Genomic DNA, 41,215 nt, shown 5'->3' on the forward strand with positions numbered 1-41,215 from the left:
CATGGGGCGGAAGCAGTACAATGAATTGAACGGTGGTGATAAAGAAGGTTCATGTTCTAACCAGGGGGATTTTACACAAAAATTTGGACTTGACCCCTCCCCAAAAGGTTTTATTATTATATTATAATACCATTATCACATAAAGTAACTAGATATAACAGATAGTGTCAAGATACTGTAGGATTTTTTTAAGACAACCCCTGTAACTTACTTAATTCAGGGCTTCGTCTTATCATGTTCTTTATATGACTTGCGTGCATTTTATTGCTCTTAAAATCCTGTATATTGGCGTTACTTTCCCTATATTCAAAATCGTAATATTATTTATCTTTTCATTTGTAAGACGTTTTAACTTTCCTTACCGCTTCTTTTATTTGCTTCTTCGTTAATTTGTAACTTCCTGCATTGATATTCTTTTTCTTACTCCATTCTGCTTCTCTTAAGTCTCCTCCATTCTTGCTGAATACCCTTAATTTCGCCATTAGTTTTAATCCTTCTCTGCTCTACCCTAATGGATTCCTGCCTAGTCTTGCTGAAAATACATGGCTTATATGTCTTTCCGCACTGCACCCTGTCAATTCTCAAATTAAATCTCCAAAAATTTTCAAATTGTAATGGCATTTTTTAAGTGCATAAAAGTATTTTTTCTCAAATTATTACAACCTGATTAAAAATTTTTTTCACTTTCCAAGAGCATTGCCACCAAAATATGTTAATATCTGTTATTGGCAATTTGGGTTAATTGAGGTATAATAAAAAATGAGAGTAGCAAAAGCTACTACTCTCATTAAGCAACCTCTCCAATTAAAAAATTAATGCTAAAAGAATGTGATAAATTTTTTTCACATTCTTTTTAGCATTAATTTTATCACAAGATTATTTAAATCTGAGAAATTTTTCGATTTTAGGCTAAATTAATTTGAGAAATGACATGTGTGGGCATGGGGCAAAAATGAGTTTGGTCACCTTTGGACAGGAAAGAATAGTGCTGTACCCATCCAGGTAGAAGGAATAAGGGATGTAATAGTGATAGCAGCAGGTGGAAACCATACAGTAGCATTGAAGAATGAAGAATAGTGTGGGCTTGGGGAGCTAATTATTACGGTCAATTAGGGAATGGAACAACAAGGTATATAAACCATTCTGTAGAGGTAAAGTGGCAGAGCAATTAAATTAGAATATGCTGAGATTTAGAAAGTATTCTAAAGTTTGTTTTATGAAATAATATTCTAAAAAAATATTGATTTTTAAAGAGAAATACCTCGGACTGTCAAGGAAATATCGGAAACCCGTTATAATGGAAAAGATTCCTTTTTTAGTAGTATAAAACAGAAGAAGGGGAAAGGAGATGTTATCACGGTAATATTTGTAATTACTAGTTACAATAAGAAATATAGCTAGAAGTAGCTGAGGGACAGACTTTGAGAAATTGTCTGTCTCTTTCTTTTTAGGTATGGTATAATTGTAATAAGGGAATTACAGGAGGGAGAAGTTCTGGGGAAATACGATATAGCCCTAAAAAATATGTTTTCCGATTTAACAGATGATATATTAAGCTATTTTTTAGGAATACAATACACTAAAATAGAGGAACTTAATATAGAATTTCCCAGAGTTGAGACTAAAAAAAGCGATATGGTTTTTAAGTGCAGTACAAATGAAAGAAATACCATTATTGTACATATAGAATTTCAGTCGGATAATGACAATAAAATGCTTTACAGGATGTTAAGGTATGCGGTTGAAATAATGGAGAAATATAATTTAGCACCTTATCAGGCAGTGATTTATATAGGAGAACATGATTTGAACATGGCTAACAAGATTGATTTTAACTTTGGAAAAGAAAATTTTTTGAGCTACAGATACAGAATAATTGATATAGGGCAAATAAAATTTGATGAAATAACACAAACTGATTATTATGAGTTGTTTTCTCTGCTCCCATTGATGGATAAGGAAAAACGGCAGAAAGAAAAAGAAGATATTTAAAGAAATGTGTAGAGCAATTAAAAATGCTCCTGTGGACACAAACAAGAAAAGAGAGATAGCAGCCCGAGCTAAAATACTAGCAGAATTAATTTATCAAGAAGATGTCATAAACATGATATTTGCGGAGGTGATAAAAATGTTAGATCTTGAAAAGTCTGCAACTTACAGAAGACTAAAGGAAGAAGGAAAGATAGAAGGAATAAAGGAAGGAATAAAAGAGGGATAAAAACAGGGTAAGCTGGCAGTAGCAAAAAAACTGTTAAAAAAAGGGATAAGTATTGATGAAATTGCAGAAATTACAGAATTACCAAAAGAAGGAATAGAAAAGTTGTTGAATTAGGCAGGAGTGTCAAAGGGATAGGCAAAATACATTTATCCTTTTTTATTGCAGATATAAACAGTGCAATGAACATATTAAAGAAAGTAGCCTAAGGGCGGCATGAGGCTGCCAAACCTTTCATGAAGCCTCTATTTTCTCAAGCAGAATGGTAGTTCACTTACTTCATACGATATTTTCCAAGTACTTTTTGTGAATCGTATTTTTCTTTTTGTCCACAATGGCCTCGGAGAAGTCCAGAGCCTGGTGAACGACGTGGGTGACCTGAAGAAAGTGCTTTCAAATATAAAGACCAGGGGAATTCTTGGCGAAGTCCAGCTTGAGGCAATAATAAATAATAGAAGACATACTGGTACCGGGCCAGTATGAGAAGAACGTAATAGTAAAGCCTGGGAGTAGGGAAGTTGTTGAGTTTGCCGTAAAAATTCCCGTAGTAAGGAAACTCATAAAAGCAGCCTTTTTGGCATATACGGCCGTTTTGCTAATCCATGTTTTTGGATATTAAACTTGAAAGCGGCAAAGAAGAAAAAGTCCGGTTCATAGGTGTAAACACACCTGAAAGCACGACAAAGGTTGAGCCATATGGTCAAGAAGCTGCGGCCTACACGAAGTCGAAACTCCTCGGGAAAGACGTGGGGCTGCAACTGAACGTGCAGGAACGGGACAAATACGGCAGGCTTTTGGCATATGTATGGTTGTCCCCACCTACTAAGGAAAGCAACGAAGAAATAAGGACAAAGATGTTCAATGCCGTGCTCCTGCTGGAAGGCTATGCTCAGGTCATGATAGTACCGCCGAATGTGAAGTATGCGGAGTATTTAAGGAAATACCAGCAGGAAGCAAGAGAGAAAAATGCAGGTCTCTGGGGACTGGACGTAAAGGAAGAAAAGTCCGCATCTTCTAATGCAACGTTGTTTTCTTACATTGGCAATAAAAACAGCAAAAAGTTTCATCTCCCTGACTGTCAGTGGGCCAAAAAGATAGCACCGGGGAACAGAGTGTACTTTAAGTTGCGCGACGAAGCGATAAAGGCAGGGTATGAGCCGTGCAAGGTGGGCAAACCGTAATAACCCGCAAAATAATAAAAAGAGTACAGAAGGTAGATGTAACTGAGTAATTTTGTTTCATGGGGCAGTTTGTTGGTTTCCTTATGACTGCTAGTGTCGATAAAATTCTTTCCTATCTGCGAACAATTGCTAAAACCTCTCGTGAACAAGGCGAACTTTTTGAACAAGCGGAGAAGAGTTTGCCCCTGGTGCACTGCAGAACCTGCAGGGACAGTAGATGCAGGGAAGGAGGGCGAAAATGAAGCGAGACATCATTCTCATCCTTATTCTAGCTTTTTTTGTTTTCGCTACTCCTGTCGCTTGGGCTAGCAAAGGAAGTGTCGCAGTCTTCACTGTAGGCAAGAGTTCATATTTGCTGAACGGCAGAACCGTCACCATGGACGTAGCACCGTACGTTAAGGAAGGGAGAACATTCCTGCCCCTGCGGTTCGCGGCAAATGCAGTAGGTGTAGCTGATGAAAACATCACCTGGAATCCTGCATTGCGAGAAATCACCATCATCAAAGGTGACCGCGTTGTTCAGTTTGTCATCGGCAGCAAGGTACTTACCCTCAATAGGACACCTGTCACGATGGATGTTGCCCCGGAAATAGTCTCGGGCCGGGTCATGCTGCCGATTCGCTGGCTGGCGGTTGCCCTTGATGTGCCCGTGGAGTGGGACCCTGCATCCCGCACCGTCACAATCAGAGTTCCCGGTGAAAACAGAACAACTGAAGCAGGACCGTCTACAGAAACAAGCCCACCTGTAACTGATGACAGACAGGAAGAGGCACCTGAGAAGCTTGCTGCCGGCTACATTGTAAAGGAGTACAGGTGGCACGACAGGCAGGGGGCTGAGTGGACGTGGCGGGTACCTGTTCCCGAAGAGATGTACCGGTACTACAAGAGTCAACCCAGGATTCATGAACGCATTCTGAAGGAATATCAGGAGCGGCTCGATGCTCTGAGACGACAGGTGGAAGAACTCCGGCGGTATATGGACTACTGGTACCAGCAGTACAGGATTCTGCCGGGAGACTCTTACTACGAAGCCCTGTGGAAGTATCAGATGTACATGCAGAAGTACAACGAGGCCCTGCGCGAGCTCGAACAGATTTTGCAGGAATACCAGAAACTGCAATGGCTGTACCGGGAAGCGAAATATCAGCAGATACTCGACGGTTACGTGTCTTACGTGACAGAAGAGAGAAACTACGAACTGGTAAAAACTTTAGCTCGTGTGTTTGCCCAACAAGCACCCCGGGATCACAAGGGCAGGATAGAATTTGCAGCGGCTTTTGTTCAGGAAGCGATACCCTACATAGAGGAGGAGGAGGAATATCCCAGGTATCCGGTCGAAACGCTGGTGGATGGGGGCGACTGTGAAGACAAGTCTATCCTGCTTGCCGCAATTCTCAGGGCGATGGGCTACAGGGTTGCACTCCTACTTTTTGAAGGTAACCCCGGCCACATGGCGGTAGGGGTGGAGTGTCCGAACTGCTGGGGAGCTTACTACCTGAAGGACGGGGTCAGATACTTTTATCTCGAAACTACATCTCCTGGCTGGTCAATTGGTGAGGTTCCACTGGAGTACCAGGAGATAGGCGCGCTGGTCTACGTTGTTCACTGAATTGCTTCAACCTCCTGGGCGGGTGAGTGAAGCAGTAATCACTGTAAACCTTGATTAACCAGTCTAAGACCAAAAGCAGACAGTAAAGTTGTGAGGCTTGAGATAACCGAACCGGCCGAAAGAGACGTGGTTGAGCACTCTCGCTTACTGTTAAAGTCCGAAGGGCAGGGCAGTGCAGTAAGTGTAAAAAGCAGGAACAACATTGGCGAGGAGAGCCTGTTGCAGTGCAGCAACGGCGTTACAAGCCCCTTACTGGGATACACAAAAGGAGAGATGTATATGGTATTTGTATTAGATGAAAAGGTGTCGTTTTTTTTATAGATAACTTTAAAAGCTATATACAAATCGTTAATTATTACTGTAATAGTCACTGCCGTAAATTGTTATTTCTTTCCCTGAGTTGATATTGTTATCTCTTTCTTATGCGGTAATATTTCGCTCAAGCTATCTACAAGGTAACTTATATCATCGCTAAGAATTTTACCGGTCTGTAGCTTAAGCTTATTTATACGGGCATAAAATGTAGCATACGAAATACCTACAGTTATAAGATTTCCTAAAAAATCCTCAAATAAAAATCTACTTCTGAACTGCCCTTTAATGACAAAATATATGTAACAGTCATTACTATTACTATTATTACTAAAGTCTCTGCGTCTTCTTCTTCTGCTGCTTTACACATTGATAATACTTTTGTGGGACGCATGCTGAAATACGCTTTCTATTGTTACTGTTATATTTTCCTTACTTTTATGAGGTAATATTTTCTTTAAACTATTTACAAAGCAATCCATATTATCACTAAGAACTTTATTGCACTGTACCCAAAGATTATCTATAACGAGAAAAAATCCAGCAGATACAATAAATCCAGTTATAAGATTTTCTACAAAAATCGCCCCCAAAAAATCTGCTTTTGAACCGTATCCTAATAAGAAAAATAAAAAGAATAAAAATTGATAAAAACATTGCTACTAGTAATACAGACTTCATGTTTTCCTCTATTTTTGATTTACACAGTAATAATGTTTTGTCAAACTTGCTAGAGGCTCTGTGGTATGACGAAGACACATATGGCAAGGTGAGAGAAGCAATTTATAAAAGGGACTTAGAAAAAACGCAAAGGACAAAGAAGCAGTAAAGAAGACGAAAGGAGAACGTCGGAAGAGACTTATTAGGAGGGGATAAAAGGTTCTGAAGGAGCGGAAAGATTAGGAGCTATTGAAAGCCAAGTTCAGCATAACATAGCAAGACGTATGAAACGAGTTGGAGCTAGATGGACAGAAAAAAGTGGAGACAGGATAAATAGGATATTATCGGAAAAAGAGAATGGCAGATTAGAAAACTATACAACAAAGTGGCATTTAAAACAAGAAGAAATAAAAAAGATGATGCAACCGACAAAGCAGGAGGAGAGAAGAAAGTACACGGAAGAAGACGTAGAAGAATGGTTAAGAGTTTCATTACCGATACTGGAAGGTCCATTTGCGAGCAAGCCATGGATAAAATACGTTTTAAAGGAATTAACACGAGCAAATGGATTAGCAGTAGGTATTTGAGGAGTACACAATTCTAGTATATATTTTACGTTAAAAAAGCAAAAAGAGGAAGCAGATATTTATGATTTGTTGAAGTAATAATTTAACATAATTAGCAATATATATAAACTACTAATTTTAAACTCCTAGATTTTTAACGGTGAGGAAAGTTTTGAAAAATTTTTACCTACAAAATCTTGACACAGACCTCATCTATTTTTTTGTTGCTATTTTGTATAATTAATACTAAAATTTTTATAGGGAGAGAAATTGCTAGCTAGGTGATAAGAGATGATAGATAAAAAGCAAAAGCCGGTGAAAGAAGAAATTGTGGGAATAATTTTTCTAGCCTTTACTCTTATTTCTTTTTTAAGCCTCTATACTGACTCAACAGGAATAATTGGCAAACACATAGGAATTTTTTTAAAAGGCTTTTTCGGGACAGGTTCCTATGTAATCTCTGCCCTGCTTTTGGTATTTGCCTTGATGTTTTTATTTACAAACAAAAACTTTATAAAGCTTCATCGTTCGATGGCTCTTTTAGGGTTATTCCTCATGTTTATAAGTTTAAATCAACTGTACTATTTTCCTGTGCTGACTGATTTTAAGGACTATCTTTCTGTAGCATATATAAGTGGAATTAACAACACAGGCGGAGGAATAATCGGCAGCCTGATAGTGTATTTTCTTGTTAAAATGGTAGGCATAATTGGAAGCTATATATTATTAATATCCCTCACTGCCATTTTTATAGTCCTCATAACAGATATTTCTCTTGTCAGTTTGATAAAGAGCTCTTATGACAAGTTAAAAGACCGCAAGAAGGTTTCAGCAAAAAACAAACTTCAAGACAAAAGGGCAGAAAAAAAGGCAGAAGAGGTAGAATCTAGTGAAGAATTAGTTGAAGTCGAGAAGAAGGAAAGAATTGATGTTCCAATTGAGATAGTAGAACAAGTTGAAGAAGAAAGAAAAGTTTACGAAAAAGCTTTTTTAGAAAAGGAAGAAGGGGAATACACGCCTCCCCCCATTACTCTTTTAAAGGAGGCAATTCCTTCTCCTAAAATAAAGAACGAGGTACTTTTAGAAAAAGCAAAAAAGATAGAGGAGACCTTAAGAAACTTCGGCATAGAAGCTAAAGTAGTTCAGGTAACCAAAGGACCTGCTATCACCCGCTTTGAACTTCAGCCCAGCGCAGGAGTTAAAGTAAGCCGAATTGTGAGTTTGACAGATGACTTAGCCTTAAGCCTAGCTGCTCCTTCTGTAAGGATAGAAGCTCCTATACCTGGCAAGTCTGCAATTGGAATAGAAGTTCCAAATGAAAAGATAACTCCTGTATATCTAAGAGAAGTAATTGACAGCAAAAAGTTCAGAAGCTTTAAATCAGAACTTGCCATCGGCTTAGGAAAGGATATTGCCGGCAATATCGTGATAGCCGACCTTGCCAAGATGCCCCATCTTTTAATTGCAGGAGCAACTGGCTCAGGTAAAAGTGTTTGCATAAATTCTCTGATAGTGAGTCTTCTTTACAAATCTTCTCCTAAACAAGTTAAAATGATACTAATTGACCCAAAGGTAGTAGAACTTAATGTCTATAACGGCATACCTCATCTTTTAACTCCTGTAGTTACAGATCCTAAAAAAGCAGCAGGGGTTTTGAACTGGGCAGTGCAGGAGATGATAAGGAGGTACAGTCTTTTTGCAGATCACGGAGTGAGAGATATAGAGAGCTACAATGAAAAGTACAAAGAAGAAAGGCTATATAAAATAGTCATAATCATAGATGAGCTCTCAGACTTAATGATGGTATCTCCTGCCGAGGTTGAAGAGTATATATTTAGACTCGCTCAAATGGCAAGAGCTGCTGGAATACACTTGGTTATTGCTACTCAGAGGCCTTCTGTTGATGTCATAACAGGAGTAATAAAGGCAAACATTCCTTCTAGAATTTCCTTTGCTGTTTCATCACAGATTGACTCGAGGACTATTCTAGATATGGCAGGGGCCGAAAAACTGCTGGGAAAAGGAGATATGCTTTTTGACCCTATCGGAGCTTCTAAACCTATAAGGGTACAGGGGGCTTTCATCTCGGAAGAGGAAGTAGAAGCAGTTGTGAACTTTTTGAAAGAAAACTACAGCCCTCATTATGAAGAAATAAAAGTTGAAGAAAAAACAAATGGGAAAAATCTCGATGAAGAAGAGGACGAACTCTTGGAAGATGCAGTCTCTGTAATTTTGGAGACAGGTCAAGCTTCTATTTCCCTCCTCCAGAGAAAGTTGAGAATAGGGTACGCTAGAGCTGCAAGAATTATAGACCAGCTTGAGCAAAAAGGAATAATAAGCGGATACGACGGAGCAAAACCGAGGCAAATTATACTGCCCAGAGAAGAAATACAAAAGATTCTAGAAAGGAAGTCGATATGAAAAACATTGGAATTATCTCATTAGGGTGCCCGAAAAACAGCGTTGACTCAGAAAAAATGCTAGCTTTACTGAAAGAAAAAGGGTACAATATAGTAAATGATGAGAAAAAGGCTGATGTCATAATAATAAATACTTGTGCCTTTATTGAAGATGCCAAAAAAGAATCTATCGAATATATAATCCAAATGGGGGAGCTTAAGAAGAAGAGATTAAAATATCTAATTGCTACTGGATGCCTTTCTGAAAGGTACAATAAAGAACTTATAAAAGAATTACCTGAATTAGACGCAGTTATAGGAACAGGAGATTTTACGCAAATTGTAGATGTGATTGAAGAAGTAAAAAAAGGAAAAAAAGTTTTAAAATATGGACATCCAGACCTTTTAAACGACGAAGGAATCCCACGAATTCTTACCACTCCCCCTTATTACGCTTATTTGAAGATTGCAGAAGGCTGCAGCAACGCCTGCTCTTTCTGCATAATTCCCAAACTAAGGGGAAAATACAAGAGCCGAAAAATGGAAAATATTATTGAAGAAGCTCAAGAACTTGCTAGAAAAGGTGTTAAAGAGCTTATCATCATTGCACAGGATACAACAAAATATGGCATTGACCTTTACAAAAAATTAATGCTTCCTCAACTTTTAAGAGAATTATCTAAAATAGAAGAACTAAAATGGATTAGATTGCTTTATGCCTATCCTGATAGCGTAACTGATGAATTGATAGAAGAGATAAAAAACAATGAAAAGATAGTAAAATATATAGACATCCCTTTGCAGCACTCTAGTGAATCTGTATTAAAAAGAATGAACAGAGGTACAACAAGGCGTAAAATAGAAGAAGTCATATCAAAACTACGAAGTATACCAGGAATGGTTATGAGGACTACTTTTATGGTAGGATTTCCAGGAGAAACAGAGGAAGAGTTTGAAGACTTGAAAAACTTCATAAAGGAAAAAAGGTTTGAGAGAGTAGGAGTTTTTACTTACTCTAGAGAAGAAGGAACCAAGTCCTATTACATGAAGCCACAGATAAGAAAAAAGGTTAAGTTAAAGCGACAAGAAGAACTTATGGAAATTCAAAAGCAAATTTCCTACGAATTCAATATGTCAAAAATAGGAACTAAGTTAGAGGTTTTAATTGAGGGATTTGAAGATGGGGTGTATTACGGAAGAAGTTACATGGATGCTCCAGAGATTGACGGTCTTGTATATGTGAGAAGCGACAAAAAACTCTTTCCAGGCGATTTTGTTACAGTAACAGTAGTAGATGCGTTTGAATACGACCTTGTGGGGGAATATTGATGAACCTAGCTAATAAACTGACTATGTCGCGACTTTTTTTAATACCCGTCTTTATGGTATTTATGCTGGTAAAAATTCCGTATGGAGATTTCATAGCTGCTTCTATTTTTGCCATTGGGGCTTTAACTGACAAGTTGGACGGGTATATTGCAAGAAAATATAAACAAATAACAAACTTTGGCAAATTTATGGACCCTTTGGTTGACAAAATAATGGTCACTTCTGCTCTAATCGCCTTAGTTCAGATGGGAAGGATTGAAAGCTGGATAGTCATAGTCATAATTGCAAGAGAGTTTCTAATCACTGGCATAAGGACAGTCGCTGCAGACAAAGGAATTGTAATAGCAGCAAGTAACTACGGAAAATACAAGACGACTTCTCAGATGATTGCAGTTATCGCTTTGATGCTGAACAATTATCCTTTTAGCCTTGTCAACTTCCCATTTGACAAGATAATGGTGTATATAGCGCTAATTTTGACAATTTACTCGGGTGTGGACTACATTGTAAAATCAAAAGACCTTTTTAAGGATTGAAAAAGAGGTGTTTGTATGAGAGGAGAAATAATTTCTGTAGGCACAGAGCTTTTATTAGGGCAAATTGTAAATACAAATGCCAAGTATCTATCTGAAAGACTTGCCCTTTTGGGAATTGACATTTATTTTCACACAAACGTAGGGGACAATGAGGAGAGGCTCAAGCAGTGCCTTAAAATCGCCTATGAGAGGTCAGAGTTGATAATAACCACAGGAGGGCTAGGTCCCACTGTAGACGATATAACAAAAGAAACAATTGCTTCATTTTTAAATCTTCCTCTTGTAGAAAGTGAGGAAGCAAAGCAAGAGATAATCAACTTTTTTGAAAGGATAGGACAGAAGCCGACAGAAAACAATTTTAAGCAAGCTCTTTTCCCTGCAGGTTCAAAAATCCTTCCAAACAAGAATGGAACTGCTCCCGGCTTTATACTTGAAAAAGAAGGAAAAATCTTTGTGGTCCTTCCAGGACCTCCTTCCGAACTCATACCGATGTTCGAGGAACACGTCTATCCTTACCTAAAAAGATTTACCAGTGAAACAATAAAGTCGCGAGTTTTAAAGATATTTGGTTTAGGGGAATCAAAAGTGGAGGAAATGGTAAGACCCCTACTTCAAGGAAGTAACCCGACTGTGGCACCTCTTGTAGGAGATGGATATGTGACTTTGAGGATAACCGCAAAAGGAAAAGAAGAAGAGGTTTATGAGATGATAAGCCAAGTAGAGAAAAAAATAAGGGAGATTTTAGGGGAGTATATTTATGCTGTAGACGATGAAGAGATGGAAGAGATAGTGATTAAGTTACTTCAAAAGAGGGGATTTACTCTGGCTACCGCGGAGTCCTGCACAGGAGGACTTCTGGCGAAAAAGATAACAGATGTACCTGGGGCTTCAAAAGTCTTCAATCTAGGAGTTGTGACATACAGCAATGAAGCAAAAGAAAAGGTGCTGGGAGTGAAAAAAAGCACATTAGATGCCCACGGCGCAGTAAGCCCTGAAACAGCAAAAGAAATGGCTGAAAATGTAAGAGTATTAGCGAAGTCCGATTTGGGCCTTTCTACCACGGGCATAGCAGGGCCCTCAGGAGGTAGCCCTGAGAAACCTGTAGGACTTGTATATGTGGGATTTGCAACTCCGGAAAAAACTTATGTCAAAAAATTAATGTTAAGCGGTAACAGAGACAGAATACGTACAAGGTCAATGCTTCACGCGTTTGACATGGTGAGGAGGTACCTTGAAGGAAGGCAAATTGATTAGTATAATTATTTTAATACGGAGTATAAAATAATTAATTTGGTCAGGAGGTAAAAGGTTGATGATTGAAAAGCAAAAGGCTTTAGAAATGGCCATTAGTCAAATAGAAAGACAATTTGGAAAAGGCGCTATTATGAGGCTTGGCGATACTGCAAAGTTAAACGTAGAAGTTATTCCTACAGGGTCATTGGAATTAGATATTGCATTGGGAGTTGGAGGAGTACCAAGAGGCAGAATAATAGAAATTTTTGGACCTGAGTCTTCTGGTAAGACCACTTTAGCACTTCACATGATAGCAGAAGCTCAGAAAATAGGAGGAACAGGTGCTTTCATAGACGCAGAGCACGCACTTGATCCAGTATATGCAAAAAATCTCGGGGTAAACATTGACGATCTACTTGTTGCCCAGCCTGACACAGGAGAGCAAGCTTTAGAGATAGCAGAAGCTTTAGTAAGAAGCGGAGCAGTAGACATAATTGTGATTGACTCTGTTGCAGCTTTGGTGCCAAAAGCTGAAATAGAAGGAGAAATGGGAGACAGCCATGTAGGTCTTCAGGCAAGGCTCATGTCACAAGCTTTGAGGAAGTTGGCAGGTGTTACCAGCAAGTCGAAATCAATTGTTGTGTTCATAAACCAGTTGAGAGAAAAAGTGGGTGTAATGTTTGGCAATCCTGAAACTACTCCTGGTGGAAGAGCTCTAAAATTTTACGCTACCATAAGATTGGATGTAAGAAAAGTGGATAACATCAAACAGGGCAATGAAATTGTGGGAAGCAGGACCCGCGTAAAAGTGGTGAAAAACAAAATAGCACCTCCTTTCAAACAGGCTGAATTCGACATCATGTACGGAGAAGGAATATCAAGAGAGGGAAGCATACTTGATTTAGGAACAGCTCTTGATATAATAGAGAAAAGCGGTTCTTGGTACTCCTATAAAGACATAAAACTGGGCCAGGGAAGAGAAAATGCAAAGCAGTTTTTAAAAGAAAATAAGGAGATCGCAGAAGAGATTGAGAGGAAAATCAGGGAAAATTTCAATCTTGCTTACAATAAGATCAAATCAGCTCCTGATGCTATAGTAGAATAGCCCCTGTAAGGGGTTATTTTGTTAAAAGGTGAAGAAGTATGCTAATTACTAGAATCATAAAGAGAGAAAAAAGTTCAAAGTACGATGTATTTATTGACGGAGAATATGCTTTTACCTGCGATGCTGAAACTTTCTTTATGCTGGGAATTGAGGAAGGAAAAGAGATAACCAGTGAACAGTATAAATATTATGTAAACTACATAGAGGCTAAAGAAGCTAAAAACCACGCTTTTAGACTCCTTTCGAGAAAAATGCTTACAGAAAAACAGCTTGCAGATAAACTCAAATTAAAAGGCTTTTCTGAGGAAGCAATAGGAGAAGCAGTATCAAAAGCAAAAGAATACGATTATGTAAATGATGAGAATTACGCTAAATTTTTTGTGGAAGAAAAAATGCAAAGTCTGTACAGCAGAAGAAGGATATACTATGAGCTTTTGAAAAGAGGCGTAGAGAAAGAGATAATAGAAAAGGTATTAGAAAGTATTTACCCTCACGAGAAAGAAGTGGAAGTAATAAGGCAGATTGTGGAGAAAAAGAAAAACTCCCACAGAGAAATTCAAAAATTAAAAAAATATCTCTATACCAATGGCTTTGAAATTGAAAATATTGAAAAGGCATTGAACTTGACATAATTTTGTAAAGGGTCTAAAATAGAATATGAATCATCTACTAAGGAGGTGTAGGAGTATAAGCTATGTTGGATTGATAATCACAGCACTTATTGCAATACTAATCGGCTTTCTAGCAGGTTTTCTGTCACGCAAAGTCATTGCAGAGTCTAAAATAAAAAGTGCCGAAAACCTGGCGCGGACTATTCTAGAAAGCGCTAAGAAGGACGCTGAGAATAAAAAGAGAGAAGCCTTACTGGAAGCCAAAGAAGAAATTCACCGCTTAAGATCCGATTTTGAAAAAGAAGTAAGAGACAGAAGAGGTGAACTTCAAAGACTTGAAAAAAGGCTTCTCCAAAAAGAAGAGATACTTGAAAAAAGAGCCGAAAGTCTCGAACAAAAAGAAATCTTATTAGAACAAAAGCAAAAAGAAATTCAACAGCTAGAAGAACAAATAACTCTGCTTCACAAAAAACAACTGGAGGAATTGGAAAGAATCTCCGGTCTTACTCAGGAAGAAGCGAAAAGTATACTGTTAGAAAGTGTACAGAAAGAAATACAGCATGACATGGCAGTAATGATTAAAGAAATGGAAAACAAAGCCAAAGAAGAAGCAGACAGAAGAGCAAGAGAAATCGTGGGATTAGCTATACAGCGATGTGCCGCTGACCATGCGGCAGAAACAACTGTTTCAGTAGTTACACTGCCCAACGATGAGATGAAAGGACGCATTATTGGAAGAGAAGGTAGAAACATAAGGACAATTGAAACTCTTACAGGAATTGACCTAATAATTGACGATACACCTGAGGCAGTAGTAATCTCTGGTTTTGATCCGATAAGAAGAGAAATAGCGAGAATTGCCCTTGAGAAGTTGATTGAAGATGGCAGAATACACCCAGCAAGGATAGAGGAAATGGTAGAAAAAGCCAAGAAAGAAGTAGACAACATGATAATAAAGGCTGGAGAAGAAGCGGCTTTTGAAGTAGGCGTACACGGATTGCACCCTGAACTCATAAAACTTCTGGGAAGACTCAAATTCAGAACTAGCTATGGTCAAAATGTTCTCAAGCATTCCATAGAAGTTGCTCATCTTGCTGGGCTTATGGCTTATGAATTAGGGGCAGATGCCTCAATTGCTAAAAGAGCAGGGCTTTTGCACGACATAGGAAAGGCTGTAGACCATGAAGTGGAAGGCCCTCACGTGATGATAGGTGCAGAGCTTGCAAAAAGATATCACGAGTCTGACGCAGTGGTACATGCGATTATGGCTCATCACAATGATGTTGAGCCTCAAACGATTGAAGCAGTTCTGGTTCAGGCAGCTGATGCGATTTCGGCGGCCAGACCGGGTGCAAGGCGGGAGGCTTTAGAGGCTTATATAAAGAGGCTTGATAAGTTAGAGCAAATTGCTAATTCTTTTGAAGGCGTGGAAAAAGCTTATGCTATTCAGGCAGGAAGAGAAATAAGGATAATGGTAAAACCTGAGGCTATAAGCGATGACGAACTTGTGATATTGGCTAGAAATATAAGCAAGAAGATTGAAGAAGAAGTGGAATATCCTGGACAGATTAAAGTGACAGTCATAAGGGAGACGGTGGCTATTGATTATGCAAAATAAAGATTTTGAAAAAAAGCGTGCGTTTCGCACGCTTTAAAAGTTTATAAATTTGTGCAATAATAATTGGTAGGAGTTTTTCTAAAAAATTTTACTCGGAGGTAGAAAATGAGAATACTCATTATAGGAGATATAGTTGGAAGACCTGGTAGAAATGCCTTGAAAGAACATCTAGAAGAGTTAAAAAACTTTTATAATGTAAATTTGGTAATAGCAAATGGTGAAAATGCAGCAGGAGGAAATGGAATAACCAGAAAAGTAGCTGACGAACTTTTTGAAATGGGAATTTCTCTTTTAACTACTGGAAACCACGTATGGGACCAGAAAGAAATACTTCAGTTCATAGATGAGGAACCTCGAATTTTAAGACCTGCCAACTATCTAGAAGGGACTCCTGGCAGAGGTTCTGCTGTGATAAACCTCGATGGAGTAAAAGTGGGCGTGTTAAACCTTCAAGGGACTACATTTATGCCCTGCAATAGAAATCCCTTTTTTGTGGCAATAGAAGAGGTAGAAAAATTAAAAGCCGAGACAAACATTATACTGGTGGATTTCCATGCAGAGGCTACTTCGGAAAAGATAGCGATGGGTTATTTCCTAGATGGAAAAGTGAGCTGCGTTTTTGGAACGCATACTCACGTTCAGACAGCCGATGAAAAAATCTTACCAAATGGCACTGCTTATATCACTGATATAGGGATGACAGGGCCTTATGAATCTGTCCTTGGAATAGATAAAGAACTGATAATAAAGAGATTTACTTCTTCTGTACCTCTCCGCTTTGAAGTAGCAAAAGGTCCTGCGCAAATAAATGGGATAGTGATTGAGGTGGATGAAAATACAGGCAAATCTTTGAGCATAGAAAGAATTAATAAAATTTGTACATAAAAAAGAAGGATTTTTTAAATTGGTGTAGAATATTTAAACCATGAGAAAATTATTTTTAAGGGGGAAAAAATAATGGAAGTATTAAAAGTTTCAGCAAAATCTAATCCAAATGCTGTAGCAGGGGCATTGGCAGGAGTGATAAGAGAACGGGGTGGTGCAGAAGTACAGGCTATAGGGGCAGGGGCAATAAATCAAGCTGTAAAAGCTGTCGCAATTGCAAGGGGGTTTGTGGCTCCCAGCGGGATCGACTTAATTTGCATTCCTGCTTTTACAGATATTGAGATAGACGGGGAAGAAAGGACAGCAATAAAATTGATTGTTGAACCTAGATGAGGAATAACCTGCGCTTCGCAGGTTATTTTAAATTTTTAGAAAAAATTATGCTAAAAGAAAGGTTGGAGGAAATGTTTGCCGATTTGCACATGCATTCAAAAGCTTCAGATGGCACAAACTCTCCTCGCGAAGTAGTTAGATTAGCAAAAGCGCATGGACTTTCATGTATTGCATTGACAGACCACGATACAGTGGACGGCCTTCAAGAAGCAATAGAAGCATCTTTTGAACTTGGCATAGAAGTCATCCCTGGTATTGAATTTAACTGCTACTATAAAGACCAGGAAGTGCACATTTTAGGCTACTACATAGACTATGAAGATAGAGGCTTTGTTGACAAACTTGAAGAGATGAAAAAGCTTAGAAATGACAGAGCAAGAGCGATATTAAAAAAACTTAACGACTTAGGGATTAAAATCACTATCGAAGATGTGCTGGAGTTTACAAGTGAAAAGTTTATAGGAAGACCTCACATAGCAAGGGCCATGGTGAAGAAGAATTATGTGGGAAGTGTAAAAGAAGCTTTTGAGAAGTACATAGGAGTTGGAGGCCCTGCCTATGTAGAAAGATACCGCATCACTCCTATGGAGGCTATAGACTTGATCTTGGAAAATGGAGGAGTGCCTGTACTCGCTCATCCAGGACTTCTTTCTGATGACAGTGTCATTGAAGAGTTGGTAAAAAGAAACCTTGTAGGTATTGAGGTGTTTCATTCAAAACACACAGAAAGAGATGTTGAGAAATATTTTGAAAAAGCAAAGCAATACAATTTAATCATCACGGGAGGTTCAGATTTTCACGGGATAGAAGTTGATGGAAGAGACTTACTAGGTACAGTAAAACTGGATTATAAAAACGTAGAAATTTTAAAAAGTAAAGCTAGAAATTTGGATAGAAATTTGAAAACTTATAAGTTAAAATAATAATTGTGATTCATATGACAATTTGGAGGTGTAAAAATTGAATTTATCTCAAAATGCTTTACAAATTACTCCTTCAATGACTTTAGAGATAACGGCAAAAGCAAAACAGCTGAAAGCCCAAGGAGTGGATGTCATAGACTTTGGAGTCGGTGAACCGGATTTTGATACTCCTTCCTACATAAAAGAAGCTGCTATTGACGCTATAAAGAGAGGATATACTAAATACACTCCTTCATCAGGAATTCCCGAGTTAAAAAAGGCTATATGCGAAAAATTGCTAAAAGATAACGGACTTAGTTACACTCCCGAACAAATTGTGGTTTCAAACGGCGCAAAACATTCGATATACAATGCTCTTTCTGCAATTTTAAATCCTGGCGATGAAGTGATAATACCTGTACCTTACTGGCTCAGTTATCCTGAAATGGTAAGATTAGCCTACGGAAAACCTGTTTTCGTTCATACAAAGGAAGAAAATGATTTTAAAATAACCGCTGAAGAGTTAGAAAATGCCATAACTCCAAAGACAAAAGCTATAATTTTAAATAGCCCAAACAATCCTTCAGGAGCTGTCTACACTAAAGAAGAGTTAGAAGAAATTGCCAGAGTAGTTGAAGAAGCAAATATTTTTGTGATTTCTGATGAAATATACGAAAAACTCATATACGAAGGAGAACACGTTAGCATCGCTTCTTTTGGAGAAAAAATTAAAGAACTCACAATTGTAGTTAATGGCATGTCAAAGGCCTATGCCATGACTGGATGGAGAATAGGCTATACGGCTTCTTCACTAGAAGTTGCAAAAGTCATGTCAAATATTCAAAGTCACACTACATCAAACCCCAATTCAATTGCCCAGTACGCTAGCGTTGCTGCTTTACAAGGAGGAGAAGAAGAAATAGAAAAAATGAAAGAAGAATTTAACAGAAGAAGGCTTTATATGGTGGAGAGGGTAAATAAAATAAAAGATTTGAAATGTTCTACTCCAAAAGGAGCCTTTTATGTGATGGTAAATATAGAAAAATACATTGGTAGGGAGTTAAATGGAAAGACAATAAACGGTTCTTTGGACTTTGCAAGTGCTTTGATTGACGGAGCAAATGTAGCTGTGGTACCTGCTTTGCCTTTTGGAATGGACAACTATATAAGGATGTCCTACGCTACATCTCTTGAAAATATTAAGAAGGGCCTTGACAGAATTGAGGATTTTTTAAGTAAAAGCTGAATAAAGCGAATAAAAACGTAAACAAAAGCCCCTGTTTTTACATCTTACAGGGGCTTTAATAAATATTTTAAAAGCAGGAGGAAGGAAATATGAGAGAGGTTTATGAAACACCTTTGGTCACAAGGTATGCGAGTAAAGAAATGGCACAAATTTTTTCTGATGATGAGAAGTTTAAAACCTGGAGAAAATTGTGGGTGGCTTTAGCCAAAAGTGAAAAGGAATTAGGTCTTAATATAACTAATGAACAAATAGAAGAAATGGAAAAAAATATAGAAAATATAAATTATGAAGATGCGGAAAGGTTCGAAAAAGAATTCAGGCACGATGTAATGGCTCATATTCACGCTTATGGTCTTTTATGCCCAAAAGCAAAGCCTATAATTCACTTAGGCGCAACTTCTGCGTTTGTAGATGACAATACGGATATTATTTTAATGGATAGAGGGCTTCAGCTAATTGAGAAAAAGCTTTTAAAAGCGATAAAAGTCCTCTCTGAATTTGCACTAAAATATAAAGATTTACCAACATTGGGTTATACTCACTTTCAGCCTGCTCAGCTGACAACTGTAGGTAAAAGAGCCTGTCTCTGGATACAGGACCTGATCCTTGACCTTCAGGATTTAAGATACAGGCGTCAAAACATGATGCTGAGAGGAGTAAAAGGAACGACAGGTACTCAAGCTAGTTTTATGGAACTTTTTGATGGAGATGAGGAAAAGGTAAAAGAGCTTGACAGGTTGGTTGTAGAAAAGATGGGGTATAAAAAATCCTTTCCTGTAACAGGTCAGACTTACACTCGAAAGTACGATTTTATGATTTTATCTGTGTTAAGTGGGATAGCTCAAAGTGCCCACAAGTTTAGCAACGACATAAGGCTTTTGCAACATTTAAGGGAAATCGAAGAACCTTTTGAAGAAAAGCAAATTGGTTCTTCTGCTATGGCCTATAAAAGAAATCCCATGAGAAGTGAGAGGATGGCGGCCTTATGTAGATATGTGATTGTAACATTGCTCAATTCTTCCATTACAGCTTCCAATCAGTGGTTTGAAAGGACTCTGGATGATTCTGCGAATAGAAGAATAGTGATTCCAGAGATGTTTTTGGCAACAGACGCTATTTTAAATCTCTATATAAACATAGCTTCCGGGTTGAAAGTGAACGAAAAAGTGATTGAGAAAAACGTAAAAAGAGAACTTCCATTTATGGCTACAGAAAAAATTTTAATGGCGGCTGTGAAAAAGGGCGGAGATAGACAGGAATTGCACGAAGCCATAAGAGTATATTCCTTAAAGGCTGCTGAAGAAGTAAAAAATGGCGAAGACAATAGACTGCTTGAGTATATCAAGCAGGATAAAAGATTTGGCCTTTCTCATGAGGAAATTCTTGACCTTACTGATCCAAGAAAGTTTACAGGCAGATCTGCAAATCAGGTAAAGGAATTTATTGAAGACCATGTAAGACCTCTTCTTGATGGGATAGAAGACATAGAAGTCAAAGTAGAAGTTTAAAAACTTTCACTTTCCACATCCCAATATCATAAAATAGGATTGAAAATGATATTGGGATGTGGTGTGATATGGGAATATGGCCCGTATTTTTTGAAGGGTATAGAATTGAAAAGAAGGCAGAAAAAGAGATATCTAAGGAATTGGAACAGGTGGATGAGAAAAAGCTGCAGGAAGAGGCTTTAAGAGAATTAAATTCTCTCATAGGGCTTCATAAAGTGAAAGAGATTATTTATGAAATTTACGCTTTTTCTCAACTTCAGATGAAGCGCAAAAAAGAAGGCCTTGCCACTGACTCCATAGTGCTTCATATGATTTTCAAAGGCAATCCTGGGACAGGGAAGACCACTGTGGCGAGGATTCTTGGGAAGCTCTTAAAAGGCATAGGTGTGCTGGAGAAGGGGCATGTGGTAGAAGTTGAAAGAGCAGACCTTGTGGGGGAGTACATAGGACATACAGCCCATAGGGTGAGGGAAAATATGAAAAAAGCCTTGGGAGGCATTTTGTTTGTAGATGAAGCGTATTCTCTGGCAAGGGGTGGAGAAAAAGACTTTGGCAAAGAAGCCATAGATACTTTAGTAAAAGAAATGGAAGACAATAGAAACAAATTCATTTTAATTCTGGCAGGTTACAAATACGAGATGGAATATTTTTTGAACACAAATCCGGGCTTAAGGTCCAGATTCCCGATACAAATAGATTTTCCAGATTACACAATTGAAGAACTCCTGCAGATTGCTGAAGTTATGGTAAAAAACAGGCAGTACAAACTGACAGAAAGTGCAAAGAGAAAGCTTATGAAGATACTGATAAAAAATGATGCCTCTAGAGAGATGGGGAATGCCAGAATGGTGAGAAATATCATTGAAAAAGCAATAAGAAAGCAGGCTGTGAGGGTTTTGAATAAAGTAAATATAACAAAGGAAGATTTAATAACAATAGACAGCATTGACATACGTGAAGATTAAGTCTTAAAAAAGATCCTGTAGGCATTTTCGCCTTCTATTTTTATTTTTAGCTGTTCTTCTAAATCTACTTTTTCCCATTCTTTGTAATAGCGCAAAGGAGAGAGCAAAGGAAAGTCACTCCCAAACAAAATCTTGTCTTCTATTCCAATTATTTTTACTGCACGGTATATTTGTGGAATATAAAGGTAAGGAGAAGCAGCAGTGTCATAATAGACATTTTTTAAAGTCTCTTTAACTTCAGGCATTAATTCATAAAAAAGAAGTCCTCCGCCCCAGTGAGCGTAAATTATCACATTGTCTGGATTGTTTAAAGCAAAGGAATAAGCCTGCTCGGGGCCCATTTTACCTTTTCCTGGATAGTAATGTCCTACCAGCTCATTTACATGCATCAATATTGGGAGATTTAATTCGCGGCAGATAGAAGCAAATTTGCCTATTTCATCTTGCTTGCTTATATCCACCCTCACAGCTTCGGGAATTATCTCGCCAACCCCTTTTAGTCCTTTTTCAACACACCTTATGATCTCTTTTTCTGTGTCTTTGTGATTTAAAGGTACGACAGCAAAACCTATAAATCTATCTGGGTACCTTTTTACTACTTCTATCACATAATCATTAAATTCTCTTGCAAGCCCCATATCCAAACAGGAGAAACCAAAAACCACTGCTTTATCTATACCAGCCTTTTTCATCTCTTCCAACACATCTTCTGCTGTTGCGAATTTTGCTTTAGGGCTTGAGTGCAGCAGTTTGAAATGTTCATCCCTCTCCATGTTTTTATCAATATTCTTTATAAATTCTGGAGGCAATATATGTACATGGGAATCTATTCTCACATACACACCTTCTTTTCTTGGTAAATTGCTTTTATAGATAAATTATATCACCTTTTCGTGTTTTCACAAACTCTTTTGAGTGCTATAATAGTATTGCTTGTAAACTTAAGACTAGAGAGAGGTTGATAAAATGACATCGCAGGAATTTTTAAAAAACAACTTTAATATTCCGCCAAAAGTCATTGAATTGATAGAAAGCGCTGAAAAGAGCTGTTTAGATATATTTAAAAAAATTGATGAAATAGTCGAGTACAACCAGTACAAAGTGATATACCATTTTCAAAAGAATAAATTGAGCGATATTCACTTTAATGGAACCACAGGTTATGGATACGGCGATATTGGAAGAGATGTGATAGAAAAAATATATGCTGGCATTTTTGGAGCAGAAGACGCCTTAGTAAGGCCTCAAATCGTTTCTGGAACCCATGCCATATCAATTGTACTTTTCGGCAATTTAAAACCAAATGAAGAGCTAATTTCGGCTTCTGGAAAGCCCTATGATACATTAGAAGAGGTGATAGGTATAAAAGGGGAGGGGAGGGGAAGTTTAAGAGAGTGCGGTATTATTTATAAGGAAGTTCCTCTTCTTGAAAATGGGGAAATGGATGTAGAAGGCATAAAAAAGGCCATAACTTCAAAAACAAAGATGATAATGATTCAAAGGTCAAAGGGATATGATTATAGAAAGTCCTTTACTATAGCGGAAATAGGGGAAGTGATTAAAGAGATAAGAAAAGTAAAAGAGGACATAATAGTCTTTGTAGATAATTGTTATGGTGAGTTCACAGAAAAAAAAGAACCTACGGAAGTAGGGGCTGATATCGTAGCTGGTTCTCTCATAAAAAACATAGGAGGAGGGATTGCACCTACAGGAGGCTACGTGGTGGGTAAAAAAGAACTTGTGGAAAATGCTTCTTATAAGCTTTACGCTCCAGGAATAGGAAAAGAAGTAGGGCCCTCCCTTGGCTTTAATAGACTGATACTTCAAGGCCTGTTTTTTGCTCCAAAAGTAGTTGGAGAAGCTTTAAAGGGGGCAGTACTTCTTTCAAAAGTCATGTCGGATTTGGGTTATGAAGTACTGCCGGAATACAATGAAGAGAGGACAGATATAGTACAGGCTGTAAAATTTAGAACAGAGAAAGAGCTCATATCCTTTATTCAAGGAATACAGTTGGGCTCTTATGTTGATGCTCATGTACTTCCCGAACCTTGGGACATGCCAGGCTATCAGGACAAGGTGATAATGGCAGCAGGCGGATTTATTCAAGGTTCTTCTATAGAGCTAAGCGCCGATGCGCCTATAAGAGAGCCTTATACTGCCTATGTACAGGGAGGCTTGAGTTATCCTCAAGTTAAATTGGCCATATCCATAGCTCTCAGCAGAATTTATTCTTGAGATAAGGGGTTTTTATTCACAGCCTCTCTAAGCTGTGAGTCGTCCACATGTGTGTAAATCTGCGTGGTTGAAACGTTAGAATGCCCCAAAAGCTTTTGCAATGTACGTATATCTACGTTTCCGTACCTGTACATTAAAGTAGCTGCTGTGTGGCGAAGTTTGTGAGCAGAGTATTTCTTGCCTTCTAAATTAGCATGTTTTAAATGCTTTTTAACCAAGTATTGAACAGTTTTTACGCTTATCCTCTTCAGTCTTTTACTCAAAAACAGGGCCTTTTTGTCTTTCACGCCTTCTTTGGGCCTTACTTTGAGGTAATCGCTTATAGCCTTTATACAAGCCTCATTTAGGTAGATAGTCCGCTGCTTATTTCCTTTTCCTATGACAGTCAATTTGTCTTCTTTTATATCATCAAGATTTATATTTACAAGCTCTGAAACCCTTAAACCACAGTTTAGAAAAAGAGTTATAATAGCGTAATCTCTTTCTTTAAAAGGACCATCTATAGAGTTTAAAAGCTTTTTGCTTTCTTCTAAGGTCAGATAAATAGGATGCCTTACTGAAAGTTTAGGAGATTCTAATTCCTGTGTAGGATTTTTACTTATGACTTTTGCTTTTCTGTAAAGGTAATTGTAAAAAGACCTTAGACTTGCAACTTTTCTTGCGCGAGCAGGGGGAGTATTAGACCTTTCATTTGTCACAAAAGAAAGATAGGCATAAAGGTCGTTTAAATCAACAGACTCTATAAGGTCGATATCAACGTCAGAAATGTTTATTTCATCAAAGGGAATATCATCGCTTACTTTTCCGCGCCTTTTCTTTAAAAAGCGGAAAAATAAAATAAGGTCATAAGCGTAAGCCTTTATAGTATTAGGTGACCTGGCTTTTACAGTGGAGAAGTAGTTCAGAAACTCTTCCAATATAGGGGGATACTTTAAAGCCTCCATAAATGAAAGCTCCTTTCTTTTTATAGTCCAAAATCTAATTATACGAAATAGATATTTCGTATAATTACATAATCTATGGTACCACACAAACAAGGAAAAATCAAGCACAAAAACTAAAAGAGAATCCCAAAACTTAGGGATTCTCTTTTATGTGTTTTTTTATTTGTTCTGTGGCCAGTCTGTCGCACAAGTTGTTGTACTCATTATCAGAATGACCTTTAACCTTAATCCAGTTTATCTGATGCGGTTTAGAAACTTCTAATAACTCTTTCCATAAGTCCTGATTTTCTACTGGAGTTTTGTCAGATTTAAGCCAGTTGTTCTTCTGCCACTTTTCAATCCATCCCTCATTAAAAGCGTTTATTAAATAACTGCTGTCGCTATATAAATTCACCTTACAAGGCCTTTTTAAAGCCTTTAAACCCTCAATGGCTGCCTTTAATTCCATCCTGTTATTTGTGGTGTTTTCTTCAAACCCTGATATTTCTTTTTTTATTCCTTTATATATCAAAACTGCCGCCCAGCCGCCTGGTCCAGGATTGCCGCTGCAAGCCCCATCTGTGTAGATTTCTACTATTTCGTTATTATTTTTCATTTTATTTCAGCCCTTTTGCCTTCTGATAAGCTGCAATCACAGCTTCAATCACCGCACTTCTCATACCGCTTTTTTCCAAAACTCTTATGCCTTCTATAGTAGTTCCCCCCGGAGAAGTGACCATGTCTTTTAACTGTCCTGGATGAAAGCCTGTCTTAAATACCATGCTTCCCGCTCCAGATACCGCTTTAGAAGCCAGTTTATAAGCTACATCTCTTGGCAATCCCAGCAGGACTCCTCCGTCTGCTAAGGCTTCTATAAACATGTATACGAAGGCTGGGCTGCAACTTGACACGGCCATTGCCACATCTATTAACTTTTCTTCTATCTCCACTATTTCTCCACAAGTGCTAAAAATCTTTCGCACAAGTTCTTTGTCTTCTTCTTTTACTTCTTCGGAATATGTAACGGCCGTTATGCCTTCTCCTATTAACGCAGGAGTATTAGGGATTGTCCTAACTATTTTCCCCCTGCCCAAAAGCTTTTTTACATGGTCTATAGTAATCCCTGGAGCTATCGTGATTATTATTTTTTCCTCTGTCACTTTTTCTCTAATTTCCTTGAGCACTTCATCGTAAACATTTGGCTTTACCGCTACTATTACTACATCCGATTTTTCAGTTAATTCTAGATTGTCTTTAGCAGTAACTGTCCCAAACTCTCTTTCCAATCCTTCTACTTTTTCTCTTACAGGGTCATAAAGTATCAAGTCTTCTGCTTCCACAAAGTCTGACTTCAAAATACCCTTTATAAGGGCCATGCCCATGTTCCCGGCACCTATAAAGCCAATTTTCATCCTTTAAAACTCCCCTGTTTTTTAAATTATTTCAAAAAAACAGTATTAGTTAGGCCTAATACTGTTTTTTTGATCTTACTCCTCCTTCTTATCATCTTTCTCAGAACCTGAGAAGATGACAGGCTTTTGAGGAGAGATAGTAGAAATCGCATGTTTGTAAATTAGAAGCTGCTGTTTGCTTTCAGATTCTAACACAACTGTAAAATTGTCAAATCCTTTCACTGTACCTTTGAGCTGAAACCCATTTATAAGGTATACTGTGACTGGTACATGCTCCTTTCTCACTTGATTTAAAAAGATGTCTTGTAAATTAATAGCTGCTTTTGAACTTGCCATCTTTATCCCCCTTCTTTAATATGTATCATTTAGTTATATTCTATCAAAATTTCAATTTTCCTGCCAAGTATTCAAAAATATTTTCTCGAAGTTCCTCATAGGTTTTATAGTCATCTACAAAAAACCATTTGATAAAGTCATAAGCCTTAAACCACGTGATCTGTCTCTTCGCATACCTCCTTGCCCCCTTTTTGATTTTCTCTACGGCTTCCTCTAAAGAAATTTCCCCATTTAAATACTCGACAATTTCTTTGTAACCTAAAGCCTGCATTGAAGTGCCATATTTATTATACCCGATTTTTAGCAAGTTTACCACTTCTTCGACTAAATTATTTTTTATCATCTCATCTACTCTTCTATTAATTTTTTCGTACAAAAGCTGCCTGTTTTTATAGTTTAACCCTATCATTATCGGATCATATTCGGGATTTTTTCGCATTCCGCTCATCTTCTGATAATGAGAAATAGGTTTTCCCGTAAATTCGTACACTTCTAAGGCCCTTATAATTCTCCTTAAATCATTGGGATGAATTTTCCTCGCTGCCTCTGGGTCCACTTCTTTTAACTTTTCATACAAATAACTGGTACCGTAAGTTTCAGCGAGTTTTTTCATCTTTTCTCTAAATTCCTTGCTGCCTTCAAAATCAGAAAAGTGCATGATGTAAACGATGGAATTTATGTAAAGTCCCGTGCCTCCAACAATTATGGGAAGTTTTCCTCTTTCATGGATGTCTTTAATGATAGCCTTTGCTCTCTTTTCATATTCTGCTACGCTAAATTCTTCGTTAGGTTCCACTATGTCTATCATGTGGTGAGGTATGCCTTGCATCTCTTCCTTTGTAATTTTCGCTGTGCCAATGTCCATGTATTTGTAAATCTGCATGGAATCAGCAGAGACTACTTCACCGTTAAATCTCTTTGCTACATCAACAGCCAATCTTGATTTTCCAGTGGCAGTAGGCCCTACAATAAGAACAATTTGTATAGCCATCCCATCACCCTTACTTGATTCGTTTAAACATCTTCTCAAGCTGGGTCTTAGTCATGGAAATTATGACAGGCCTGCCATGTGGACAGGTATAAGGATTTTCAGCTATTTTTAAATCCTCAAAAAGCTTATAGATTTCATTTTCGGAAAGGGTGTCCATGGCTTTTACTGCAGCCTTGCAGGCCATTGTCGCTATTTCTTCCTCTTTAAAAGAAACCTTACTAGAAAAATCTTTGTCCCGCAGCCTTTCTACAATTTCTACAAACAGTTTTTTAGCCTCAGGTTGACCTAAGATTACAGGAACCTCTCTTAACACAACAGAATTATTCCCAAATTCCTCAAAAACATACCCTAGCTTGTATAAAAGCTCCCTTTCCTGGCCTACAATTTCCATGTCGCCAGGCTGCAATTCAACAACAATTGGGAAAGTCACCTGTCTTGACTGCACTCTTTCGTATTGAGAGACTAACTTTTCGTATAAAATTCTCTCGTGAGCAGCATGCTGGTCAATTATATAAAATACATCACCTTTTTCTACAATCACATAAGTAGAAAAGAGAGTCCCTACTATCCTTATATCGCTGAGTCTTTTTACATTTCTTTCACTGTCAGAAGAACTCTCATGTTTAGGCGCTTTGTCAATCTTTTCTTCAGTTTTTACCTCTTCTCTTACAAAAATAGCTCCATCATCAGTTTTTTCTTTTACTTCAAAAAGAGGTAAAGATAATTTTACCTGCTCTCCTATTTGCCCTTCCTCATTTTTTAAGTCTTTTTCCAGCTTTACCTCTGGTATTAAGTTGCTTTCTCTGAGAGCTTCCCTTATGGTCCTGTACACAGACTCAAAAATTCTTCTATCGTCAGAAAATTTAACTTCAAGTTTTGAAGGGTGAATATTGACATCTATAAAGCGAGGATTTATTTCAAGGTATAAAAACACCCCTGGATATCTGTCAGAAGGCACATAAGTTTTAAAAGCCTCATCAACAGCTGCCGACAAAGTCTTGTTTTTTACGTACCTGCCATTTACATAAAAAAACTGCATATTTCTGTTAGAATAATTTAGAAAATTCTTTGTGGCAAAAGCCTTTACCTTCAAATCCTCCGCTTCAAATTCTGAAAAAATAAGGGCAGAATGTACCTCCTTGCCAAAAAGCCTCAAAATTACGTCTTCTATACTTCCATTTCCAGAAGTGATAAACTGTACCTTTTTGTCTTTCACGTACTTAAAAGAAATGCCAGGGTTTGAAAGACACAATCTAGTAACCACTTCTGTTACGTACATCGCTTCTGTAGAGGGCCTTTTTAAAAATTTTCTTCTCGCAGGCGTGTTAAAAAACACATCTTTTACTTCAACAGAAGTCCCCTTTTGGCATCCACATCTAGTCTTTTCTAATATTTTTCCACCCTCTACTACTAATCTAGTGCCAAAAGTCTCATTTTCTTCCTTCGTCTGTAATACAACTTTTGAGACAGCTGCAATGCTGGCGAGTGCTTCTCCTCTAAACCCCAAAGTTGTTATATTGAAAAGATCTTCATCGGATCTTATTTTACTCGTAGCATGTCTTTCAAAAGCCAGAACTGCATCAATCTCATTCATTCCGCATCCATCGTCCGTAACCTTTATATAAGGGATACCTCCTTCTAAAATTTCTACTGTGATGTTTTTACTTCCTGCATCAATAGAATTTTCTACTAGCTCTTTGACAATTGAGGCAGGTCTTTCAACCACTTCTCCGGCAGCTATCTTGTTTACCGTTTTTTCGTCGAGAAGATGAATTTTATTCATATCACTCCGCTCCTTAATGAGGCAGCCTTCTCTTTCAGCTTATAAAGATAAGTCAATGCCTGAAGAGGAGTCATATTGTCAGGATCGCAATTTGCAATCTCTTCTATCAGAGCATCTTTAGCAGAAGAAAATATGTCTATCTGAGTAAAAGCAAACTGAGAGACTGCCTCTTCTAACTCGTTTTTGACTGCTTTATCCCTTTCTAAAGCTTCAAGGATTTCTTTAGCTCTTTCAATTATGCTGTAAGGTAGCCCTGCTAATTTCGAAACCTGTATCCCATAACTTCTATCTGAACCGCCTGGGACTATTTTGTGAAGAAATATTATGTCATCTTCCCTTTCCTCTACTGATACATTAAAATTTCTCACTCCTCTTAACTTGCCTTCTAACTTGGTAAGCTCATGGTAGTGGGTAGCAAACAAAGTTTTGGCCTTTATCTTTTCATGGATATACTCAATCACAGCCTGTGCAATGCTCATCCCATCGTAAGTGCTAGTACCTCTTCCAACCTCGTCCAAAATAATCAGGCTTTTACTTGTAGCAGAATGAAGTATGTTTGCCACCTCAGACATTTCTACCATAAATGTGCTCTGGCCAGCAAAGATGTCATCAGAAGCCCCTACTCTTGTAAATATCTTGTCTACTATCCCTATCCTAGCGTAGGAAGCCGGTACAAAGCACCCAACTTGAGCCATGAGAACTATAAGAGCTACCTGTCTCATGTAAGTAGACTTACCTGCCATATTAGGGCCTGTTATTATCATGATTGGGTTTTCTGGCCCTATGTCTATGTCGTTTGCCACAAATCCTTCATCAGAAATCGTCTCAACGACAGGATGACGGCCTTCCTTTATGACAATCCTGTCTTCATAATCCACAATCGGCTTCACGTATTTATTTGTTTCAGCTACTTCTGCGAAAGATATTAAAACATCTATTATAGCTATGTATTTTGCAGTGTTTTGAATTCTCACTATCTGAAGTTCTACTTTTTCTCTTATTTCATTGAAAAGCTCATATTCCAGCTCAATTAGCTTTTCCTCCGCTCCCAGTATTGTCTCTTCAATTTCCTTAAGCTCTGGCGTCACATACCTTTCTGCATTAGCCAGTGTTTGTTTTCTGATATACCTATCTGGTACCTGAGGAATGTTTGACTTTGTAACTTCAATGTAATACCCGAATACCTTATTATAGCCTATCCTCAAGTTTTTAATTCCTGTCTTTTCCCTCTCATCAGCCTCTAAATTTGCAATCCAGTTTTTACCTTCAGTTGAGGCCTTTCTCAATTTATCTACCATTTCATTGTATCCGTCTTTTATGATATTTCCCTCTTTCAACTGATTGGAAGGGTCGTCTTTTATAGATTTATCTATAAGTTCATATACGTCTTGCAAAACATCTAATTTTTCATAAATTTCTTTTAAAAGCCTGGAAGAAAATTTTGATAAAATATTCTTTATCTTTGGCAAGTTTTGTAAAGAAAGCTTTATAGAAATGAAATCTTTAGGCGTAACACTTTGATACACTATTTTGCTCGCTAGCCTTTCTAGATCGTATACTTTATTGAGGAGTTCTTTCAACTCAATTCTCTCTCTGTAATTGTTGAAAAGTTCTTCTACTGCATCAAGCCTTTTTTCTATCTCATCTTTGTCGATTAAAGGCTCTTCTAGCCATTTTTTTAGAAGCCTGCCTCCCATAGGAGTAACAGTTCTATCCAACACTCCTAAGAGAGAACCTTTTTTTGACTTGTTTCTGTTAGACTCCAGAATTTCCAGATTGCGTATTGCGTTACTGTCAAGGCCCATATAGGAATTATCCTGGTATAAAGTCAATTTATTTATGTGTTTTAAAGAAGTTTTTTGAAGCTCTTTTAGATACGAAAGTAAGGCTCCAAGGGAATGAATTACAAATTTTTTATCCTCAAGCTCTAACTCTTCTACTTTTTTGTCAAATTGCTTTTCAATGAGCTCAGAACTTGCCTCATAGTTTAAAGGCTTATAGGCATTGACAGCACAGTTGTTGTTTTTAAATACTTTTATGTATTTATTGTTTTTTAAAAATTCTTCATTGGAAATTATCTCAGAAGGACTGTATTTGGCTATTTCATCGTATATTCTTTTCCCGTTTTTACAGTTTTTAATTTCTGTAGCATAAAGCTCTCCTGTTGTCACATCAACGGCACAAATACCGTAATTGTCTTTTTCTCTATATACAGAAACTAGATAATTGTTAGATTTTTCATCCATGGACTCAGGATTTATTATAGTCCCTGGAGTGTATATTCGCACCACATCTCTTTTTACCAAGCCTTTTGCTTTTGATGGGTCTTCTAATTGCTCACATATGGCGACTTTATATCCCTTTTTTACAAGCTTATCAATGTAGAAATCTGCTGCATGATATGGAACTCCTGCCATGGGAGCCCTTTCTTCTGTTCCTGCATCTCTGCCAGTTAAAGCAATTTCAAGTTCTTTTGCTGCAATTTCTGCATCTTCGTAAAACATCTCATAAAAGTCACCAAGGCGGAAAAAAAGTATCGCATCCTTGTATTTTTCCTTTATTTTAAGGTACTGTTCCATCATTGGAGTTACAGACATTTTTAGCACCTCCGACTCCTCTTTATTATACCATAAAACTGCGCTCTTTCTAGAGCGCAGTTTTATCTTAGAACTTCTACCAATTCTCCTTGCATTGTCCAGGCTTTAGTCTCGGTTATTTTCACGTTTGCCAACTTGCCAATAAGACTTTCGTCTCCTATGAAATGGACGACTTTATTTGTTCTAGTGCGTGAAGTGAGCTTATTGGGGTCTCTTTTGCTGACTCCTTCTATAAGGACTTCTACTACTTTCCCTTTGAGTTCTGCACTTTTTTCAAGGCTTATTTTGTTCTGAAGCTCTATAAGCCTTATCAAACGATCTTTTTTCACTTCGTCATCTACCTGGTCTGGCATGGAGGCTGCTGGAGTCCCTGCCCTTTTAGAGTACATAAAAGTGTAAGCGCCGTCAAACCTTACTCTTTCTACCAAATCAAGAGTCTGAAAGAAATCTTCTTCTGTCTCTCCAGGAAATCCTACAATTATGTCTGTTGTAATTGCTATGTCAGGAATATTGGCTCTGACTTTATCAATTATTTCCAGGTAATGCTCTCTAGTATAACGCCTGTTCATCCTTTTTAATATTTTATTGCTGCCCGCCTGGACAGGAAGATGGAGGTGCTCACATACTTTGTCGAGGTCTCTCATAGCGTATATTAATTCATCTGAAATATCCTTTGGGTGGGAAGTCATAAACCTTATTCTCTCTATCCCTTTGATGTCATTTAACATATAAAGGAGCTTAGCAAAATTGATGTCTCCCCCCAGGTCCTTTCCGTATGAATTTACATTTTGACCCAATAATGTGATCTCTTTGTACCCTTTTTCTGCTAGTTCTTTTACCTCTGCTATTATGTCTTCAGGCCTTCTGCTCTTTTCTCTTCCTCTCGTGTATGGAACTATGCAGTAGGTGCAAAAATTGTTGCACCCGTATATTATATTGACCCACGCTTTAAGATTGCTATCTCTTCTTATAGGTAACCCTTCAATTACATTTTGAGTATTTTCAATCACATCTATCACTTGCACACGAGAATTTAAGGCTTGCCATAGAAGTTCCGGGAATTTATAAATATTGTGAGTGCCAAAAACAATATCTACATGAGGATACTTTTCTCTTATAGCCTCCACTATATGCTTTTCCTGCATCATACATCCAGAAATACCAATGATGAGATTGGGATTTCTATTTTTTAGTTCCTTTATCTGGGACACTCTTCCTAATACCCTTACCTCCGCGTGTTCTCTCACAGCACAAGTATTAAAAAGTAAAACATCTGCTTTTTCTAAATCTTCTGTATATTTATAGCCCATTTCCTCCAGCATACCAGCCAATTTTTCAGAGTCGTGCACATTCATCTGGCATCCGTAAGTTTCAATGTGATAATACACTTCTTTTCCTCTGTTTTCCCAAGCAATTTCTTCCATTATTTCTCTCTGTTTTTTTAGCTCTTCTTCAGAAACATAGTAGGAATTACGCATCTTTATGACACCTCTTCATTTTTGAAAACTGATTTTTTTGTAGAAAAAAGTCCTGACAGGTTCAAAATTATACCTATAAGGCAATATTATCTGCTCGGTACTTCCGACGAAAAATATACCGTCTTCATTTAAAGACTCATAAAATTTTCTATACACTTTATCTTTAGCAATGTCATTAAAATATATTAGCACATTTCTGCAGATTAGCAAATCAATATTTTTTGGATACTCGTCTTTTAAAAGGTCATGCTTTTCAAAGCGGACTGCCTTTCTTATTTCTTCAGAAATTTGATAGTATTTCTCGTCTATTTTTTTAAAAAATTTTTTTACATACTCCGGATAAGGAATTTTACTTACCGCATCCACAGAATAAATGCCCTTTTTTGCTTTTTCCAATGCCCTTATATCAATATCAGTTGCAATTATCGTTACATCCTTTAAATCTATGAATTTTGTCAAAAGCATTGCAACGGAGTAAGGCTCTTCTCCAGTAGAACAAGCAGCGCTCCAAACCCTAAATCCTTTTTTTACAATTGTAGGCAGCAAATCTTTTTCTAAAATTTCCCATTGATTTGGGTTCCTAAAAAACTCCGTGACGTTTATGGTTATATAATCTAAAAATTCATCGTATAATACTTTATCAGTGAGCAATGCGTTATAGTATTCGTCGTAAGATTTAAATTTTTTATTGGCAATGAGAGATTCCAAACGCCTTTTCATCTGCTTTTCTTTGTAGAGGGATAGGTCGATTCCAGTAAGTTTGTATACTTTTTTAACAAATTCCTCATAGCCTACCATAAATATCTTCACTCCTAATTATAGAAAAAAGTGGCTATAAAAGCCACACAGGATTAGAAAATCTTATATTTTAGAAGTTAGCAACTTTAACTGGTTTCTCAAATACCCCCCGCTTGACCTCTGTTGCAGTCATATTCTCTGCCTTTAACATTCTCGCTATATAATTAACGCCATCCCACGGGTTGACATGGTCACCGCACGTGAATACGTCAACCGCGGCATAGCCCAGTTCTGGCCACGTATGAATGGTTAAATGAGACTCTGATATGACTACTACTCCGCTTACGCCCTGGGGATTAAATTTGTGAAAAGCCACTTCTCTGACTTCTGCGCCAGTTGCTATTGCAGCTTGGACCATGATATCTTCGATCATTTCCACATCGTCTAAAATCCTGCTGTCACAACCGTAAACTTCTGCCAAAATGTGGCGACCCAAAGCATTCATTTTGTATCGTGCCTCCTTTACTAAAATTTTGTTCCCATTCAATGACTTTAATTTTATCAAATTTTTCTCTTTTGTCAAGGCTTTTTACATGACAGTTTAATTTTATCAGATTTTTTTGTTTTGTCAAGGCTTTTTACATGACATAACTAAAATTTTTTCTTCAAAATTTCTCCCAAGTTTATTGTTAATTCCTGGTATTCAGTTTGCTTTATATCATCTTCCCCTTCAAAAGGAGGCACTTCTTTTAAGCTTATTCTATCGGAGGATACTTCCAATACTTCTACTGTTATAATATCCTCTGGAGAATAAGATTTGATACTTTTTTCTAAATTATTTTTGTGCACCAAACCTTCAACTCCAGGCTCTAGTTCTGCAAATACGCCAAAAGGCATAATCCGAGTAATCTTGGCTTTTAAAATATCTCCTTCGTGATACTTTTCCTTCACATTTTCCCATGGGTTTGGTAGAAGTTTTTTAAGGCTTAAAGTAATCTTTCCTTCTTTTTTATCCACTTTAAGCACATATGCAGACACTTTATCACCAGGTTTTATTACTTCTTCAGGAGATTTAATCCTTCCATGCCCTAACTCACTTATGGGTATAAATCCATCCATTCCTCCCAAATTCACAAAAGCTCCCTTTGGTATTATCCTGCTGACTTTCCCCTCTATTACATCCCCTTCTTCAAGCCTTTCAAGAAGCTCAGCCTTCATCTTTTCCTCTTCTAATTTGATGACTTCTTTGCGGGAAGCTATAATTTTTTTGCCAGGAACATATTCAATTATTAGAAGTTCTAATATTTTTCCCAAGTACTCTTCCAAATTTTCCACTCTTTTTGTTGAAAGATGGGAAGCAGGTATAAATAGCCTTTTACCTAAAGAATAAGCAATAACTCCTCCCTTTACAACCTTAACAACTTCCCCTTTTACTATCTCTCTATTTTTATAGGCTTTCTCAATTTTTTCTTCCCCTAATTTCTCTTCTGCTTTAATCTTTGAAGCAACAACGCTTCCCTCTTCGTTTTCTACCATCACTATATATAAATCAAGCTCTTCTCCTTCATGAAAATTAGAAAGCACGTCAAATTCGGGATTTAAAGAGAGTTCTTCTTTGGGCACAAAGGCTTCTCCTTTATATCCTATGTCTGCAACAACTCCATCTTCCAGTACTTTTACTACCTTGCCTTTCACAATGTCTCCCGCCTTAATGGGCCTAAAAACATACCCTTCTAAAAAATCATTCATTCTCATCTTCTCCTTTTAATGATTTAATTTTCTCTATGACTTCTTCAATCACATAATCAGGTGTAGAAGCTCCAGCGGTTATGCCGATAATATCATGCCCTTTTAACATTTCGAAAGTAATTTCATCGGCCCTTTCTATGTGATAGGTGTTTTTACAGTTCTTTTCACATATTTTTCGCAACTTCTGAGTATTGGAACTGTGTTTGCCACCTATCACAAACATCACATCCACCTTTTTAGAAAGGGCATCTGCTGCTTCCTGCCTCTTTTGTGTAGCATTACAGATTGTGTTAAAGTAAACCAGCTCTTTGGCCTTGCTTTTTAAAACTTCAAGTATGTCTTCCCAGTGCTTTTCAATCAGGGTAGTCTGAGATACTGCGCAAGCTTTTTCAAAAAAAGGTAAATTCTCTGCTTCCTCTACAGAATTTACTATGTAAGCTTTATCTTCACACCATCCATTTACCCCTATAACTTCTGGATGGTTCTTATCTCCCACAATCACTATATCATACCCTTTTTTATAGTACTCTTCAACTATGTTCTGCACTTTCTTTACAAAAGGACAAGTTACATCTATGATTTCTACACCCTTTTGTTCTAGGAATTCGTACAACTTTTTTGAAATTCCATGACTCCTTATTATCAACCTATCCCCTTTTAAAAGCTTTTCTAGCTCCTCTTCTTCTATAACTCTTACACCTTTTTCTTCTAAGTCTTTCACCACTTGAGGATTGTGAATGATTTCTCCTAAGGTGTATAGCCTTGTATCTTTTTGTTTGTTTAGTTCCTCATAAGCTATTTCAATTGCCCTCTTTACACCAAAACAAAATCCCGCGTGTTCAGCAATTAAAATTTCCATCTCAATCCTCCTAAATTAATTTAGCAATCTCTTTCATTATTTCTTCACCAATTTCTGCTAACTGTTGGGAGGAAAGCTTGGAATCATAATATTTCTCAAAAGTCATTGGCTTGCCAATATTTATAATAACTCTTGAAAACAGTCCGTATCTCCCCTTAATTCCTACAGGTACAACAGGAGCCTTTGACTTTATGGCCAACATTGCCACCCCTGGCTCTGCCCTCTGGAGCTTGCCTGTTTTGCTTCTCGTCCCTTCAGGAAAAATTCCCACTGCCCTTCCTTTTTTCAAATGGTTTAAAGCAGTTTTTATGGCGGATAAGTCCGCAGTGCCTCTTTTTACAGGAAAAGCTCCAAGGCCTGTCCCTAAAAGAAGCTTTAAAAAAGGATTTCTAAAAAGCTCTTCTTTCGCCATAAAATATATGCGCCTGTTTAAAAGTGCTCCGACAACTGGCGGATCCAGCAGGCTTATGTGATTAGGGCATATTATGACAGGCCCTTTTTTAGGGATATTTTCAAGGCCTTTTACCTTAATCCGAAATATGACTTTTACAATTGCTCTCACTATGACTTTCGCAAAATAATAAAACATATCAGATTTCCCCTTTTGTATTCTTCCTTATTGCTTCATAAACTCTTTCTACAACTTCTTCCTCTGTAAGGTCAGTAGTATCGATTAGGATTGCGCCTTCTGGAATTGTCAAAGGAGAAGTCTTGCGACCTGAATCCAAACTATCTCTTTTTTTTATTTCTTCTAACACTTCCTCGTATTTTACCTCTGTACCTTTATTTTTCAACTCTTCATAGCGCCTTCTTGCCCTCTCTTCCAGAGAAGCTGTAAGAAAAAATTTAAACTGGGCATCTGGGAGCACGACAGTGCCGATGTCTCTGCCGTCCATTACGACATTTTTTCCCTCTGCAATCTTTCGCTGTTTCTTCACTAGAATTTCTCTTACTTCAGGTATTTGCGACACAACGGAGACTTTTTGTGAAATGATGGGCTTTCTAATCTCCTCTGAAACATCTTCCCCGTCTAAGAATACCCTTTCTCCATCGAGAGAAATATCGCTTTTACGAGCTACTTCAACTATTCTTTCCTCATCCTCCAGAGAAATGTTCTCCCTTAAAACTTTTAAAGTAATTGCCCTGTACATTGCACCTGTGTCTATGTAGGTAAAACCTAAAAGCTTTGCAAGTTTTTTTGCTACAGTGCTTTTTCCTGCCCCTGCAGGACCATCAATAGCTATTTTTACAGTCAAGTTTATCACCTCAGGCCAAATCAGGTCTTAAATTTTTTGCTTCCTTAAGATATACATGTTTTACTTCCTGTTTTTCATCTATATTTGTAAAAATTGCCACTCTTATGCACTTAGGTAAACTTCCATTAACCTCCATTTCCTGAAAACACATCATGGGAACGTCATCAAATTCCATCTCTTTTCTCACAGCCTCTGCTGGATACGCAGCAGTTAGGTCTTTTGTAGCACTAAAAAAAATGCTTATCAAGTTTTCTTTTTTTAGCCCGTTCCTTCTCATAATTTCTTCTATCAGAATAACCGTATCTTTAAAAATATCTTCTCTTGTGTTTTCAGTAGTGATAGCACCTCTTATAACCTTTATAGCACATTCTCCTTTCTTCTGCTTCTTCAGTTTTATTATACCATAAACGCTATTTTAGTTTAACCATGCAGACTTTTTGTACATTTTTATCTACCCTTACCACTGTAGTATTTTGAGGCTCAATCACATTGTCACTTATGGCTGTTACTTTAAAGTGGAGAGGTTCGCTCTCTTTCGTCCCATCTATCTCCAAAATTTGGTTTGGCTTTACTTTAATTGTTATAGATTTCTTATAAAAATTAGAAACTGGCTCTCCATTTACCAGAATATAAGAATTTGGGGCTTTGTCCTTTTCTACTACTTCAATTGTGACTTTTCCTTCTTGAGATAAATTAGAATCTAAAAAGACGTGAGCATCTTCTTTTCCAATAAAAAGCTGGGCAATTGCAATGCTCAAAAGGCCCATCATTATAAGAATTGCCAGCACTACTTCGCTGTCTACATACCTTTTTAAAGTCCTTTTTCTCCTTTTCCCCACATCCACCCCTCCTTTTCTAGTCTATATATTATGCCCTGTAAACAAAAAAATGCAGGAAAAATGGTTTTCACGCATTAACCCCTGCTACATATCCTGTAGAAAAAGCAATTTGAAGGTTAAATCCTCCTGTAAGTCCATCTACATCTATAACTTCTCCGGCAAAGAAGAGCCCTTTTATTATTTTAGACTCCATAGTTGAAGGGTTTATTTCTTTTACAGAAACTCCTCCGCCCGTGACAATAGCCTCTCTTATTGGTCTTAACTCTCTCACTTTAAAAGTCAAATTTTTTAAGGTTTTTACAAGCTGTTTTCTTTCCACCTTTGTTATACTTCTCACTTTTTTATCAGGGTCTATATCAGACCTTTTCAAAATGTATAAAATAAGAGATTGAGGGAGCAAATCCTTTAAAGCGTTTTTTATATCTTTATTCGGGTACTTCCCGAAATCCCTTAAAACTCTTTCTTCCAGCTTTTCTTCTGTTAAAGCTGGTTTTAAGTCAATTTTTATAAAAACCTCACCTTTTTCAAGGTAATCATAAATAAATCTGCTCAAAATAAGTATTACAGGGCCTGAAAGCCCAAAATGAGCAAAAAGCATCTCTCCAAATTCCTCTTTTATCACTTTTTTGCCCTGTATAGCATAAACTTTTACATTTTTAAGAGAAACGCCCATTATCTCTCTCACATTCTCCTGAGTTACTATAGGTACAAGGGCAGGAAAAGGTTTCACAATGGTGTGTCCCAGCTTCTCAGCCATCGCATATCCGTCTCCTGTAGACCCGGTGGCAGGATAAGACAAGCCTCCTGTTGCCAAAATCACACTGTCGCAGGGTAAAAAGTCATCCCCTACCCTTATACCGGCTACCTTTCCATCCTCTGCTATTATTTCTTCAACTCTTGAATTATAAAAAATTTTTACTCCGTTCTTTTCAAGCAGGTTTTTAAAAAAATCTCTCACATCTATCGCTCTATCAGATGCTGGAAAAACTCTCATTCCCCTCTCTACTTTCAATTTGAGCCCATTATTTTCTAAAAATTCCATGAGGTCTCTGTTGGAAAACTGGCTAAAGGCACTATAAAGAAATTTACCGTTTCCAGGAATGTTTTCAAAAAAAGCATCTTTCTCCGCGAAATTTGTAATATTGCATCTGCCGTGTCCTGTAACCAGCAATTTTTTGCCAAGTATATTGTTCTTTTCAAAAAGGCTCACCTTTTTTCCTGTCATTGCTGCTGCCAGTGCCGCCATCATTCCAGCAGCTCCGCCGCCTATTACGAATACTTTTTTCATTTCTACTTCCTCTCTCCTAAATGGCAGGTATCGTTATACAAAACTAGAACTGCTTTTTTGTTTTCTTTTATATCTATTATGCTAAGAGAAGCATTATCCATTCTAAAGCTAGGGTAAAAGCTCAAATCGATTTCCAGCAATCCTAAAATTAGAGCTTTAATAGAAGTGCCATGAGATACAATTAGAATATTTTTTCCCCAATTCTCTTCTACAATCTCTTTTGTCTTTGTGAGCATTCTCTTTTGGACCTCTTTTAATGTTTCCGCATTTTCTATAAGGACATGTCTAGGGTCTGTTTTCCAGAGGTCATAAAGTTCTTGATAGTTTTCTTCTATCTCCTTCGCAGTAAGCCCTTCCCAAACTCCAAAGGACATTTCCCTAAATTCCTCTATTTTTACTATGGGGGCATTTATTTCTTTTGAAATTATTTCTGCGGTGGTATAAGCTCTTTTTAAGTCACTAGAATATATACAATCTATGTTTTCCCCTTTCAGTCTTTTTGCAAGCAATTCAGCCTGTTCCAACCCTAATTGGGTCAGTTCAATATCTTTCATACCCTGCATTCTGCTCTCTAAATTCCACTTTGACTGGCCGTGCCTTGCTATATAAAGTCTTGTAACCATTTACTTTTCATTTCCTCCCAGTTATGCAAAATTAAGATAAAAGATTTGGTCTCCATAGGAAAGCTTAGATACTTTCCATTCTCTAGGACTTATTCCCACCTCATGATAAAGCAATCCCAAACTGTTCACAAATCTCACAAAATCCTTGTCCAGCCACGGAGGAGTCCAAGCTCCAGACCTAGCGATGTGAATTACGCTTATTAAGCTATCTTTTGGCAACTTGTCCACTGAAAACACAAAGTCTATTCTGTATAAATTTATGAACTCTTCAAAATCAGAAGGTTTTTCTAAAGAATAAGGGCTATACACAACCATGGCTTCTTTTATTATATCATCTTTAAAAAGTTTTCCCAACCAATTGGCACAGTTTACTTCAAATTCCAAAGAAGCCAAACCACTGTATCCTAAATCAGAGTGGCTGTCAAAAGATATAACTCTGTCACAGTTAAAATTTTTTGCTAAATAATAAGCAAATTTGTGGGACTCAGATACAAATACCTTTACTCCTTTGTAAAAAGGCAGAATATTTTTTATACTTTTCCAGAACTCTAGCCTTTCAGAACTTGCCCTTACGCTTTTTTCCAAATCTTCTCCTTGCAATTTTGCCATTATATACCTTTTGTACCAGAGCTGAAGAGAATTTCTCTCATTTTCTATATAAGAAAAAAACCATTCTTTTTTAAAAGGAATGAAGTAGTCCCAATCTACTGTAAGGAGAGTTTTTCGCATGCAAAACCCTCCTTGTAAAAAACTTCGTATTAATATTTTATCACATAAAAAAAAGACCTTCAACGAAGGTCTCAGTTTGTTGACAAAGCAAAATTTTAGCCCCTGTTTTCTTAGTACCGAAAGCAGGGGCTGTATATATCTGGATAAAATTTTCTTTAAAACTCCA

44 protein-coding genes and 1 pseudogene are annotated in these 41,215 nt (G+C 37.4%); 23 read left to right on the plus strand and 22 right to left on the minus strand.

Annotation, left to right across the window (positions count from 1 at the left end; translation table 11 throughout):
- Positions 1-241 precede the first annotated feature (241 nt).
- Positions 242-581, minus strand: a pseudogene (locus EV203_RS10070) (UPF0236 family transposase-like protein); the annotation flags it as partial.
- A gap of 352 nt (positions 582-933) precedes the next feature.
- On the opposite strand from EV203_RS10070, the gene EV203_RS10075 reads away from it, so the two are divergent.
- The 8 genes from EV203_RS10075 (at position 934) to EV203_RS10105 (ending at position 5,326) form a co-directional block, all read left to right on the plus strand.
- On the plus strand, positions 934-1,077 hold the full coding sequence (locus EV203_RS10075; protein ID WP_132040434.1) for an RCC1 domain-containing protein: 144 nt from the start codon (positions 934-936) through the stop codon (positions 1,075-1,077).
- Positions 1,077-1,172 (plus strand): RCC1 domain-containing protein, encoded by a 96-nt coding sequence (locus EV203_RS14325; RefSeq protein ID WP_165911608.1) that lies wholly within the window; start codon positions 1,077-1,079, stop codon positions 1,170-1,172. Before EV203_RS10075 ends, EV203_RS14325 begins: the two co-directional genes overlap by 1 nt.
- Positions 1,173-1,524: 352 nt before the next feature.
- Positions 1,525-1,992: an Rpn family recombination-promoting nuclease/putative transposase gene (locus EV203_RS14440; RefSeq protein WP_481752971.1), complete on the plus strand. Its 468-nt coding sequence runs from the start codon at positions 1,525-1,527 to the stop codon at positions 1,990-1,992.
- Positions 1,993-1,996: 4 nt separating this feature from the next.
- Positions 1,997-2,218: a hypothetical protein gene (locus EV203_RS14445; protein ID WP_481752972.1), complete on the plus strand. Its 222-nt coding sequence runs from the start codon at positions 1,997-1,999 to the stop codon at positions 2,216-2,218.
- 357 nt (positions 2,219-2,575) lie between these two features.
- Positions 2,576-2,698: a DNA recombination protein RmuC gene (locus tag EV203_RS14450; protein WP_243700665.1), complete on the plus strand. Its 123-nt coding sequence runs from the start codon at positions 2,576-2,578 to the stop codon at positions 2,696-2,698.
- Between the two features lie 119 nt (positions 2,699-2,817).
- Positions 2,818-3,396, plus strand: coding sequence for a thermonuclease family protein (locus tag EV203_RS13920; RefSeq protein WP_132040436.1), 579 nt, complete (start codon positions 2,818-2,820; stop codon positions 3,394-3,396).
- Between the two features lie 238 nt (positions 3,397-3,634).
- Complete coding sequence (locus EV203_RS10100) at positions 3,635-5,005, plus strand: copper amine oxidase N-terminal domain-containing protein (protein ID WP_132040438.1); 1,371 nt, start codon at positions 3,635-3,637, stop codon at positions 5,003-5,005.
- 90 nt (positions 5,006-5,095) lie between these two features.
- Entirely contained in the window at positions 5,096-5,326 is a 231-nt protein-coding gene (locus tag EV203_RS10105) for a hypothetical protein (protein WP_132040440.1), read from the plus strand.
- Positions 5,327-5,561: 235 nt separating this feature from the next.
- Here the strand turns inward: EV203_RS10105 and EV203_RS14160 are convergent, their stop codons facing one another.
- Complete coding sequence (locus EV203_RS14160; RefSeq protein WP_278428743.1) at positions 5,562-5,687, minus strand: hypothetical protein; 126 nt, start codon at positions 5,685-5,687, stop codon at positions 5,562-5,564.
- Between the two features lie 574 nt (positions 5,688-6,261).
- On the opposite strand from EV203_RS14160, the gene EV203_RS13925 reads away from it, so the two are divergent.
- From EV203_RS13925 to spoVK, 14 genes are all read left to right on the plus strand, one after another.
- On the plus strand, positions 6,262-6,564 hold the full coding sequence (locus EV203_RS13925) for a hypothetical protein (RefSeq protein ID WP_243700666.1): 303 nt from the start codon (positions 6,262-6,264) through the stop codon (positions 6,562-6,564).
- Positions 6,565-6,834: 270 nt separating this feature from the next.
- A complete protein-coding gene (locus EV203_RS10115; protein ID WP_132040442.1) occupies positions 6,835-8,964 on the plus strand; it encodes an FtsK/SpoIIIE family DNA translocase in 2,130 nt (709 codons plus the stop codon).
- Entirely contained in the window at positions 8,961-10,271 is a 1,311-nt protein-coding gene (gene rimO / locus EV203_RS10120; RefSeq protein ID WP_132040444.1) for a 30S ribosomal protein S12 methylthiotransferase RimO, read from the plus strand. The genes EV203_RS10115 and rimO overlap by 4 nt, the downstream gene beginning before the upstream one ends.
- Entirely contained in the window at positions 10,271-10,807 is a 537-nt protein-coding gene (pgsA, locus tag EV203_RS10125) for a CDP-diacylglycerol--glycerol-3-phosphate 3-phosphatidyltransferase (protein ID WP_009610685.1), read from the plus strand. Before rimO ends, pgsA begins: the two co-directional genes overlap by 1 nt.
- A 15-nt stretch (positions 10,808-10,822) precedes the next feature.
- On the plus strand, positions 10,823-12,061 hold the full coding sequence (locus EV203_RS10130) for a competence/damage-inducible protein A (protein WP_009610686.1): 1,239 nt from the start codon (positions 10,823-10,825) through the stop codon (positions 12,059-12,061).
- A 58-nt stretch (positions 12,062-12,119) separates the two neighbouring features.
- Positions 12,120-13,145 (plus strand): recombinase RecA, encoded by a 1,026-nt coding sequence (gene recA / locus EV203_RS10135; protein ID WP_009610681.1) that lies wholly within the window; start codon positions 12,120-12,122, stop codon positions 13,143-13,145.
- A gap of 38 nt (positions 13,146-13,183) precedes the next feature.
- Positions 13,184-13,777 carry a regulatory protein RecX gene (locus tag EV203_RS10140; RefSeq protein ID WP_009610678.1) on the plus strand — a complete coding sequence of 198 codons (594 nt, stop codon included), beginning with the start codon at positions 13,184-13,186 and terminating at the stop codon, positions 13,775-13,777.
- Positions 13,778-13,847: 70 nt separating this feature from the next.
- Positions 13,848-15,374, plus strand: coding sequence for a ribonuclease Y (gene rny, locus EV203_RS10145; RefSeq protein WP_132040446.1), 1,527 nt, complete (start codon positions 13,848-13,850; stop codon positions 15,372-15,374).
- Positions 15,375-15,479: 105 nt separating this feature from the next.
- Complete coding sequence (locus EV203_RS10150) at positions 15,480-16,259, plus strand: TIGR00282 family metallophosphoesterase (RefSeq protein ID WP_011025662.1); 780 nt, start codon at positions 15,480-15,482, stop codon at positions 16,257-16,259.
- A 72-nt stretch (positions 16,260-16,331) separates the two neighbouring features.
- Complete coding sequence (locus tag EV203_RS10155; RefSeq protein WP_022587739.1) at positions 16,332-16,592, plus strand: stage V sporulation protein S; 261 nt, start codon at positions 16,332-16,334, stop codon at positions 16,590-16,592.
- Positions 16,593-16,663: 71 nt separating this feature from the next.
- Positions 16,664-17,515, plus strand: a complete 852-nt coding sequence (locus EV203_RS10160) for a PHP domain-containing protein (protein WP_041587321.1) — start codon at positions 16,664-16,666, stop codon at positions 17,513-17,515.
- A gap of 37 nt (positions 17,516-17,552) precedes the next feature.
- Complete coding sequence (locus EV203_RS10165; RefSeq protein WP_043884136.1) at positions 17,553-18,740, plus strand: pyridoxal phosphate-dependent aminotransferase; 1,188 nt, start codon at positions 17,553-17,555, stop codon at positions 18,738-18,740.
- 89 nt (positions 18,741-18,829) lie between these two features.
- A complete protein-coding gene (purB, locus tag EV203_RS10170) occupies positions 18,830-20,248 on the plus strand; it encodes an adenylosuccinate lyase (protein WP_132040448.1) in 1,419 nt (472 codons plus the stop codon).
- Positions 20,249-20,316: 68 nt separating this feature from the next.
- Entirely contained in the window at positions 20,317-21,213 is an 897-nt protein-coding gene (gene spoVK / locus EV203_RS10175) for a stage V sporulation protein K (RefSeq protein ID WP_132040450.1), read from the plus strand.
- Here the strand turns inward: spoVK and EV203_RS10180 are convergent.
- Positions 21,210-22,049, minus strand: coding sequence for an amidohydrolase family protein (locus tag EV203_RS10180; RefSeq protein ID WP_041587159.1), 840 nt, complete (start codon positions 22,047-22,049; stop codon positions 21,210-21,212). The genes spoVK and EV203_RS10180 overlap by 4 nt on opposite strands.
- 130 nt (positions 22,050-22,179) lie before the next feature.
- On the opposite strand from EV203_RS10180, the gene EV203_RS10185 reads away from it, so the two are divergent.
- Entirely contained in the window at positions 22,180-23,448 is a 1,269-nt protein-coding gene (locus tag EV203_RS10185) for a methionine gamma-lyase family protein (RefSeq protein WP_009610799.1), read from the plus strand.
- On the opposite strand, the gene EV203_RS10190 is transcribed toward EV203_RS10185, so the two are convergent.
- The 19 genes from EV203_RS10190 to EV203_RS10280 form a co-directional block, all read right to left on the minus strand.
- On the minus strand, positions 23,439-24,392 hold the full coding sequence (locus EV203_RS10190) for a tyrosine recombinase XerC (protein WP_132040452.1): 954 nt from the start codon (positions 24,390-24,392) through the stop codon (positions 23,439-23,441). The two genes, EV203_RS10185 and EV203_RS10190, sit on opposite strands and share 10 nt — an antisense overlap.
- Before the next feature lie 133 nt (positions 24,393-24,525).
- Positions 24,526-24,987 (minus strand): ribonuclease HI, encoded by a 462-nt coding sequence (rnhA, locus tag EV203_RS10195; RefSeq protein ID WP_011025656.1) that lies wholly within the window; start codon positions 24,985-24,987, stop codon positions 24,526-24,528.
- A gap of 1 nt (position 24,988) precedes the next feature.
- Positions 24,989-25,783, minus strand: a complete 795-nt coding sequence (gene proC / locus EV203_RS10200; protein ID WP_011025655.1) for a pyrroline-5-carboxylate reductase — start codon at positions 25,781-25,783, stop codon at positions 24,989-24,991.
- Between the two features lie 75 nt (positions 25,784-25,858).
- The gene (gene hfq / locus EV203_RS10205; RefSeq protein WP_011025654.1) at positions 25,859-26,119 is read right to left on the minus strand and encodes an RNA chaperone Hfq; all 261 of its coding nucleotides are present in this window, start codon (positions 26,117-26,119) and stop codon (positions 25,859-25,861) included.
- A 43-nt stretch (positions 26,120-26,162) separates the two neighbouring features.
- Complete coding sequence (miaA, locus tag EV203_RS10210) at positions 26,163-27,110, minus strand: tRNA (adenosine(37)-N6)-dimethylallyltransferase MiaA (RefSeq protein ID WP_132040454.1); 948 nt, start codon at positions 27,108-27,110, stop codon at positions 26,163-26,165.
- A 10-nt stretch (positions 27,111-27,120) separates the two neighbouring features.
- The gene (gene mutL / locus EV203_RS10215; RefSeq protein WP_011025653.1) at positions 27,121-28,893 is read right to left on the minus strand and encodes a DNA mismatch repair endonuclease MutL; all 1,773 of its coding nucleotides are present in this window, start codon (positions 28,891-28,893) and stop codon (positions 27,121-27,123) included.
- The gene (gene mutS, locus EV203_RS10220) at positions 28,890-31,490 is read right to left on the minus strand and encodes a DNA mismatch repair protein MutS (RefSeq protein ID WP_041587158.1); all 2,601 of its coding nucleotides are present in this window, start codon (positions 31,488-31,490) and stop codon (positions 28,890-28,892) included. Before mutS ends, mutL begins: the two co-directional genes overlap by 4 nt.
- A gap of 62 nt (positions 31,491-31,552) precedes the next feature.
- Entirely contained in the window at positions 31,553-32,968 is a 1,416-nt protein-coding gene (gene miaB, locus EV203_RS10225) for a tRNA (N6-isopentenyl adenosine(37)-C2)-methylthiotransferase MiaB (protein ID WP_011025651.1), read from the minus strand.
- Positions 32,969-32,983: 15 nt separating this feature from the next.
- Positions 32,984-33,766, minus strand: a complete 783-nt coding sequence (locus EV203_RS10230) for a CheR family methyltransferase (protein ID WP_011025650.1) — start codon at positions 33,764-33,766, stop codon at positions 32,984-32,986.
- A 70-nt stretch (positions 33,767-33,836) separates the two neighbouring features.
- Positions 33,837-34,211, minus strand: a complete 375-nt coding sequence (gene speD / locus EV203_RS10235; RefSeq protein WP_011025649.1) for an adenosylmethionine decarboxylase — start codon at positions 34,209-34,211, stop codon at positions 33,837-33,839.
- Between the two features lie 146 nt (positions 34,212-34,357).
- Entirely contained in the window at positions 34,358-35,461 is a 1,104-nt protein-coding gene (locus tag EV203_RS10240) for a 30S ribosomal protein S1 (protein ID WP_052722046.1), read from the minus strand.
- On the minus strand, positions 35,448-36,314 hold the full coding sequence (locus EV203_RS10245) for a 4-hydroxy-3-methylbut-2-enyl diphosphate reductase (protein WP_011025647.1): 867 nt from the start codon (positions 36,312-36,314) through the stop codon (positions 35,448-35,450). The genes EV203_RS10240 and EV203_RS10245 overlap by 14 nt, the downstream gene beginning before the upstream one ends.
- Positions 36,315-36,324: 10 nt before the next feature.
- Positions 36,325-36,903 carry a lysophospholipid acyltransferase family protein gene (locus tag EV203_RS10250; RefSeq protein ID WP_011025646.1) on the minus strand — a complete coding sequence of 193 codons (579 nt, stop codon included), beginning with the start codon at positions 36,901-36,903 and terminating at the stop codon, positions 36,325-36,327.
- A gap of 1 nt (position 36,904) precedes the next feature.
- Positions 36,905-37,570 (minus strand): (d)CMP kinase, encoded by a 666-nt coding sequence (gene cmk, locus EV203_RS10255; RefSeq protein WP_009610262.1) that lies wholly within the window; start codon positions 37,568-37,570, stop codon positions 36,905-36,907.
- Positions 37,571-37,580: 10 nt separating this feature from the next.
- Complete coding sequence (gene aroH / locus EV203_RS10260) at positions 37,581-37,970, minus strand: chorismate mutase (RefSeq protein ID WP_310466638.1); 390 nt, start codon at positions 37,968-37,970, stop codon at positions 37,581-37,583.
- A 10-nt stretch (positions 37,971-37,980) separates the two neighbouring features.
- Positions 37,981-38,409 (minus strand): hypothetical protein, encoded by a 429-nt coding sequence (locus EV203_RS10265; protein WP_011025643.1) that lies wholly within the window; start codon positions 38,407-38,409, stop codon positions 37,981-37,983.
- 67 nt (positions 38,410-38,476) lie between these two features.
- Positions 38,477-39,697, minus strand: coding sequence for a BaiN/RdsA family NAD(P)/FAD-dependent oxidoreductase (locus EV203_RS10270; protein WP_011025642.1), 1,221 nt, complete (start codon positions 39,695-39,697; stop codon positions 38,477-38,479).
- A gap of 2 nt (positions 39,698-39,699) precedes the next feature.
- A complete protein-coding gene (locus EV203_RS10275) occupies positions 39,700-40,320 on the minus strand; it encodes a histidine phosphatase family protein (protein WP_011025641.1) in 621 nt (206 codons plus the stop codon).
- Between the two features lie 21 nt (positions 40,321-40,341).
- On the minus strand, positions 40,342-41,049 hold the full coding sequence (locus EV203_RS10280; RefSeq protein WP_009610263.1) for a hypothetical protein: 708 nt from the start codon (positions 41,047-41,049) through the stop codon (positions 40,342-40,344).
- Positions 41,050-41,215 lie beyond the last annotated feature (166 nt).

The organism is Caldanaerobacter subterraneus (assembly GCF_004345675.1).
GTDB lineage: Bacteria > Bacillota > Thermoanaerobacteria > Thermoanaerobacterales > Thermoanaerobacteraceae > Thermoanaerobacter > Thermoanaerobacter subterraneus.

What these genes read in the sequence shown, in the direction of transcription:
- EV203_RS14440 (WP_481752971.1), top strand. Translation starts at nt 1,525, where the DNA reads ATGTTTTCCGATTTAACAGATGATATATTAAGCTATTTTTTAGGAATA.
- EV203_RS14445 (WP_481752972.1), top strand. Translation starts at nt 1,997, where the DNA reads ATGTGTAGAGCAATTAAAAATGCTCCTGTGGACACAAACAAGAAAAGA.
- EV203_RS13920 (WP_132040436.1), top strand. Translation starts at nt 2,818, where the DNA reads ATGTTTTTGGATATTAAACTTGAAAGCGGCAAAGAAGAAAAAGTCCGG.
- EV203_RS10100 (WP_132040438.1), top strand. Translation starts at nt 3,635, where the DNA reads ATGAAGCGAGACATCATTCTCATCCTTATTCTAGCTTTTTTTGTTTTC.
- EV203_RS14160 (WP_278428743.1), bottom strand. Translation starts at nt 5,687, where the DNA reads ATGTGTAAAGCAGCAGAAGAAGAAGACGCAGAGACTTTAGTAATAATA.
- EV203_RS13925 (WP_243700666.1), top strand. Translation starts at nt 6,262, where the DNA reads ATGAAACGAGTTGGAGCTAGATGGACAGAAAAAAGTGGAGACAGGATA.
- EV203_RS10115 (WP_132040442.1), top strand. Translation starts at nt 6,835, where the DNA reads ATGATAGATAAAAAGCAAAAGCCGGTGAAAGAAGAAATTGTGGGAATA.
- rimO (WP_132040444.1), top strand. Translation starts at nt 8,961, where the DNA reads ATGAAAAACATTGGAATTATCTCATTAGGGTGCCCGAAAAACAGCGTT.
- pgsA (WP_009610685.1), top strand. Translation starts at nt 10,271, where the DNA reads ATGAACCTAGCTAATAAACTGACTATGTCGCGACTTTTTTTAATACCC.
- EV203_RS10130 (WP_009610686.1), top strand. Translation starts at nt 10,823, where the DNA reads ATGAGAGGAGAAATAATTTCTGTAGGCACAGAGCTTTTATTAGGGCAA.
- recA (WP_009610681.1), top strand. Translation starts at nt 12,120, where the DNA reads ATGATTGAAAAGCAAAAGGCTTTAGAAATGGCCATTAGTCAAATAGAA.
- EV203_RS10140 (WP_009610678.1), top strand. Translation starts at nt 13,184, where the DNA reads ATGCTAATTACTAGAATCATAAAGAGAGAAAAAAGTTCAAAGTACGAT.
- EV203_RS10150 (WP_011025662.1), top strand. Translation starts at nt 15,480, where the DNA reads ATGAGAATACTCATTATAGGAGATATAGTTGGAAGACCTGGTAGAAAT.
- EV203_RS10155 (WP_022587739.1), top strand. Translation starts at nt 16,332, where the DNA reads ATGGAAGTATTAAAAGTTTCAGCAAAATCTAATCCAAATGCTGTAGCA.
- EV203_RS10160 (WP_041587321.1), top strand. Translation starts at nt 16,664, where the DNA reads ATGTTTGCCGATTTGCACATGCATTCAAAAGCTTCAGATGGCACAAAC.
- purB (WP_132040448.1), top strand. Translation starts at nt 18,830, where the DNA reads ATGAGAGAGGTTTATGAAACACCTTTGGTCACAAGGTATGCGAGTAAA.
- spoVK (WP_132040450.1), top strand. Translation starts at nt 20,317, where the DNA reads ATGGGAATATGGCCCGTATTTTTTGAAGGGTATAGAATTGAAAAGAAG.
- EV203_RS10185 (WP_009610799.1), top strand. Translation starts at nt 22,180, where the DNA reads ATGACATCGCAGGAATTTTTAAAAAACAACTTTAATATTCCGCCAAAA.
- EV203_RS10190 (WP_132040452.1), bottom strand. Translation starts at nt 24,392, where the DNA reads ATGGAGGCTTTAAAGTATCCCCCTATATTGGAAGAGTTTCTGAACTAC.
- rnhA (WP_011025656.1), bottom strand. Translation starts at nt 24,987, where the DNA reads ATGAAAAATAATAACGAAATAGTAGAAATCTACACAGATGGGGCTTGC.
- proC (WP_011025655.1), bottom strand. Translation starts at nt 25,783, where the DNA reads ATGAAAATTGGCTTTATAGGTGCCGGGAACATGGGCATGGCCCTTATA.
- hfq (WP_011025654.1), bottom strand. Translation starts at nt 26,119, where the DNA reads ATGGCAAGTTCAAAAGCAGCTATTAATTTACAAGACATCTTTTTAAAT.
- miaA (WP_132040454.1), bottom strand. Translation starts at nt 27,110, where the DNA reads ATGGCTATACAAATTGTTCTTATTGTAGGGCCTACTGCCACTGGAAAA.
- mutL (WP_011025653.1), bottom strand. Translation starts at nt 28,893, where the DNA reads ATGAATAAAATTCATCTTCTCGACGAAAAAACGGTAAACAAGATAGCT.
- mutS (WP_041587158.1), bottom strand. Translation starts at nt 31,490, where the DNA reads ATGTCTGTAACTCCAATGATGGAACAGTACCTTAAAATAAAGGAAAAA.
- miaB (WP_011025651.1), bottom strand. Translation starts at nt 32,968, where the DNA reads ATGCGTAATTCCTACTATGTTTCTGAAGAAGAGCTAAAAAAACAGAGA.
- EV203_RS10230 (WP_011025650.1), bottom strand. Translation starts at nt 33,766, where the DNA reads ATGGTAGGCTATGAGGAATTTGTTAAAAAAGTATACAAACTTACTGGA.
- speD (WP_011025649.1), bottom strand. Translation starts at nt 34,211, where the DNA reads ATGAATGCTTTGGGTCGCCACATTTTGGCAGAAGTTTACGGTTGTGAC.
- EV203_RS10240 (WP_052722046.1), bottom strand. Translation starts at nt 35,461, where the DNA reads ATGAGAATGAATGATTTTTTAGAAGGGTATGTTTTTAGGCCCATTAAG.
- EV203_RS10245 (WP_011025647.1), bottom strand. Translation starts at nt 36,314, where the DNA reads ATGGAAATTTTAATTGCTGAACACGCGGGATTTTGTTTTGGTGTAAAG.
- EV203_RS10250 (WP_011025646.1), bottom strand. Translation starts at nt 36,903, where the DNA reads ATGTTTTATTATTTTGCGAAAGTCATAGTGAGAGCAATTGTAAAAGTC.
- EV203_RS10270 (WP_011025642.1), bottom strand. Translation starts at nt 39,697, where the DNA reads ATGAAAAAAGTATTCGTAATAGGCGGCGGAGCTGCTGGAATGATGGCG.
- EV203_RS10275 (WP_011025641.1), bottom strand. Translation starts at nt 40,320, where the DNA reads ATGGTTACAAGACTTTATATAGCAAGGCACGGCCAGTCAAAGTGGAAT.
- EV203_RS10280 (WP_009610263.1), bottom strand. Translation starts at nt 41,049, where the DNA reads ATGCGAAAAACTCTCCTTACAGTAGATTGGGACTACTTCATTCCTTTT.